Genomic DNA, 57509 nt, shown 5'->3' on the forward strand with positions numbered 1-57509 from the left:
GCGAAAATCGGTTCGCCGCCCAACGGCTGCTTCGACGTGAAGACTGCTAGATCACGGCCTACGCTTCGCCGACATCGGACGTTGCGGCGACGCATGCGTCGCAAGCAGATGCCGATGACGCGCTTCGGTCGCATCGTCGGCGGGGAACATGCATTCGATGCGCAGCTCCTGGGCGGCCACGTTTTGCGGCGCACCCACGGTCGTGACCATCGAGAAATAGCGCAGCACCGCGCCCTCGCTGACAAAGCCTAGTGGAATCATCGGCATCGTCGCGTGCGTCGTGGAAGCGCCATGATGCGTCTTCCAGTCGCGCGGCACGTCGGGATACCCAAGCAGGTCATCGAGCAGGCGCTTCGTGTTGTCGCCGACCACTCCGCCGACCGACTCGCGATACACCCGTTGCAGCAGGCTTCGCGCGACCTCCTCCCAATCGGCGACGAACGGACGCATGCCGCGCGGATCGAAGATCAGATGCAGCATGTTGCGCGGGCCTTCGCGCGCGGCCATGTCGATGAAACAGTTGAAGAAGCGCGGCGCCGCGTCGTTGGTCATCAGCACGTTCCAGTCGCGGTCCATCACGAGCGCCGGAAACGGCTCATGCTGACGGACGACCCGTTCGAGCGCGCGAACCACGCTGTGCATGTCCTGCGCATTCCATGGTGTTTCCGAATAGATCGGCGCGTAACCGGCGGCGAGCAGCAGCGCGTTGCGCTCGCGCAGCGGCACGTCGAGCGTCTGTGCGAGCGTCAGCAGCGTGTCGCGGCCCGGCACGCTGCGCCCGCTTTCGATAAAGCTGATCTGCCGCTGCGAGAAACCGGCCTCGAGCGACAGATCGAGCTGACTCACGCCGCGCACGTCACGCCAATAGCGCAACAGACTGCCGAGATCGCCCGGCTGCACTTGCGGATCTTGACTCGTGACGTTCATCGTGTTGCCCTCCTCTTGATGCCCGAACAGGACCGCTTTAGCGCATCGGTGTGGGCGTGGGCGCACGCCACGCAAATTCCCCGAACTGCGTTTCGAGCGGCGGCTCGGTCACGCTGCCGGTGTAGTTCGTGATCGTCGATGCGGCGACCACCGCAACCACCTCGAGAATCTGCTCCGCGCTGAAGCCTGCCGCGACGAAGCGTTGCCGGTCGTCGTCGGCGAGGCGGCCGCGCTTTTCGATCAGCGTGCGCGCGAGCGTCGACAGCGCCGCGAGCCTCGCGTTCTCGGGCAAGCCGCCGTGGCGGATCGCCTCGAGGTCGGCGCGACGCAGTCCCGCGTTCAAGCCGAGCGCGGTATGGAACGCGACCGCCCATTCGCTCGCGTTCGTCACGGCGTTGGTGAGCAGCACCGTCTGGATCTCCGGCTCCGTCAGACTGCTCGCATGCACGCGCTCGAACAGGCCGATGAAGCCGTTGATCAGCACCGGGGAAGCCGCCATCGTAGCCGCGATGTTCGGAATCAGGCCGAACGCCTGCTGCAGCTTCTGGAGCACGGGTTTCGATTGCGCGGGCGCGGACTCGATCGTGTGAATGGGATAGCTGGACATGGTATCTCCTTGACGTGTGCGCCATCGGATCGACGGCGCGGTAGTCGAAGCGTAGAGGCAGCCGTGCGGCGTGCCAATTACATCGCATGTCATCGCCATACGCTATGCGACGGCGGCTTGTTTGCAGCGAGCCCCCCGGACGCGGACTAACATGATGGAGTTTGTTCCCCTCTTGCCCCGTTCGTCACTGGAAAGGAAGAACATCATGCCCTCGATGAAAGCAGTCGAAGTGAAACAGCCCGGCGGCCCGCTCGAACTGGTCGAGCGCGACGTGCCCGAACCCGGTGCCGGTCACGTGCGCATCAGGATTCATGCTTGCGGCATCTGTCATAGCGATGTGATGACCAAGGAAGGGCTGTGGCCGGGGCTGAGCTATCCGCGCGTACCCGGGCACGAGATCGCGGGGGTGATCGATTCGGTCGGTGCGGGTGTCGAGGGCTGGCAGGTGGGCCAGCGGGTCGGGGTCGGCTGGCATGGCGGCCATTGCGGCAAATGCGAACGCTGCCGCCAGGGCGATTTCGTGCTGTGCCAGTACGCGCTGATTCCCGGCATCAGCTACGACGGCGGTTACGCCGAATACATGGTGGCGCCGGTCGAAGCGCTCGCGCGCATTCCCGAGGACCTGTCCGATGTCGATGCCGCGCCGCTGCTGTGCGCGGGCATCACGACCTTCAATGCGATACGCAATAGCGGCGCACGCGCCGGTGACGTCGTCGCGATTCTCGGCGTCGGCGGCCTCGGTCATCTCGGCGTGCAGTTCGCGCGCAAGATGGGCTTTCGCACCGTGGCGATCGCGCGCGGTCAGGACAAGGCGCCGCTCGCGCAACAACTGGGCGCGCACCACTACATCGACAGCCAAACGGAGAACGTCGCCGAGGCGCTACAGGCCTTGGGCGGCGCGAAGCTGATACTCGCCACGGTGACGAGCGGCAAGGCGATGAGCGCCGCGCTCGGCGGTCTCGGCCTGAACGGCAAGCTGATGGTGGTCGGCGTCTCCGAAGAGCCGGTCGAAGTGCCGATCGCGCAATTCATCATGGGCCGCAACTCGGTGCAAGGCTGGCCCTCGGGCACGTCGGCCGATTCACAGGACACGCTCGCGTTCAGCGCGCTAAGCGGCGTCAAGCCGATGATCGAAGAGTATCCGCTGGCCGAGGCGGCGCAGGCGTTCGACCGGATGATGAGCGGCCATGCGCGTTTCAGGGTAGTGCTGCGGATGGTCTGACTCGATCAGTGACGAGGCGAACAAAAAGCGCGATTGCCGGCATCCCGGCAATCGCGCATCAAGACTTCGTCAAACCGCTTTCAACCCTTTGCGACAGCGGCTGGATCAAGCCAGATCGAAACGATCCAGATCCATCACCTTGGCCCACGCGGCAACAAAATCGCGCACGAACTTCTGCTGGCCGTCGTCGCTCGCGTAGACCTCGCCCAAGGCACGCAGCACCGAGTTCGAGCCGAACACGAGATCGACGCGCGTACCCGTCCACTTGACCTCGCCGGTCTTCGCGTCGCAGCCTTCGAACGTTTCCGCGGCCTCCGACAGCGGCGTCCATTCCGTACCCATGTCGAGCACATTGCGGAAGAAGTCGTTGGTCAGCGTTTCCGGCCGGTTCGTGAAGACACCGTGCGATTCACTGCCAGCGCCTACCTTCAGCACGCGCAGGCCGCCGATCAGCACCGTCATCTCGGGCGCCGTCAACGTCAGCAGTTGCGCCTTGTCGATCAGCAGCTTCTCGGCCTCCACCGGGAATTTGCCCTTCAGATAATTGCGGAAACCGTCGTGAACCGGTTCGAGCACCGCAATCGCTTCGACGTCGGTTTGCTCCTGCGACGCATCCATGCGGCCCGGCGAGAACGGCACCGTCACCTGGTGCCCGGCGTTCTTCGCGGCCTGCTCGACGCCGGCGTTGCCCGCCAGCACGATCAGGTCGGCGAGCGAAATCTTCTTGCCGCCGGACTGCGCACCGTTGAACTCGCTCTGGATGCCTTCGAGCGCCTTCAGCACCTTCGCGAGCTCGGCGGGCTGGTTGACGTCCCAATCCTTCTGCGGCGCGAGCCGGATGCGCGCGCCGTTGGCGCCGCCGCGCTTGTCCGAGCCGCGGAACGTCGAGGCCGACGCCCACGCGGTCGTGACCAGCTGCGACAGCGACAGCCCCGACGCGAGGATCTTCTGCTTCAGCGCCGCGACGTCGTTGTCGTCGACGAGCGGATGATCGACGGCCGGAATCGGGTCCTGCCACAGCAGTTCCTCGGACGGCACTTCCGGGCCCAGATAACGGGAGCGCGGGCCCATGTCGCGGTGCGTCAGCTTGAACCACGCGCGCGCGAACGCGTCGGCGAACTCGTCGGGGTTATCCATGAAGCGCCGCGAGATCTTTTCGTAGATCGGGTCGAGGCGTAGCGCCACGTCGGTGGTCAGCATCGTCGGCAGCAGCTTTTTCGACGGGTCGTGCGCGTGCGGGATCGTGGCCTCCGCGTTCTTCGCGACCCACTGATTGGCGCCCGCCGGGCTCTTCGTCAGCTCCCAGTCATGACCGAAGAGGTTCTGGAAATAGCCCATGTCCCACTGCGTCGGCTTCGCGGTCCACGTGACTTCGAGACCGCTCGTGATCGTGTCAGCGCCCTTGCCCGTGCCGAAGCTGTTGCGCCAGCCGAGCCCCCGGTTTTCGAGGCCGGCACTTTCCGGCTCCGGGCCGACGTTATCAGACGGGGCCGCGCCGTGCGTCTTGCCGAAGGTGTGGCCGCCGGCGATCAGCGCGACGGTTTCCTCGTCGTTCATCGCCATGCGCCCGAACGTTTCGCGGATGTCGACCGCCGCGGCGAGCGGATCGGGATTGCCGTCCGGGCCTTCCGGGTTCACGTAGATCAGGCCCATCTGCACCGCGCCGAGCGGGTTTTCGAGGTTGCGCCCGGGCGGATCGGTGCGGCTCTTCTCCGTGCCGTGCAGATCCGCGTCGGCGACCAGCACGCCCTCGTCGTCTTCCCTGCCCGCCGCGCCCTTGCCGTAGCGCACGTCGCCGCCGAGCCAGGTCTTTTCATTGCCCCAGTAGACGTCCTGATCCGGTTCCCACGTGTCCGGGCGGCCGCCGCCGAAACCGAAAGTCTTGAAGCCCATCGTTTCGAGCGCGACGTTGCCGGTCAGGACCAGCAGGTCGGCCCACGAAATTTTCTGTCCGTATTTCTGCTTGATCGGCCACAGCAGCCGGCGCGCCTTATCCAGGCTCACGTTGTCCGGCCAGCTATTGAGCGGCGCGAAACGCTGCTGGCCGCGCCCTGCCCCGCCGCGGCCGTCGCCGATGCGGTACGTGCCGGCGCTATGCCATGCCATCCGGATGAACAGCGGACCGTAGTGGCCGAAATCCGCGGGCCACCAGGGCTGCGAATCGGTCATCAGCTCGGCGAGGTCTTTCTTGAGCGCGGCGTAGTCGAGGCTCTTGAATGCCTCGGTATAGTCGAAGTCCTTGTCTAAGGGATTGGAGCGGTTCGAATGCTGGTTCAGCAGGTCGAGGCGCAATTGCTTCGGCCACCAGTCTCGATTGGTCGTCCCGCCGCCGGCGGTATGGATGAACGGGCACTTTGCTTCGCTTGACATGCGTTCTCTCCTTTGGAGGATGTCTCCGTTGTCGATCGGAGTCGATGCGCTGGCACTGGCTCCAATCCCATGCAAGGTACTTGTTATGCGTTTGTCATGGTGTCAGGCTTCCGTGGCAATTTGACGATCCGAAAACCTGCCAGCCAGCCGAATGACTCGGCAGTGCACTGATGAAATCCAGGGGTCTCGAACGGACGACTCCGATCGGCGCGCCACTGCTATTCGAATATAGGCGAGGGCAAAGTTCAATAGAATTCGAATACGGCAATGCCGATAATAGAGGGCGGCTATAGCGGGCCGCCATCCGCGCGACGCGCTGCGTTCGTTACCGGGTGCCGATCGATCGTCTATGCGTCGAAGCTTGAGCGCGCTCGCCTATCTTGCGCCAGGCGCAGCCGACGGTGTGATAGGGTTTCGCGTTTCGTCCGCAACAGAGCGGGCACTGCTTTCTTTTCAGGCACGCTTCTAACGGCGCCTGACCGGAGCAGAATGACGCCACCACCGGCGTACGCCCCAGGAGTGTCCCGAACCGTGTCCAAAGCCGTGCCTGAAGCTGTCCCGAACGCTGATCTCGCCACCGTCCAGCCCGTCGAATCGCTCGTCGTGCCGGAACGGCTCGATGGCCGCGACGGCACCAATCGCGGCGCGGCGCAAACATCGCAGCTATCGGCGCGCAACGATCTCGACGCAGTGCGCGCGTGGCTGTCCAATTACGCGGATACCAAAACCACCTTCGACAACTACCGCAAGGAAGCCGAGCGTTTGCTGCTGTGGGCGGTCGTGCAGCTCGGCAAGCCGCTGTCGTCGCTGACGCACGAGGATCTGCTGCTGTTCAAGACGTTCATTGCCGATCCGCAACCAGTCGCGCGCTGGGTGTCGGCCAACGGCGGCAAGTACGCGCGCGGCGACGCGCGCTGGCGGCCGTTCAACGGGCCGCTGTCGCCCGCCAGCCAACGCCAGGCGCTGATCATCCTGAACGCGATGTTCACGTGGCTCGTCAATGCCGGCTATCTGCGCGGCAATCCGATGGCGCTGCTGCGGCAGCGCGCGAAGCGCTCGGCGCCGCGCGTCACGCGCTACCTGTCGACGTCGCTGTGGGACGAAGTGAAGCTGTTCGTCGAGCAGCTGCCGCGAGACACCGATGCGCAGCGCGCGTACTACGCGCGCTGCCGCTGGTTGACCACGCTGTTCTATCTGCAGGGCATGCGCATTTCGGAAGTGGCCGGCGGGCAGATGGGCCAGTTCTTCAGAAGGCTCGGCGCGGACGGTCTGGACCAGTGGTGGCTCGAAACGCTCGGCAAGGGCGACAAGGAGCGGATCGTGCCGGTATCGGCCGAACTGGTTCAGGAGCTGCGCAGCTACCGGACGCTGAACGGGTTGGCCGCGCTACCGACGCGCGCCGAAGAGACGCCGCTCGTGCTGCCGTTCAAAGGCCGCAACCGCTGCCTGTCGCGCTCGGCGATTCACGACGCGATCAAGGGCATCTTCGCGGGCGCGGCAACCTGGCTGCGCGCGCGCGGTCCCGAATTCGGCGATCGCGCCGATGAACTCGAGCGCGCGTCGGCGCACTGGCTGCGGCACACGGCCGGGTCGCACCAGGCGGACGGCGGTGTCGATCTGCGCACGATCCGCGACAATCTCGGCCACGTCTCGCTGAATACGACCAGTCTTTACCTGCACACCGAGGACGACACACGGCATAGCGAAACCGTCAATCGGCATCGGATGAACTGGGACGACGCGAACTCCAAAGAAGGCAAGGCGGGCGGCAATTGAGCGTGGATCGGGCGTATGGGACGCCCAACCGCGCCTAAAGCGCCTGCGTACGCCGCCCCGCTCCCCCAGCTCCCCGCCAATACCACCCCATTGCCCGCTAGAATTGCCGGCTTTGCCCGCGTCGGGCGCGCCGCAAGGCAAAATACGGGTTTTGCGCGCGCCGCCCGCGCGGCCGACCAGCTCGCCAAGCGTCCCATACCGTCTTGCGGCCCAGCGGTAGCACATCGCCTCGGGCAGGCGCCCCCGGCTGCGCGCCCATCGCCACATCACAGCCCCGCCCGGCCGTCAGCTTCACCGCCCGGCGAGCGCGGCGCGGCGAGGACCGCTCGTCCCCAACACAGCAGATCAGGAGCCTTTATGAGCGATTCGAATCCATCTTTCCTCGGCCGGATTTCGCTGGCCGTCGGCACGTTTTTCAGCATTCTCGGCAGCGGCGAGTTCGCCGCCGACGTACTGCGCCTGCGCAACGGCGAAAAGATCGGCGCGGCCGTGCAGGCCGCCCCCGCTGCGCAACCGGAGCCGCAACCGACGCCACAACGCGCGCCGGTGCTGAAGGAGGCCAGCCCCGACGCCGCGCTGCAGCTGCTCGGCCTGCTGCAGCGTGATGCGCGCTTCATCGATTTCGTCGAGGAAGACATCAAGGGCTATAGCGACGCCGACATCGGCGCCGCCGCGCGCCTCGTGCACGAAGGCTGCCGCGCGACGCTGCGCGAGCACTTCACGATCCGCCCGGTGCGCGACGAAGCCGAAGGCAGCCGCGTGACGCTGCCCGAAGGCTTCGACGCGAGTTCGATCCGTCTGACCGGCAACGTTGTCGGCAGCGCGCCGTTTAACGGCAGCATCAGCCATCGCGGTTGGCGCGTCGACGAGGTGCGTCTGCCGAAGCTCGCGCACGGCCATCACGCGACGGTCATCGCACCGGCGGAGGTGGAGCTATGAGCGACGCACGCTACTCGATCGGCATCGATCTCGGCACCACGCACTGCGCGCTGTCCTACGTGGACACGCACGCGAGCGACGGCGAGAAAACCACCCAGCACGTGCTGTCGATCGCGCAGCTCACGGGTCCCGGCGCAATCGACAATCTGCCGCTGCTGCCTTCGTTCCTGTACCTGCCGCATCCCGACGAACTGGCCTCCGGCGACCTGCACCTGCCGTGGACCGGCCAGCGCGAATTCGCGGTCGGCGAATTCGCGCGCAGCCGCGGCGCCGGCACGCCGATCCGGCTCGTGTCGAGCGCGAAAAGCTGGCTGTGTCATCCGGGCGTCGACCGCCGCGCGGGCATTCTGCCGAACGACGCGCCGCCTGAAGTCGCGCGCGTGTCGCCGCTCGAAAGCTCGGTGCGCTATCTGACGCACTTGCGCGAGGCGTGGGACCACGCGCATCCGGACGCGCCGTTCGGCGAGCAGGACGTCACGGTGACGATTCCCGCGTCGTTCGACCCGGCCGCGCGCGAGCTGACCGCGGAAGCGGCCGAGGCTGCCGGCTTCGCCCGCATGACGCTGCTCGAGGAGCCGCAGGCGGCGCTCTACAGCTGGATCCAGAAGAGCGGCGGGCAGTGGCGCAGGCAGGTCAAGATCGGCGACATCATCCTCGTGGTCGACGTCGGCGGCGGCACGACCGACCTGTCGCTGATCGCGGTGATCGAGCGCGACGGCAATCTCGAACTGCATCGCGTCGCGGTCGGCGATCACATTCTGCTCGGCGGCGACAACATGGACCTCGCGCTCGCGCACGTGGTCGCGCGCAAGCTCGCAGCGCTTGGCACCCAGGCCGACGCCTGGCAACTACGCGCGCTCACTTACGCTTGCCGCGCGGCGAAGGAGACGTTGCTCAGCGACCCCGCCACCGAGACCGTGCCGCTGGTCGTGCCGAGCCGCGGCTCGAAGCTGATCGGCGGCTCGATCCGTAGCGAGCTGACACGCGCCGAACTCACGCAGACGATCCTCGACGGCTTCTTCCCGCAGGTCGACAGCGCCGCACGTCCGGTGAGCCGCGCACGGGTCGGTCTGACGCAGCTCGGCCTGCCGTATGCGCAGGACGCGGGCATCACGCGGCATCTGGCCGGATTCCTCGGCCGTCAGGTCGGCGCGCTCGCCGAACTGGAAGGACTGCGCGAGCATGTCGCCCCCGACGCGAGCTTCCTGCACCCCACCGCGGTGCTGTTCAACGGCGGCGTGTTCAAGTCGACGCTGCTGGTCGAGCGCATCATGGCCACGCTGAACGGCTGGCTAGCGGCCGAAGGCGCGGCGCCCGCGCGTCTGCTCGAGGGCGCAGACCTCGATCTGGCGGTCGCGCGCGGCGCGGCCTACTACGGCTACGTGCGACGCGGCCGCGGCGTGCGGATTCGCGGCGGCACCGCGCGCGCGTACTACATCGCGATCGAATCGGCGATGCCGGCCGTGCCCGGCCTCGAGCCGCCGGTACAGGCACTGTGCGTCGCGCCGTTCGGCATGGAGGAAGGCACCGACGCGCAACTGCCCGCCCAGGAGTTTGGGCTGGTCGTCGGCGAGCCCGTGCATTTCCGTTTCTTCGGCTCGTCGGTGCGTCGTCAGGATCAGGTCGGCACGCTGCTCGATTACTGGGGACCCGAGGAGTTGCAGGAGCTCGAGGAAATCCAGGCGACGCTGCCGGCGGCCGGCCGCAGCGCCGGTGAAGTCGTGCCCGTGAAGCTGCATGCGCGCGTGACCGAAGCGGGCACGCTCGAACTCGAGGCGATCCCGCGCGGCTCGGACGAGCGCTGGAAAGTGGAATTCGACGTGCGCGGCAACGCGAGTGCGTGATTGACATGAAGCGGTACAGCGTCGGCATCGATCTCGGCACCAGCAACACGGTGCTCGCGTACGCGCAAGCCGGATCGCAGCAGATCCGCGTGTTCGAGATCGAACAGCTGGTGAGCCCCGGCGAGGTCGCCGCGCGGCCGCTGTTGCCGTCGGTGCGCTATCAGACGGCCGACGGCGAGCTGAGCGCGGCCGACCTGCAATTGCCGTGGTCGGCCGCGAACGCGGCGGCGGGCAACGCCAGCAATGCCAGCAACGCCGTGCCGCCGGTCGTGGTCGGCCGGCTCGCGCGGCTGCTCGGCGCGCAGGTGCCGGGGCGGCTGGTCGCGAGCGCGAAAAGCTGGCTGTCGAACGCATCGGTCGATCGCGTCGCGCCGATCCTGCCGTGGGGCGCGCCCGACGACGTCCGCAAGATTTCGCCGCTCGACGCGAGCGCGAGCTACCTCGCGCACGTGCGCGCCGCATGGAATCAGCAGTTTCCGAAGGCGCCGCTCGAACAGCAGGACGTCGTGCTGACGGTGCCCGCGTCGTTCGACGAAGGCGCGCGCGCGTTGACCGTCGAGGCGGCGCGGCTCGCGGGCCTGCCGTCGCTGCGGCTGCTCGAGGAGCCGCAGGCCGCCTTCTACGACTGGCTGTTCCGGCATCGCGAGACGCTTGCGGACGAGCTTGCGGCGACCCGGCTCGTGCTGATCTGCGACGTCGGCGGCGGCACCACCGATCTGACGCTGATCGAAGTCGGCCTCACCGACGACGGCGAGCCGCGCCTCGCGCGCGTCGGCGTCGGCAATCACCTGATGCTCGGCGGCGACAACATGGACCTCGCGCTCGCGCATCGGGTCGAGGCGCGGCTGTTGGACGGTGCCGCTCGCGCGGGTGGCTCAGGTACCGGCGCGCAGGCGCCGCAGCGGCTGTCGGCGGCGAGCCTGTCGCAGTTGATCGAGCGATGCCGCGTCGCGAAGGAGCAGCTGCTTGGTGCGCAGGCGCCGGAGTCGGCGCCGGTCACGTTGCTCGGCGCGGGCTCGAAGCTGATCGGCGGCGCGCGCACCGCGCAGCTCACGCGCGACGAGGTCGAGAAGATCATCGTCGATGGTTTCTTTCCGCGGGTGGCCGCCCATGAGCGGCCGGGCCGCGCGCGCGGCGCGATCGTCGAATTCGGCCTGCCGTATGCGACCGACGCGGCGGTCACGCGGCACATCGCGGCATTTCTCGCGCGCTTCGCCGGGCCGTCGCGCAAGGCCTTGGGCGCGGCTTCCAGCACGCCCGACGAAGGCGCCGCAGCCGCCCTGCCCGTTCCCGACACGCTGCTGCTCAACGGCGGCGTGTTCCGCGCCGACGCGCTATCGCGGCGTCTCGCCGACACGCTCGGCGGCTGGCGCGGCGCGCCGCTCAAGGTGCTGCACAACGACAACCCCGACGTTGCGGTCGCGCGCGGCGCGGTCGCCTATATGCTCGCGCGCGCGGGTTTCGCACCGAAAATCGGCGGCGGTTCGCCGCGCAGCTATTTTCTGCTGCTCGACGACACGCCTGCCGGCCAGCACGACGCCGAGCCGGAGGCGGCACCGGCGCAACGCGGTATCTGCCTGCTGCCGCGTGGCGCCGACGAGGGACACGAAATTCTGATCGCGGATCGCACGTTCGCGCTGCGGCTCGGGCATCCGGTGCGCTTTCACCTCGTGTCGTCGAGTGCGGACACCGCGTACCAGCCCGGCGAGCTGGTCGATCTCGCGGGCGGCGACTTCGTGCGCCTGCCGCCGATCGCGACGATCGTGCAACCGCGCGACGGCCACCGCGCGCGAGAAACCGCAGTGCGCATCGCGACGTCGCTGACCGAGCTGGGCACGCTCGACGTGCATTGCATCGAGCTCGACGATCCATCGCAACGCTGGCTGCTCGAATTCCAGTTGCGCCGCGACGACGCGCAAGTGCACCTGCCCGTCGATGGCGCGCCGCAACGCCATCCGGCGCTCGATCGCGCGATCGAACTGATCGACCGTTGCTTCGGCGCCCGCGCGCACAACGTCGACTCGAAGGAAATCAAACGGCTGCGCGCGCAGCTCGAACATCTGCTCGGCCCGCGCGATAGCTGGAACAGCGCGTTGCTGCGCGAGCTGTTCGGCGCGCTGTGGGAGCGCGCGCGCCGCCGGCGCCGCTCGGCCGATCACGAGCGCCTGTGGCTGAATCTGGCCGGCTATTGCGTGCGGCCCGGCTTTGGCTATCCGCTCGACGAATGGCGCGTCGAGCAACTGTGGACGCTGTTCGACGACGGCATCCAGTACGTGACCGACAGCCAGGTGTGGTCCGAATGGTGGACGCTGTGGCGGCGTGCGGCCGGTGGTCTCGGCGAAGACGCGCAGCTGCGGGTGCTCGACGCGATGGACTATCTGCAGAAGGCCGCGCAATCGCGTCACAAGCTGCCGTTCGATGTCGCGAAGACCGGCTTCGCCGATAGGGTGCGCCTGTCCGCATCCCTCGAACGGATTCCTGCGGAACGCAAGATCGAACTCGGCGAGTCGGTGCTCACGCGTCTGAAAAAGCCTGCGGAAAACCATCAAAGCTGGTGGGCGGTCGGACGGATCGGCGCGCGTCAGCCGTTCTACGGCAGCGCGCATAGCGTCGTGCCGCCCGGGGTCGCCGCGCAATGGCTCGACGCGATCCTCGCGCTCGACTGGAAGAAGGTCGACCCTGCCGCGTTCGCCGCCGTCCAGATCGCCCGCATGACCGGCGACCGCTCGCGCGATCTGTCCGACGAGCTGCGCGCGAGCGTCGTGCGACGGCTCGAAGCGGCGAGTGCACCGCGCGCCTGGATCATGATGGTCAGCGAAGTCGTCGCCCTCGATAACGCCGACGAAGGTCGCGTGTTCGGCGAATCGCTGCCGGTGGGGTTGAAGCTGATCAGCGGCTAAAGCGGGTTGCGCGGAGCGAAGCTCCGCACCGCTCCTGCGACGATGAGCGTGGCTGCGGCACGTCGCTGCGATGACGGCGCTTTCAGATTCCGGCTTCCGTCACGCTCCGCCCTGCTTGCGCATCTGCCCGATAGCGCGAGCGCGCGCAGCCTCGGACTCCCGGACGAGCCGGTACGCAACGTAATATTTAAAGACATTGCGCACGTATGTCGTTGGTTCGATACCGATTTTCTCGGCGACTACGATTTCGACATTGTTGAACCACTTGTCAGGATCGAGACCGCGCGCTGCCGCTTCTTTGCGCATTTTGGCGATGTTCGAAGGTCCTGCGTTGTAGCTTGCGAATGCGAACAGCGAGCGGTCTCTTTCCGAGAAGTGAGCACCGGGAAAGTAACGGGCCATCAGCACGTCGAGATATTTCGCTCCCGCATGGATGTTGGACTCCGCCACCCTGATGTCGCCAACCGCAAGTTCCTTCCCCGTGGCTGGCATCAGTTGCATGATCCCGATTGCGCCGACATGACTGCGGGCGCTCTGGTTCAGCTGGGATTCCTGAAAGCCCTGAGCTGCAAGCAAAAGCGGATCGAAGCCGTACTGCGCACCGTATTTTTCGAAGAGACCGACCGTCTGTCTGAACCGCTTCAGCTCCGCTGACTCCGTATTGTTGGAGATCTGCTTGATGCGCTTCATTTCCTGCTGCAGACGGACTTCCGCGACACTCTGCTTCTTCAGGTAATTCAGGTAGAAGTCGTTGATCGCGTCCTTCAGTTTGGGGCTCTTGAGGCGCACCGCCCAGCCGATGTAGCCTGCGTCGCGCACCGAAATATCGTTGTGCACGACGATTCCAGCCAGTACCGGCGCCCATACCTTTGCTTTCCAGTCGTCCACGACGAGGATCTGGAGCAGTCCGACATTGAGCATCTCCATCGCGTCCTCGTCCTCGAGCGCGTCGGGCAGCGGCACCAGTTTCACCGGAGCTTTGCCTTCCTTGCGAAAACGCGCGTTCAACGCTTTGAGGCTCTCGTCATAGCTGCTGCTTGGCCGCACATGGACCGTCTTACCGCTGAGATCGTTGAGCTTCGCGAGGGCCGGCGACTTCGGCCCGGTTACGACCACTTCGCGTACTGCTGTCCGGTCGCGCGGCGCCACGAAGTCGACCTGCTTCAGGCGGGCCTCCGTGACCGTCAGATTGCCCGCGGCGATGTCGCCCCGGCCCGCTACCAGCCCGGGCAGCAACTGGTCGCGAGTCGTCGGAATGATGACCAGGGTGAGCGGACGCTTGCCGAGCGTCGCCCGGTACTTCTTGTTCACATAACGCTCGAAGTCCCGCATGAGACCGGCGGTCAGCCCACGTTCGTGACCTTGCTCGTTCAGATAGAGCGTTCGACTGTAGGGAACCAGCACGCGGATTAGACGCCGGTCGAGCATGGCGTCGAAATCGCCCATGAACGGTTGATTGCCGAGATCGATACGGCGCGTTGCGGGAGCCGACGCCGGGGCGGTAGGAGATGCCGGGAGGGCAGACGAGGCGGCCGGCTGCGCGGCGACACTTTGGCCGGCGACGCACGCCGCGGGGCCGACGATCATGCCTGAGCAGAACGCCGCAACGTACAACAACGTATGAATGATGCGCATCGTAAAAAGCCCTGCTGTCGCACCCGGCGACTGCGTCGACGTTCACTACGCGCATCATATTGCCACGATGGCAACGGGTGAAAATGGGACGATGGTCCTATAAACAATGCCGCCTTGACTGAAGGTAGAGACGTACCGGCTTAATCGCCAACGCCCACTACGCCATCGTCACGCGATTTCGTCCTTTATGCTTCGAGCGATACAACGCACGGTCAGCGCTCGCGAAACCGTCGCGATGCGCGGGTCGAGACAGCTCGCTGATACATGTGAGCGACGCGCCAATGCTGACCGTCACCACCCCAAGCGGCGACGCGCGATGCTCGATCGCGAGGTCCGCCACGCGCTGGCGCAGCGTTTCGAGCGTGTCTTCGAGCATCGATGGTTGCGCTTCGAGCACCAGCAGCCCGAACTCCTCGCCGCCCATGCGCCCGACCACGATGCGTTCGCTGTCGGCAGCGGCCTGCATCACGGAGGCGACCAGACACAGACAGTGATCGCCGGCCTGATGACCATAGGTGTCGTTGTACTGCTTGAACCAGTCGACGTCGACGACCACCGAGCCCATCACGTCGCCGTCGCGCGCCTCCTTCCAGCGGCGCGCGATGCTTTCGAGCAGAAACCGCCGGTTGTACAACTGCGTGAGCGGATCGATCGCGGTGGCCGTGCGCATCTTCAGATCGTTTTCGATCATCGCGCGCAGGTGGTAGAACACGCCGCGCTGGCCCGCATCGAGCCGGCCCGGCGCCGGGTCCATCGCACACAGCGCGCCGACGATCTCGCCGTTCGGCGCGCGCAACGCGATCGCCGCGTAAAAGCGCACGAACGGATGACGCTTGACGAGCACGCATTCGCCGAAGCGACTGTCGTTGTGCGCATCCTCGATCACGAACAGATCGGCGTCGCGCACCGCGTAGTCGGCGAGCGAACGCGCGCGCGTGACGAGCGGCATCGCCATGCCGACCTCGGCGCGATAGTGCTGATGCTCCTCGTCGAGCAACACGATCGCGGTAATCGCCGCGCCCGTCACGCTCTTCAGAATCTCCGCCGCGTGTGTGAAGCACTCGCGCATCACCTGGTCGTCGTGCAACAGCCACTCGATGACCGAAGACTCGACCTCGGGTTCGCCGCTGGCGATCGAGTCGACTGGCATTCGGCTGGCGAGGCGATCGTTACTGTAAGCGAGTTGCACGGCAGGGTTCCAGAAGGGGCTTAGCTTATGTCAACGGCATAGGCACGCGAAACTTGAGCACAGAATGTGGGATTGCGCGCGAGCGCCCGAGCGCATCCGGCGGCCCAAAAAAAAATGGGCCGGCTCTCGCGAGCCGGCCCATCGATCGATGCGACGTCCTGTTGGTCAGACGCGCAGCTTTACTCCTTGTCGCCCTTCACCTGCGGCAGCGCCGACGTCTCGTTCGACGACAGCAGACCCACCTGCGAGTAGATCCGCAGCTTGTCGCGCGTGTCGGTGATGTCGAGGTTGCGCATCGTCAGCTGACCGATGCGGTCGCGCGGCGAGAACGTCGATGCGACCTTTTCCATCGACAGACGCTCGGGCTGATACGTGAGGTTCGGCGACTTCGTGCTGAGGATCGAGTAGTCGTTGCCGCGGCGCAGTTCGACGCTTACCTCGCCGGTAATCGCGCGCGCGACCCAACGCTGCGCGGTTTCGCGCAGCATGATCGCCTGCGGATCGAACCAGCGGCCCTGGTACAGCAGACGGCCGAGACGGCGGCCGTTCTCGCGGAACTGCTCGATTGTGTCTTCGTTGTGGATGCCGGTGACGAGACGCTCGTACGCGATATTGAGCAGCGCGAGGCCCGGGGCTTCGTAGATACCGCGGCTCTTCGCCTCGATGATGCGGTTCTCGATCTGGTCGCTCATGCCGAGACCGTGACGGCCGCCGATCCGGTTCGCTTCGAGCAGCAGCTCGACCGCGTTCGCGAACGTCTGGCCATTCAGCGCGACCGGCTGGCCTTCTTCGAAGCGGATCGTCACTTCTTCCTTCGCGATCTGCACGTCGTCGCGCCAGAACGCGACACCCATGATCGGGTTCACGATCTTGATGCCGGACTCGAGGCTTTCGAGATCCTTCGCTTCGTGCGTCGCGCCGAGCAGGTTCGAGTCGGTCGAATAGGCCTTCTCGGCCGACATCTTGTAGTCGAAGCCCGACTGGCGCATGAATTCCGACATTTCCGAACGGCCGCCGAGTTCGTCGATGAACAACTGGTCGAGCCACGGCTTGTAGATCTTCAGGTCCGGATTCACGAGCAGACCGTAGCGGTAGAAGCGCTCGATGTCGTTGCCCTTGTACGTGCTGCCGTCACCCCAGACGTTGACGCCGTCTTCCTTCATTGCGGCGACGAGCATCGTGCCGGTCACGGCGCGGCCGATCGGCGTCGTGTTGAAATAGGTGACGCCCGCCGTCGAGATATGGAACGCGCCGCACTGCAGCGCCGCGATGCCTTCCGCGACCAGCTGCGCGCGGCAGTCGATCAGGCGCGCGCCTTCGGCGCCATATTGCGTGGCGCGACGCGGGATCGAATCGTAATCGTCTTCGTCGGGCTGGCCGAGGTTGGCGGTGTAGGCGTACGGCACCGCGCCCTTCTTGCGCATCCAGTGCAGCGCGGCGCTGGTGTCGAGGCCGCCGGAAAACGCGATACCGACCTTCTGGCCGATCGGAAGACTTTCAAGGATTGTACTCATAAGCAGTAGCGTTAAACTCGACGTACGGGGAGATTTGGGGGGTAACAGCTGAGTATCGGGCAAGCCTGGCGATAAGGCAAGGTTACGCGGGAGTATACCGTGAACCGCCCGACAGCCTTGGATATTGCCGGTCGATCCGGCTTTGCGCCGCAACCCCGCCGGGTCGAATTGCCGCATTAATTCACGCTCTATTTGCCGTAGCGGGGACCGGTTTTATTATCGACTGTCGGTATCATCGCGGGTTGCGCCAACGCCTCGCCGATTGCCCCGTTCGCCCTTTTCGCCCCGCTCACCTGCCACCGATGACGTCGCACGGTCCGCTACAACAAAGCCGTTTCGCACTCAAATGATCAATCTTTTTCAGGCCATGCAGGCCTTCATCAAGGTCGCCGACGTCGGCAGTTTCGCGCAGGCCGCCGCGCAGCTGAACGTGTCGACGTCGGTCGTCACGCGTCATGTGTCGAGCCTCGAACAGCATCTCGGTATTCGCCTGTTTCAGCGCACCACGCGCAAGGTCGTGCTGACCGAGGCGGGGGCGCAATACGCGGACGGTTGCCGCGTGCTGCTCGCCGAGCTCGAGGAAGTGGAGTCGCGCGCGAGCACGGCGTCGCGCGAAGTCGCGGGCGATCTGCGCATCGTCGCGCTCGGCAGTTTTTCGCTGTTTCGTCTCACGCCGCTGTTCGCCGAATATCAGGCGCGCTTTCCTCAAGTGAACCTGCGCGTCACGCTGACGGAAAAACGGGTGGATCTGCTCGAAGGCGGCTTCGATGTCGGCATCGTGACCGAGCATATGATCCGCTCTGAGTCGCTGGTGGTGCGGCGCCTGCTCAACTCGCACGCGGTGCCGGTGGCCGCGGCCGCGTATCTCGCGCAAGCCGGTCATCCGCGCACGCCCGCCGAGCTGGCCGGGCATCGGCTGATTGCCGCGCCGTTCGACACGACCGGTCCGATGTGGGTCTTCCGCAAGCGTGACGCCGATGTCGAAAGCGCGAGCGAGGACGGCGCCCAGAGCATCGCGATCGATGCATCGTTCACGGTCAACAGCATGATCATGCAGAAGCAGGCAGCGCTCGGCGCGATGGGCATCGCGCTGCTGCCGCTCGAAATGGTCCAGGACGAGTTGCGCGCCGGCACGCTCGCGCGCGTGCTCGACGGCTACGCGGTGCTCAATGGCGACGTGGCCGTGTCGCTGGTCTATCCGAGTCGCGAGTTCGTGCCGCGCAAGGTGCGCGAGTTTATCGATCTCGCGGTCGGTTTCTTCAAGTGATGCTTCATGTACGGCGACGGCCGTCCTCGCGGCGTGTCGCCGCTGTCTCGAGTCAAATCGCCTGCGCGAGCGCCTTGCGTTCGTCGAGCGCGGCGGGGGGCGGCGCCGCGTGCGTGACGCCCATCGTGCGCAGCGCTTGCGCGCAGGCATCGACCACGCGACGCATCACTTGCTCGTCGACCTGACCGATGCAGCCGATGCGGAAACTGTCGACCACCGTCAGCTTGCCCGGATAAATGATGAAGCCCTGCTGCGTCATCAGTTCATAGAAGCGCGCGAATTCGAACGATGGATGCGCCGGCGAGAAAAACGTCACGATGATCGGCGAGCGCCAGCGCGCGTTGAGCAACGGCTCGAAGCCCAGCGCCTGCATGCCGGCGACCAGCACGTCGCGGTTGTTCGCGTAGCGCGCCAACCGCGCGGGCTGCCCGCCTTCGAGCTCGTAGAGTCGCAACGCCTCGAGGAACGCGGCCACCGTATGCGTGGGCGGTGTGAAGCGCCACTGGCCCGTGCGATTCATTACGTCCCATTGATCGTAGAGGTCGAGCGCGAGCGAATGGCTGCGGCCCTTTGCTTCGCGCAGCGCGCGCCTGCGCGCGATCACGAAGCCGAAACCCGGCACGCCTTCGATGCATTTGTTCGCGGACGACACGAACGCCTCGCATGCGATGTCACGCACGTCGAGCGGCACCGCGCCGAAGGCGCTCATCGAATCGATCAGCAGCTTGCGACCGTGCTTCGCGACCGCGGCGGCGATTTCGTCGAGCGGATTGAGGATGCCCGAACTCGTTTCGCAATGGATCGCGACCACGTGGGTGATCGACGCATCGGCGGCAAGCATGCGCTCCACTTCGACGCCGCCCGGCGGCAAGTAGTCACCCTTGTCGAGCAGCGTGCAAGCGCGGCCGAGGTAGCCGAGCGTCGTCGCCGCGCGCTTGCCGTATGCGCCGTTCGCGAGCACGAGCACGTGGCCATCGCGCGGGACCAGGCTGCCGAGCATCGCTTCGACGCAGTAGCTGCCGCTGCCCTGCAGCGGCACGCAGTCGTAGTCGCCGGCGGCATCGCCGGCGATGTCGAGCAGACTCGCGCGCAGCCCGGCGGTCATCGCGCGGAACTCGCCGTCCCACGAGCCCCAGTCGCGCAGCATCGCCTGTTTCGTCGACAGCGCCGTGGTCAGCGGACCCGGCGTCAGCAGGTAAGGCTCGCCGCCGGCAGGCGCGGCGCAGGCCGTCGTGCCACGGGTGACCGATGTTGCCGCGGTTGCAACGCTCAGTGCCGCCGCCGAACCGCCGATCGCGCTTTCCATGTCCGCAACTCCGAGATTGCGTGGTTGACCCCCACACGGTACAGAAACGCTGTCCATCGGCAAAATCGATATAATCGATGGCGACATCGTAAAAACTTATCGAATCGCGAGGCACACGTGCAGTACGCGCAATTGCGGGCGTTTCATGCGGTCGCCGAACATGGCGGCTTTTCGAAAGCGGCGCAAGCGTTGTCGCTGACACAGCCGGCGGTGTCGGATCACGTGCGGCGACTCGAACAGGATTACGGCGTCAAGCTGTTCGAGCGCGGGCCGCGCGGCGTCCAGACGACGGAGCTCGGCCTGCGCCTTTTCAGCGTGACGCGGCATATGCTCAGTTGCGAACGCGATGCGCGCCAGCTGCTCGAATCGGCGGGCGGCCTGGAGTCGGGTTCGCTATCGCTCGCCGCCGACGCGCCCGATCTCGCCGTCGCGCTGATCGGCGCGTTTCGCGCGCGGCATCCCGGCATCGTCGTTACGCTATCGATCGCCAATGCGGCCGAGTGCATGCAGCGCGTGCTGTCGAGCGCGGTCGACGCGGCGATCACCGCCGCGCCGCAGGTGCATAGCCGGTTGCGCTCGCGCGTGTTGCGGCGCGATCCGCTGGTCGCGATGGTGCCGGCCAGCTACCCGGCCGCGAAGAAGCGCCGGCTCAGTTACGCGGAGCTCGTCAAACAGCCGATGATCTTCCGCGAGCCGCAATCGGTCACGCAACGGCTGCTCGAAATCGAGCTCGTGCGCGAGTCCTTGCAGGTTGAGCCGGTGATGTACGTCGACGGCCGCGAGGCGCTCGAGGAAGCGGTCGCGCAAGGCATGGGCGTCGGGGTGATCGCGCGCGCCGAGTTCAAGGAGTCGCGGCGTATCCGGATGGTGCCGCTGCTCGATTGCCAGGTGCAGATGATCGAATCGCTGACGCGGCTCGCCGAACGGCCGGGTTCGAATCTGCTCGACGCGTTTTTTGCGGTGGAGTTGGCGGGAGCGGAAACCGAGGTCTCGGGCGGCGACGTTCAGCGCGCGTAGTTCGCGCACGGTCGCCGCCACGCGGCGCGGCCTTGGTGTCACCGGCCGCGCCGTCTGCTATCGCGCTCGAACTTTCGCGCGGGTTGCCACACGCGTTGGCAAGCCCGTCAGACTCAACGCGACCCGCCGCTCGCGATCAGGCTCTCGCCCGTCAACCAGCGCGCGTCGTTCGAGGCGAGGAACGTGACGACATCCGCGATATCGTCGGGCTGGCCGATACGGCCGAGCGGCGTCGTGCTGATCGCCCACGTTTCGAAGTCGGAACCGATCACGCCGGCGCTGTGCGCGCCCTCGGTCTCGACCATGCCGGGATTCACCGAATTCACGCGGATCTTGCGCGGACCGAGTTCCTTCGCGAGCACGCCGGTGATCGCATCGACCGCACCCTTGGTCGCCGTGTAGACCGTGGTGGTCGGCGGCGTGATGCGGGACGCGACCGAGCTCACGTTGATGATGCTGCCGCCTTCGCCCAGGTGCTTGACCGCCGCTTGCGTGACCAGCAGCAGCCCGAGCACGTTGACGTCGAAGTGCTTATGGAAATGCGCTTCGGTGATCTCTTCGATGGTCGCGAACTCGTAGACACCCGAGTTATTGACTAGCACGTCGAGGCGACCATAGGTTTCGATCGCCGAGTCGATGATGCCCTTCGCGTCCGCGGCCTTCGACACGTCGCCGCCGACCGCGACCGCCTTGCCGCCCGCCGCGGTGATATCGGCGACCACCTTGTCGGCGCCCGCGCGGCTCGACGCATAGTTCACCACGACCGACGCGCCTTGCGCCGCCAATGCCTTCGCAATCGCCGCACCGATGCCTTTCGATGCACCCGTTACAACCGCTACCTTGCCTGTGAGCTTGCTCATCATCGTGTCCTTTCAATGGGTTTGCGCCGGCTGCAAATGCAGTGGCGCTGTCACTGGACATCAATGTAGGCAACTGGCCGCACGGGATAAAGCGGCCCGGGACGAATTGAATCGTCGGCTGTCGCGAACAATCGATTGGCCCCGAACGTGGACGGGACCCTTTACGCGCGGCTTGCGACGATTAATTCCGCCTAAGCAGCAGCGCGATCTGCGCGGCGAGGCTAGCGAGCACCGCGAGCGCGCCAAGCGTATCGAGAACAATGGGCCACATGATCTCCCTCCTCCGGTATCCGCTGCCGCAACGAGCGTGCCGCCGAGGCGCCGAGCCTCCCAGGGCGCTGGCGCGCCATCGAACGGCCATTCGATGCCTCTGTTGCTATCATTCGTTGCCCTCGCGCAAGGCCGCGGCGGGAGCACCGCACCGGAAACGGGCACGCAGCGCGCAGCAGTCCAACGCCACACCGATTGCCGACGCATCACACCTCAGGGGCATGCATGGAATTTCGCCAACTTCGCTACTTCATTGCGGTCGCCGAGGAGATGAACATCACGCGGGCGGCCAACCGTCTGCATATGACACAGCCGCCGCTGTCGCGGCAGATCCAGCAGATCGAGGAAAGCGTCGGCCTGCCGCTGTTCGAGCGCGGCTCGCGGCCGTTGCGCCTCACCGAAGCGGGCCGCATTTTCTACACCCAGGCGAAACGTCTGGTCGATGAAGCCGACGAGCTCGCGCCGCTCACGCGCCGGCTCGCGCAACTCGCGGAGCGCATCGTGATCGGCTTCGTGCCGTCGACGCTGTATGGCGCGCTGCCCGCGGTGATCCGCGCGTTTCGCGAGGCGGCGCCCCATATCGAGCTGTCGCTGATCGAGATGTTTACGATCGAGCAGTTGGCCGCACTCAAAGGCGGCCGCATCGACGTCGGCTTCGGCCGCCTGCGCTTCGACGATGCGCAGCTCGCGCGCGAGGTGCTGGTCGAGGAGCGGATGATCGCCGCGTTGCCGCAGGACCATCCGCTCGCACGACAGAAGAAGCCGCTGACGCTCGCGGCGCTCGCCGAGCAAACGCTGATCGTCTATCCGAGCACGCCGCGGCCGAGCTACGCGGACCAGCAGATCTCGGCGATGCACGATCAGGCGCTGGAGCCGAAGGCGATCCATGAAGTGCGCGAGTTGCAGACCGCGCTGGGGCTGGTCGCCGCGCAGGTCGGCGTGTGTCTCGTGCCGCAGAGCGTCGAGGGCTTGCGCGCGCATGGCGTCGCATACCGGCCGATTCCGTCGGCAAGCGCTGCGTCGCCGATCATCATGAGCCGGCGCCTGCAGGACGAATCGCCCGCGACGATGCTGATGTGCTCGCTCGCGCGGCAGTTGTTCAAACGGCTTTGAGCGACGCTTGCGCGAGCACGGCGACATGCCGCGTCGTTCCGTCCTACTTCACATCGAACCCATAATCTCCATGCGTTCGATGTCCGTCTCGCGCCACCGCGACCCAATGCACGGTGTAGTGCCCGGCTGCGAGCGTCGGCAGCGGCACGGTCATCACCGCGGGCTGCTGCGCATCGACCGAGGACTTGCGCGTGCTGACCTGCTTGCCGCTCGCGTCGCTGACGGTGAGCGAGCTGAACGCCGGTTCGAGCGGACCGTCGAAGGTCACCTTGACCTGCGCGGGCGCGGCCACCGATGCGCCCGCGCCCGGCTCCTCCTTTTGCGGAAACACATGCGCGAGGGCCGCACTTGCGAGCGTCACGCCGGCGATCAGTGCCGCCGCGCGCATCGCGTGACGTTTGAAGATGTGGTTCATCGTCTTTCTCCTAGGTCACTGGAACAGCGGTTTGCCGAGCGTGGTCGGCGCAATGTCGTCGAAGAACAGGTGTGCCTGCACCAGAATGCCGACGTGCGAGCCGCTCGCGCGGTTGATCGGAATCTGCGCCTCGACGCCGAACTGTCCGTAGCGATTCATCCAGATGAAGCCCGGATTGAGCGTGCCGGTCGTTTGCCCCTGGCTGCGCGACAGCGGAATCTCGACGAGCGGAATCAGGTTCGCGAACGGCTGCGGCAGGCCCGCGTCGTGCACGTGCTGCTGCAGATACGGCAGGCTGTACTGCACGGTAAAGCCGTAGTTGAACGCGTTGGGCTGACCCGCGCCGGTGCTCAATGCGGGGGCCGCCTCGGCCGTGATCGCGACCGGCCGCAGATACGCGAGCGAATCGGGCAGATCGCCCATGCCCTTGCCGATGTAGACGGTCGGGGAGATCGTCGAGAAGTTGTCGGCGATCGCGCGGCTGCCGGTGCCGCCGAGTTCCGCATTGACGCCGATCGACGTCATCAGTTCGTGCGGCTCGTTCACGTACAACAGGTACTTGAGGCCGACGCCGAAGTTGTCGAAGCCGGCCGCTCGCGGGTTGTTCTGCATCGCGTACGCGCCGTCGATCGACACCGCGAGACGCGGCGTGATCAGCTTGTCGTACTCGAAGCTGAAGGTGTTGATGCTCTGGTCGCCAGTGTCGCCTGGCACGCGCTGATGGCCGTACTCGAAGTTGGCTTCGTCGCCGACGCCGGGGTCGTCGACGGCGAGCGTCGCCGGGAATACGCGGTCGCCCGCAATCGCGTGCGCCTGCGCGATGGACGGCGCGGCGATGAGGCCTGCGACGCCGCACGCGGCGCAGGCGGTGTAGGCGACATAGGTGGCGGCCGCGACGAGCGGCGCCGCGCGCGGCGGACGGCCGCCGCGCGTTGCTGGTGTGTGCATGAATGCGTCCTGTCTGATCGGTCGTGACGAGGCCGGCGCGCCGTTGTACGGACGCGCGCGAGCAGGCGCGAGGCGGCTTGGCGCATCGCGTCGCAAGTGCTTCGAATCAGGAGGCGAAAGGCGGGGCGCGCGGCTGCGCGAAGGTCAGCGGTTCGACACGGCGCACGCTGTCAAAGCGCGTCGCGGCCGTGTGCTGCCGTGCGCGGACGGCGGCGACGAAGAGCATGCCGATGCCCGGCATCACCGGCAGATGCGCGAGCAGGCTGCAATAGCCGCATGCGTCCCCAGACATCTGGGCATGCTTGTCGCCGCCATTGCTGGCCCGCGTGCCGGCGTGGTCGGAGTCGTCGGGCGTGTCGCCGTGCATCTGCATGCCCGGCATCGACGCCATCCCGCAATACTCGTCCGCGATCGCGTCGGCGCGATAATGGGCCGCGAGCGTCTGTGAGATCGTCGGCGCGAGCGTCGTCATCAGGATCGCTAGCAATCCCAGCCAACTGCCGATCTTCCGTTGCCAACGATTCGACATCCGCCCAGTGCCACGCCGCGAGTTGTGTAGTCCACTACTGCCAGACTGCGATTTGCGGCAAATTATGCCACGCCCGCGGTTTTTTTCAGGCGGCCGGCGCTGGCTCGATCGACTCGCCGCGTGCCCGGTCAATCGAGCAAAACCGCCAACGGCAAAGCTGCCCGGCGCAGGCGACAATGCCTGATCTGGGCTTTACGCACGGAGTCTCCATGAAAGCGCAGCGTCCGCGTCCTCCGCACTTTCCCGGCGAAGCGACGCGCGCCGAATGGCGCGAGCACCTGCTGCCCTACTTCGTCACGGCGCTGCTGATCGCGTTCGCGGTCGTGCTGATCGTCTGGGTCGCCAATCCGGCGCCGCCGCGTACGATCACGATCAGCGCCGGCCCGCGCGACAGTTCGTTCGTCGTCACGGCGAACCAGTACCGCAAGATCCTCGCGCGCAACGGTATCCGCCTGAACGTGCTCGAATCCGATGGTTCCGTAGAGAACCTGCAACGGCTGCTGGACCCGAAGCAGCACGTCGATATCGCTTTCGTGCAAGGCGGGGTGGCCGAAGGGCTCGACACGTCGTCGCTGGTGTCGCTCGGCAGCGTGTTCTATGTGCCGATCGTCGTGTTCTATCGCGGCGCGACGCTCACGCGGCTCGCGCAGCTCGAAGGCAAGCGGATCGCGGTCGGCCGCGAAGGCAGCGGCACGCGGCTGCTCGCGCTGCAACTGCTCGCGGCGAACGGCATCGAACCCGGCGGCAGCACGACGCTGGTGCCGAGCGACGGCTTGCAGGCCGCCACGCAGCTGGTCGCCGGCGAGCTCGACGCGGCGATCCTGAGCGGCGACTCCGCGACGCGCGGCCTGATGCTGCGGCTGCTGCGGGTGCCCGGCATCGCGGTGATGAATTTCGACGAAGCGAACGCCTATACGCGCGTCTTTCCGTTTCTCGACCAGATCGACCTGCCGCCCGGCGTGCTCGATCTGAAGCGGCGCATCCCGCCCGAGACCGTGCACCTGATCAGCCCGACGGTCGAGCTGGTCGCGCGCAGCACGCTGCATCCGGCGATTTCGGATCTGTTGATCGAAGCGGCGCAGGAAGTACACGGCACCGCGGGCCTGTTGCAGCACGCCGGACAGTTCCCGAACCCGGTCGCGCACGAGTACCCGATCAGCGAGGACGCGCAGCGTTACTACCGGACCGGCAAGGGCTTTCTGTATCGGACGCTGCCGTTCTGGCTCGCGAGCATCGGCGATCGCACGCTGGTCCTGCTGTTGCCGGTCGCCGTGCTGCTGTTGCCCGCCATGCGGGTGATTCCGGCGCTGTACCGGTGGCGGGTGCGCTCGCGCATCTATCGTTACTACGGTTCGCTGATTGCGATCGAGCGGCACGCGCTCGCCGGCGCAACCGACGAGGAGCGCACGCAGCTACTGGGGCAACTGGACGAGATCGAGGCGGCGCTGAGCCATCTGCGCATGCCGCTCGCTTATGCGGATGCGTTTTATGTGCTGCGCGAGCATGTGGGATTCGTGCGCAGCCGGCTAACGGCTGCGCGGCCCGTCATGGCCTCGTGACCGAGACGGCGACGGGCGATGCCAAGTTTAGGCTTGGGACGGAGCGGAGGCCGGAGCGGTGGCTTGCGGATCGTCTTGCGCACTGGTTTGCGCTTGCGCGTCCGTGCTCGCGGCAGCCGCCGGCGCATCAGGGCTTGCCGTCGCTTCGGCCGCCTTCTGCGCGCCCTTCGCCGCGCGATGCGCGAGCAGGCGCTGTGCGCCGGCCGCTTCCTGCGCCGTCACCTTGCCGGCTTCGACGCCCGCCAGATCGACGCGCGCCGCGCCTTCGACGAGGCTCTTCCAGTAGCGCCCGCCACGGCACCACGTCTTGATCGCGTCGCGCAACTCGGCTTCGCTCAGCGACAGTTCCTTCGCATGCACGACTAGATCTTCGAAAACGCCGATCTTCAGCGGCAGCTTCGGGGCGGGATTCTTTGGGAAAGCGACCGGGAAACGTTTTTGCAGACGACCGATCGAGCGCACCACCGGATCCACCGGCTTGGCGTCCGCGGGGGCGGCATGGCGCGCCGGCTGCGAGCGGCCGGCGCGCGCGCCGGGCTTGCCGTCGGGGCGAGCGCCGGCGTTCGCGGCCGGCTTCGCACCGGGCCGGCCACCCGGCTTCGTGCCGGGATTGGCGCCACGGTCGGGATGTGAGCCAGGATTTGAAGCAGGCTTGCCAGCGGACTTCGAAGCGGGGCGCGCGGCCGATTGGCGATCGGGCTTGCCGGCCGACTCGGCGGCGGCGCGCGCCGCGGCCAGTTGCTTCTTCAGTTCAGCGAGTTGTTCGAAACCCATAGTGCAAAACCAATCTGTCGATCTGTAAAGCTGAGATTGTAGCAGCGTGCGCGCAGGCGCTTGTGACAACCCGAGCGAGAGCGACGATCGTCAATTCGTGGCTGCGGCCGGCGCGGGCGCATCGCGCGCGCGCAGCCCGGTGACCGACACCCGCAAACCGGGCGCGCCGACGTTGTTGCGCAGCGACAGCTCGAGCTGATGCCGCTCGGCGATCCGCGCGACGATCGCGAGGCCGAGTCCACTGCCCTCGCCCTTCGAGCCGTCGCCGCGATAGAAACGGTCGAACACGCGTTCGCGTTCCGCCTCGGGAATCCCCGAACCGCTATCGACGACCTCGAAGCCGACGCACTCGCCCGCGCGCCGCAGCACCACGTCGACACGGCCGCCGGGCGGCGTATGACGGATGGCGTTATTAATCAGGTTGCCTAACAACACGCTGATACTGTGCGGCTCGGCGAGCACCGTATAGGTGTCGTTCGGCGCGCGCGCGTGTTCGCACTCCAGGCCGAGATCGATCTCGCGCAGCTCCGCGAGCACGGAATAATCGCTGACCGCCTGCTCGCCGATGCGGCGCAGGCTGACCGGCACCGTCGAGGTCACGGGCTGCGCGTCTTCGCGCGCGAGCGCCAGCAGTTGCTGCACGAGGTGAATGATCCGATTCACGCGCTGTTCGACGCGCTCGAGCGTCTGCCCCTCGCCCTTCAGTGAACCATCGCGCGAGGCCGCCTGCAGTTGCAGCTTCAGCGCCGCGAGCGGTGAGCGCAATTCGTGCGCGGCATCGGCGATAAACGTGCGCTGCGCTTGCGATGCCGTATGCAAGCGTTGCAGCAGATCATTCAGCGCTTCGACGAGCGGCCGGATTTCGACCGGCACGTTGCCGTCGAGCCGCAGCGGTTCGAGCGAATCGATCGAACGCGTCGCGAGCGCGCGCGACAGCCCGCCGATCGGCGCGAGCCCGCGCGCGACCACCAGCAGCACCAGCGCGATGGTCACCGGCAGCAGCACGCCAAGCGGCCACAGCGTGTGCAGCGCGAGATGCAACGCGAGGTCCTCGCGCACCGAGACCGGCTGCGCGACCTGCACGTAGCGGTCTTTCTGCGCGACGCCGAAGGTGCGCCAGTGGTAGTCGCCGTGCGGCACCGTGTTGAAGCCCGGCGGCAGACGCCCGAACACCGGCGCCTGCGCGGAGTGATAGACGAGCGTACCGCTGCTGTCCCAGATCTCGATGACGATGCGGTCGTCGGCGAGATCGCCGAGGTCGGGGTCATGCCGCTCGCTGCTGCCCGCGCCGCGCAGCCCCGACGGCAGCGACAGCGCGACGGTGCGTAGTTCGTAGTCGAACAGCTCGGTCGCCTCGCGCCGCGCGGTATGGAAGATCGCGAAAGCCGCGACCAACGAGGTCGCCGCCATGCCGAAGATCAGCCAACCGAGCAGCCAGCGGCGAATCGACGTCATCCGCACCTCTTCAGGCGGTAGCCGACCCCGCGCACGGTCACGATCTGGTCCGCGCCGATCTTGCGCCGCAGACTGTGCACATGCACTTCGATCGTATTGCTGCCGACTTCCTCGCCCCAGCCGTACAGCTTTTCTTCGAGCTCCGCCTTCGTGAACACCCGCGCGGGCTCCTCGATCAGCGCCTGCAGCAACGCGAATTCACGCGGCACCAGCGGCAGCGGCACGCCGTGCTTGGTGACTTCATGCGCGGCGGGGTCGAGCGTCAGTTCGCCGTGACTGTAGACCGGCTGCTTCTGGCCGGTGCGCCGGCGCAGTAGCGCGCGAATGCGCGCGGCCAGTTCGTCGAGATCGAACGGCTTGGTCAGGTAGTCGTCGGCGCCGGCGTCGAGACCGCGGATGCGTTCGTCGACCGCGTCGCGCGCGGTCAGAATCATCACCGGCGCCGCGCCGCCGTGGCGGCGATACGCGTTCAGCACGTCGATGCCGTCTTTTTTCGGCAGGCCGAGATCGAGCAGCACGAGGTCGTACACGCCGTTATCGAGCGACAGTTCCGCCGCGCGGCCGTCCTCGGCCCAGTCGATCGCGTAGCCGGCGCGGCGCATCGCGCCCAGCACCGATTCCGCGATCATGTCGTCGTCTTCGACCAGTAGCAGGCGCATGGCCTCTGCTCTCCTTCGTGCGGTTTTAACCGCGGCATTATCGGCCACCGCAGCTTAACGAACCCTTACGGGTACTGATGACGCGTCGATTTCGCACGGCTCGCGTCGCGCGCTTCGACGTTAAGCCTGTCTTAAGCGCGCGCTACGGAAAATCGGCTCTCGTTGCGACGCCTCGTTCGCGAGTCGCTCGCGCCTTTCATGATTCGCAGGAGCCGGATTTTGCCTGTTTTCCATGCCGTCGCGGCGCTGCGCCTGCGCGCGCTCATACCGTTGTGCGTGCTGCTGATGAGCGGCTGCGCGACCTATCACCGCGAGCCGCTCGCGCCGCAGGACAGCTCGACGTCCGCGCGAGCGCTCGAACGGATCCGCATCGATCCCGCGAGCATGCCGCTGCCCGAACTGGCCGCGCATCGCTTCGATCCGGCCGACGGGCTCGACATCGATGAAGTCGCGATGCTCGCGGTCGCCAACAATCCCGATCTCAAGCTCGCCCGCGACGATCTCGGCATCGCCGCTGCGCAAGCTTATTCGGCCGGTCTGTTGCCCGATCCGCAACTGAGCGTGTCGAGCGACTATCCGGGCGCGGCCGGCACGACGCGCGCGTTCAATTATGGTCTCAGCATCGACGTGATGGCGATCGTGCTGCGCAGCGCGAATAAACAGTCCGCCGACGCGACGGTCGCGAAGACCGACCTCGGCCTGCTGTGGCAGGAGTGGCAGGTCGTCGCGCAAGCGCGGCAGCTGTTCGTGAAGACGTGCTTCCAGCGACACACTCTACCGCTGCTGCAACAGCAACGCGACCTCGCGCGCACGCGTTTCGAGCGCATGGCCGCGGCGCGCGCCGACGGCAATCTGACCGACGACACCCTGAGCGCCGCGCTGCTCGCCTATAGCGACGCGCGCAAGCAATACACCGACGCCGAGCGCGCGGCCGCGCAAACGCATCACGATCTGAATGCGTTGCTGGGCCTCGCGCCGGACGTGCGATTGCAGTTGCAAACGGGCAGCGACAATCAACTCGCGCCGCTGCCCGACGCCACGCTCGACACCGCGCTCGCCGGGCTCGCTCGCCGCCGGCCCGACCTGATCGCGCTGCAGGCCGGCTACGAGGCGCAGGAGCAGAAATATCGCGCGGCGATTCTGAGCCAGTTCCCGAGTCTGTCGGTCGGCTTCGTGCGGGCGCGCGACACGTCGAACATCTACACGAGCGGGTTTCAGATCAACCTGAGTCTGCCGATCTTCAACCGCAACCAGGGCAATGTCGCGATCGAAAAAGCAACCCGTCAGCGGCTTCGCGACGAGTACCAGACCCGCCTGAACCAGGCATATGCGGACGTCGCCCGCCTGCGCGAAGACAGCGCGATTCTCGCGCGCCAATTGCAGCAGACCGAAGCCGCGCTGCCCGGCGTCGAGCGCGCCGCGCGCGACGCCGCGGCAGCCTACGCCGAACACAACCTCGTGCTCGGGGCGTACACCGACGCGCAAAGCGCCGCATTGGCCAAACGCATCGACGTCGCGACGCTGCGCGAAACGCTCGACGAACAGCGCGTCGGCTTGCAGGCGCTGCTCGGCAGCGCGATTCCCGATGCTTTCTCTCCCGCTCAGACTTTCATCGACACTCATGCGAACTAGCCTCTTTTCAGCGCGCCGTGCGTGGCCGCGTGTGGCGGCCGTCGCCGCGCCGGTGGTTGGCGCGCTCCTGCTGTATGCATCGGTCCATCCGGTTCATGCGGACGACAACGCCGCCAGCGAAGCTCAACCATCGGTCGCAGTGCAGACCGTGCGCGTGCAGCGCGCCGCCATCGCACAGCCGGTGCGAGGCTTCGGGATCGTCGCGGCCACCGCGTCGAACCTGACGACGTTCAACCTGCCCTACGTCTCGCGTATCGTGCAGATGCGCGTGCAGGCGGGCGAGACCGTCAAACGCGGCACGCCGCTTTTCGTCGTGCAGGCCGATCCTGCCGCGGTGCTCGCCGCAACCCAGGCGCGCAGCGCGCTGACGCTCGCGCAAGGCGAACTCGCCCGCACCCGGTCGCTGTACGACAAGGGGCTCGCGACCCAATCGCAGCTCGCCAGCGCGAGCAAGGCCGTCGACGACGCGCGCGAAGCGCTCGCCGCGCAGAATCAGACCGGCATCGCAAGTGGCAACAAGGTCGTGAGCGCGCCGTTCGACGGCGTAGTGCTGCAGTTGTCGGCAGCGCAAGGCGACCAGTTGCAGGCCGGCGCCGCGATCCTGCAACTCGCGAGCGGCACGAGCGGCACGAGCCGCGACGCACGCGCAAACGTGACGCTCGGTGTCGAGCCGAGCGATGCCGCCTCGATCCATCCCGGTGACGCGGTCACGCTGCACGGCCTGTCCGCGACACTCGCGCAGACGTCGATCGAAGGCCGCGTGGTGCTCGTCGGCGCGGCGATCGATCCGCAATCCCAACTGGTCAACATCGGCGCGACGGTACCGCTCGCGCAGACGCCGTTCATCCCCGGCACACGCGTGGCCGGCGACATCGCGACGCGCAACGGCAGGCACTGGATCGTGCCGCGCGCGGCCGTGCTGCGCGATGGCGAGCACGCCTACCTGTTCCAGATCACCCCGCAACACACGGCGCACCGCGTCGCGGTGACCATCGCGATCGAAAACGGCGGGCGCTACGGCGTCGATGGTTCGCTCGACCCCATGCTCGACGTCGTGACCAGCGGCAACTACGAGCTGAAAGACGGCATGGCGGTGCGCGCCGGAGGGGACGGCGCGCGATGAACTTCGGCCAATGGATGCAGACGCATCGCCGCTCGCTGCTGTTCGTCATCGCATTGCTCGCGATTGCCGGTGCGCTGAGCGCGTTCCGTCTGCCGATCTCGCTGTTTCCGAACGTCGCGTTTCCGCGCGCGGTCGTGTCGCTCGACGCGGGGGACCGCCCCGCCGAGCAGATGACGACGCTCGTCACGATGCCGGTCGAGGAAGCGCTGCGGCGCCTGCCGAACGTGCGCGACGTCGCATCGACGACGAGCCGCGGCGCCGCGGAAATCTCGCTGAACTTCGACTGGGGCACCGACATGGCGCAGGCGACGTTGCAGGCGCAATCGGCGATCAGCGAAATTCTCGCGACGCTGCCGCCCGGCACGACGATGCACGTGCGGCGCATGGACCCGACCGTGTTTCCGGTGCTCGCGTACAGCCTCACGTCGACGCGGCAGTCGCTGTCCGCACTGCACGATCTCGCGCAGTTCCAGATGCGGCCGCTGCTGTCGTCGGTGGAAGGCGTCGCGCGCGTCGAGGTGACCGGCGGCGCGCAGGACGAATTCGAAGTCGCGGTCGATCCCGCCCGCCTCGCCGCGTACAAGCTCTCGCTCGCCGATGTATCGAAGGCGATCGGCGCGAGCAATGTGCTGATGGCAAATGGCCGCATCGAGGATAATGACAAGCTGTACCTCGTCGTCACCAACTCGACGATCACGCAACTCGACGAACTGCGCAACGTCGTCGTGTCCGCCAATGGCAATGCAAACGGAACGCAGATCCGTCTCGGCGACGTCGCGACGGTGAGCCAGGGCGTCGTGCCGCAATGGATGCGCGTCACCGCCGACGGCCAGGATGCGGTACTGCTGAACGTCTACCAGCAGCCCGGCGCGAACAGCGTGGCGATGGCGCGCGCGATCCGCGCGAAGATCGCCGGGTTCGAGCCGCAGATGCCCGCGGGCGTGCATCTGTCGAACTGGTACGACCAGAGCGAGCTGGTGATCGCATCGGCCACCAGCGTGCGCGACGCGATCATGATCGGCGTGGTGCTCGCGGCACTGACGTTGTTCGTTTTCCTGCGCAACTGGAAGATCACCGCGATCGCGGTCGCGCTGGTGCCGGTCGTGATGGCCGCGACGATCCTGCTGCTCGACGTGTTCGGCATGGGCTTCAACATCATGACGCTGGGCGGCATGGCAGCCGCGGTCGGCCTCGTCATCGACGACGCGATCGTGATGATCGAGCACATCGTGCGGCGCATGCGCGAAGCCGGCGCACACGCGTTCCACGGCCGCGTGATGGCCGCGGCGCTCGAATTCACGCGGCCGCTCGCGGGTTCGTCGGCGGCGACGCTGATCATCTTCGTGCCGCTCGCATTTCTGTCGGGCGTGACGGGGGCGTTTTTCAAGGCGCTGTCGCTGACGATGGCGAGCGCGCTGTTCATTTCGTTCCTCGTGACGTGGCTCGCGGTGCCGATCCTGTGCGACCGCTGGCTGAAGCCGAAAGACGCCGAAGAGCACGCGGAAACCCGTTTCGCCGAGTGGCTGAACCGGCGCTATGCGGCGAGCGTCGAGCGGGTGATCGCTCGGCCCCCGCTCGTGCTGCTGGGCCTCGTGCCGTTGATCGTCGTCGCCGCGTTCGCGTTCACGCGCGTGGGCAGCGGCTTCATGCCGAGCATGGACGAAGGCGGCTTCGTGCTCGACTATCACACCCAGCCGGGCACGTCGATCACCGAAACGGACCGGCTGATGAAGCAGATCGAGCGCATCGTGCGCGCGAATCCGAACGTCGCGACCTATTCGCGCCGCACCGGCGCAGGCCTCGGCGGCGATCTGAACGAGCCGAACAAGGGCGACTTTTTCGTGCGGCTGAAGTCCGGCAAGCGCGAGCCGATCGATACCGTGATGGAAGAGATCCGCTCGCAGATCGACACCCAGGTGCCGGGCGTCAGCATCGAACTCGCTCAACTGATGGAAGACCTGATCGGCGATCTGACCGCGGTGCCGCAGCCGGTGCAGATCAAGATCTTCTCCGACGACTCCCGCACGCTCGACACGACGGCGCGCAAGGTCGCCGCGCGCATCGGCCGGATCCGGGGCATCGTCGACGTGAACGACGGCATCAATCCCGCCGGCGACGCCATCGAGCTGCACATTCTGCCCGCCGCTGCCGCGGCCGAAGGCATGGACCCGCAGGCGATCGCGCAGGCCGTCACCGACATGCTCGAAGGCAGTGTCGCGACGCAGTTCCAGAGCGGCCCGAAAACGGTCGGCGTGCGCGTGCGCGTAGACGGCGCGCGTCAGCTGACCGATACGCAACTGGGTCTGTTACAGATACGCGCGCCGGACGGACATCTGTTCGCACTGAAGCGCGTCGCCGATCGCGTGAGCGTCACCGGTCAACCCGAGATCAGCCGCTCGAATCTCAAGCGCATGGTCGCGGTCACCGCGCGCATCGACGGGCGCGATCTCGGCTCCACGATCGCCGACGTGCAAAAGGCGCTCGGCGACGCAAATCTGCTCCCCTCGGGCGTCTATTACGAACTCGGCGGTCTGTACCAGCAACAGCAGATCGCCTTCAAAGGTCTGCTGACCGTGTTCGGCGCCGCGATCGCGCTGGTGTTCGGCCTGCTGCTGTTTCTGTACGAACGCCTGCGCGTCGCGCTCGCCGTGCTGGCCATGCCGTTGCTCGCGGCCGGCGCGGTGTTCATCGGGCTGTGGATCACCGGCATCGAGTTGAACATCTCCGCGATGATGGGCATGACGATGATCATCGGCATCGTGACCGAGGTCGCGATCTTCTACGTGTCGGAGTTGCAGGCGCTGGTGCGCGACGACGAGATGCCATTCGACGACGCCTTGCAGGCCGCCGGCCGCAACCGTCTGCGACCGATCGCGATGACGACGATCGCCGCGATCCTCGCGCTGTTGCCGCTCGCGTTCGCACTGGGGCGAGGTTCGGCGATGCAGCAACCGCTCGCGATCGCGATCATTTCGGGGCTGATCGTGCAGTTGCCGCTCGTGCTGTTGCTGCTGCCGGTGTTGCTCAAGCTATTGATGAAAAAGCGGACGGTGTGAGCGCGAGCCAGGGTCTTGCGCGTTTCGCGAAACCGATCGCTATGCAAGCACATCCGCGAAGCCGCCCACCCGCGCGCCGAGCGCGCGGATCGCGGCGGCCACGCCTGGCGACAGCAGCGCCTGCAACTCGTCGGCGTGCCGATAGTCGCGCATGCCTTCGCTGAGCGCGTCGCCGGCCAGCGCCGGATGACAGTAAATTTCGCCGACGCCGTGCGGCAGACTCGCGAGCGCGGCGAGCCAGGCCGCCTCATCCATGCGCCCGCTCGCCGCGATGCCGACCACGTAGTCGTTGTGCGCGATGTTCGCGCGCTCGAGCCGCGTCTTCACGTGCGCGATCCACGGGCGCAGCCACAGCGGCGCGTTCGCTTCGAACGGCAGACGCATCGCCTTCATGCCGTAGTCGCGGCCGATGTCGAGGATCAGGCCGAGCACGGTCGGATGCAGATGAAAATGCTTGTGCGTGTTCACGTGGTCGAGCGTAAGACCCGTCGCGGCGAAGGCTTCGAACTGCGCACGAATTTCCTGCGCGAGCTGCCGGCGCACATGCGGCAGAAAGAAAAAGCGCACGCCGTCGCGCACCATGTTGCTGCCGAAGCGGCCATTCTCGTCGAGCAGCGCGGCAACCTGCTCGCGCGGCGCCAGCGCGGCACCGTCGGCCAGCACGAGGTGCAGACCCACGCGCAGTTCCGGCAGCGCACGCGCGCGCGCGACCGCGTCGGCGGCGGCCGGCGCGCCGACCATCAGACTCGCGGCGCGCAGCACACCGTTGCGGTGCGCGCGCTCGACCGCGTAATTGACGCGCTGATGCAGGCCGAAATCGTCGGCGGTGATGATCAGTCCGCGCGGCTGCGCCGGCTTCGCGCTGCCGATCACGTGAGACTGTCCAGCCGGCCGTTGCGCTCGGCCGACGGTGTGCCGAGCTGCATGCGCTCGCCGCGCCAGACGACGTGCGAACCGAACGCGCTGACCAGCCACTGGAGCGCGAGCAGCGTATCGCGCAACGGCACGAGCGGCAGATCGCGCCAGAACGTACGCGCGCGGCGCGCCGCGCGCAGATGCAGCAGCAGGCGCGCGCCAACGCACAGCGCGGTGGCCGACGCGCTCGCGATCACCGCCGCGAACGGCGCATGAGCACAGTTGCGGATCGCGAGCGACGCGGTCAGCCACGCGCCCGTCAACAGCCACGGTGTGGGGAACGTGATCAGCAGCGACACGAAACCCGGCGGATTGACCGAGCGGATCGTGCGCAGCCAGCGCGTTTCGCGCTGCCATAGCGCGGCGAAGGTCGGCTCGATCACGTCGGTGGCGACCATCACGCGCGAGAGCACCGTTTGCAGACCGAGCGCGCGCACGTGCTCGGCGAGCCAGTAGTCGTCGGCGAGGCAGTTTTTCAACGCTTCGAAGCCGCCGATGCGCTCGAGCGTCGCGCGCCGCAATGCGAGCGTCGCGCCGAAACCGAAGCGCCGTGAACCCATCGCATGGGCGACGCGCACCGAGGGCGCGAACCACTCATTGATGAACAGCGCACCGACGCGCGGCCAGAATCCGCCGACACCGCGCGCGACGTACAGGCACGTCACGACGCCGACGTTCGGATCCGCGAGCGGCGCGGCGACGCTGTCGAGATAATCCGAGTCGACGGCGATGTCGCTGTCGGCGATCACGATGATGTCGTGGCGCGCGCGCACGGCCATGTTGATCAGGTTGCTGACTTTCAGATTGCTGCCATGCACGCGCGTGTCGATGGCGAGCTCGATGTCGCATGTCGGATAGGCAGCCTGCAAACGGCGCACCACTGCGATGGCAGGATCGTGCGGCGACGAGACGCCGAGCACCAGCTGAAAATGCTCATGGCGCTGTTCGCAGAAGGTTCGCAGATTTTCGTAGAGACGCGGCTCGGCGCCGCACAGCGGCTTCAGCACGCTGACGCCGACCTGCGCGAACGAATCGGCCGAGCGATTGGCCGAATGCATCGGCGAACGGCTGTGCGCCCGACTGACGGCCCGAGCGCCGTGATGATTCGATTTATGCCGTGCCGAAAAAAACGGCATGGCGAGCGCGGCGGCAACCGTGTAGATCGAAGCGCTAACGCAGCCGGCTAACAGGAGCCATTGACATGCAATCAACGCGTGGGCCGCCATTGTGTGTCGTCCGTGTCCGTCAGTGCCCGGCGAGCACGAAGGGTTGTCCCGTCAGGCGCAGATGCAGCACGACGAGCCAGCGGCGCGGACAGTTCGACGCGATCGCGGCCGGCCATTCACGCACGGCGCAAGTTACATAGTCGCGCCGCACCGCGACCTCGAAGGCGACCGCGGCAAATTCGCGGGCGATGATCACGCCGCCGACGATCAGCGCGAGCGCGAACAGCCTGAACGACGCCGAAGCGATAAACGAGCCGGGGACCGGCAGAACCAGCAGCGTGATGCCCAGCAACGCTTCGGCGGCCGCGGCCGTCACGGAGGCGACTAGTAGATGGGCTCGCAGCATGTCGATGGTGACTGGCTTCATAACGTGCCTCGTGCGCGGCTTGGCGGCCTGACCGGATGCCTGGCAATGTGGCGGGACTCGTCTACACCGTCCATTGACGCCATCGACCAGCATAAAGAATGCCTCGCGCGTCACTCCGTCGAAGTCCTTACGATCAGGTTGCGATGATCTGACGGCGCCATGGTCTCGCACCTGCATCACGATCTGCGACGACCATTTTATAGCGCGTCGATGGTATCGATTCAAGCTGAAGGAAACCTTAAGCACGTGCATGGCATAAAGCGGCTAACGAACGGCGTCGCTACACTTCGGAGCGCGCCGGATCGCGCATACATGCGCACCAATGGCGCTTGCATAAAAGCGCCGGACGTTATGCAATAAGACCCCACCACGGAATACTTGCCTCATGCGCTTACTCCTCGTAGAAGACGACGAGCTCATCGGCTGCGGCGTCGAAGCGGGCCTTCGTCAGGCCGGCTTCACAGTCGACTGGGCACGCGACGGCCACAAGGCCGGCCTCGCGCTCGACACCACTCAATACGCATTGGTGATACTCGATCTCGGCCTGCCGCGCGTGAGCGGCACCGAACTGCTCAAACGCGTGCGCGATGCCGGCAATGACGTGCCGGTGCTGGTGTTGACCGCCAAAGGAACGGTCGTTGATCGGGTCGGCGGTCTCGAAGCGGGCGCCGACGACTATCTCGGCAAGCCGTTCGATCTCACCGAACTGGTCGCGCGGTGCCGCGCGCTGTTGCGCCGCGCACAAGGTCGCAGTATCGATCTGATTCGTTACCAGAATCTGACAGTGAATCCGGCCGCGCAAACGGTGCAGCTCGACGCGGCGCGCGTGCCGCTCACCTCGCGCGAATGGGCGATCCTGCTGCAGCTGCTGACCCATCTCGGCATTCCGCAGTCACGCTCGCGGCTCGAAGAAAGCCTATACGGCTGGCAGGAAGAAATCGAAAGCAATGCGATCGAGGTCCACGTGTCGAACTTGCGCAAGAAGCTCGGCGCAAACCTGATCAAGACCGTGCGCAATATCGGCTATGTGATGGAGAAAGAATGATCGGCCCGTCGATTCGTCGGCGTCTCGTGCTGCTCGTGCTCGCGAGCATCGCGATCGTCTGGGGCGGCGCGCTGGTGTCGAGCTACCGGCAGGCGACGCGCGAAGTCGCCGAATGGGAACAAGCGCGCCTCGCCGAACTCGCGCAGATTCTCGCGTTGCTCGACGCGGCCAGTCTGGCCACGCTGGCCAACGCGCGCATCGACGTGCGCGAAGAGGAGAAAGGCGGCGAGCCAGGCGCGAGCGACCTCGACGACGACGACACGCTGCCGCGCGACGCCCTTTTCCAGGTGCGGTCGGCCGACGGCGCGATCCTGGCGGGCAGCCCGCAACTGCGCGCGCTCGCCGCGTGGGATTTGCCGTTGCCGCCCGCAAGCGGCGCGCAGGACGTCACGCTCGGCGATCAGCTCTATCACTCGTTCACGCTGCGCGAAACCACGCCCGGCCACAGCGTGCGCGTGTTCGAGCCGGCCAACACCCGCAGCGACCTGGTGAGCGGTGTCGCGAGCCGCATCGCGCGGCCCACGCTGATCGCGCTGCCGGTGCTCGCGCTGCTCGTGTGGTTCAGCATCGGCTGGAGTCTCGCGCCGCTCAAGGTGCTGTCGGCCGCGATCCGTTCGCGCGACATCAACCGCATGGAGCCGGTCGGCATCGGCCGCACGCCGCTCGAAGTGCGACCGCTCGTCGATGCGATCAACCAGATGCTCGCGCGCCTACACCGTGCGCTTGAACTGGAGCGCGCCTTTACCGCCGACGCCGCACACGAACTGAAGACGCCGCTCGCCGCGATCAAGGTGCAGGCGCAGGTCGCGCTCGCCGAGACGGACATCGCGTTGCAGCGGGTCGCGATGGAGCGTGTCGTGCAAGGCGTCGATCGCAGCGCGCGGCTCGCCGAGCAGCTACTGTTGCTCGCGCGGCTCGACGTGCAGGAGAAGCTGCCGACCGAGCCGCTGAAGCCGGCGGCGATTGCCAAAGATGCGCTGCTCGCGAACCGGCGCATTGCGCAACAGAAGCACATCAACGTGATGCTGGTCGGCGACATGCGCGCCGAGATCGATGCCGAGCCGGTGCTGCTAGGCATCCTGCTCGACAATCTGCTCGATAACGCGATCAAGTACGGACGCACGGGCGGCAATGTCGAAGTCGCGGTGCAGCGCGTCGACGAGCACGTGCAGGTGAGCGTGCGCGACGACGGGCCCGGTGTCGCGCCGGCCGATCTCGCGCGGCTCACGAACCGCTTTTTCCGCGCGACCGGCAATCAGGCGACCGGTAGCGGGCTGGGTTTGTCGATCGTTGCGCGAATCGCCGAGCATTTCGGCGCGAGTCTGCAGCTAGGCGCCGGAATCGGCGAGCAAGGGTTGGCGGTGCGGGTGTCGTTTCCGGCCTATGGCGCGGCACGCTGAAGGGGTGCCGCGAACGCTCAGCGCGGCTCGCCGCGCCGGTTCGCGTCTGCGACGCCCGAGCGCTGCTTGGCCAGTTCGGGGCGCACGCCGTGCGGCGCACTATGCCGCCGCGCGTTGCCGGACGCCTCGAACAGCTGCCACGCGATCAGACCCGGCACGAAGATCAGCAGATCGCGAATGCGCCGCGCGGCCGCGAGCGCGAGACTGGTGGCGGGGTCGAGCCCCAGTGCGCCGCCGATCAGCACGAATGCGCCCTCCTGCACGCCGAGACCACCCGGTACGAAAAACGCGGCGCTGCTGATCGCCTGAATCAGCGACTCGATCACGACCGCTTCGACGAGTGTCACGCGCGCGCCGAGAAAATACAGCGCGAGCCAGATTTCCAGCGACGTCGCCACGCATTGCAGCGGCTGCCAGAAGAACAGATAGCGCAGCACGACCGCGCGGCGGCGCCAGATCAGCTTGATCGACTGATCGATCTGCGCGGACTGGCCGACCAGCGTGGTGAGCTTGCCGCTCGTGAGACGATTGAGCACGCGCGTGATGCGCTCAAACGGATTCGCGTGCTGCACGAGCCCGAATAGCAATAGCACGGGCGTCAACGCCACCACGCCCCACGCGAGCTGCCCGGCGAGCCGCAGCGCGCCCGATTGCGCATTGGCAAATAGAAAACCGATGCCGACCATCGTGAACATCAACTGGCTGATGACGGTCAGCTGCATGTCGACGATGGTGCTGGCCACCGCTGTCGACGGTCTGACGCCCCAGCGCCTGAACATGCGGAACGACACGAGTTCGCCGCCGATCCGCGCGACCGGCAGCATGCAATTGACCGATTCGCGCACCCACACCAGATGCAGCATCTTGCCGAAGCTGGGGCGGTTCGCGCCGCGAATCAGCGAGCGCCAATCGCAGGCGTTGGCGATCATCGGCAACACGTGCGCGAGCGCGGCCAGCACGAGGCCTCCCCCGGCCATGCGCAACGCGGCGAACACGGCGCGCGGATCCTCGCGCCAGACGAGCCACAGCGAAACGAGCAAACCCGCGAGCGCAGCCGCGCGGCCCAGATGCTTCATCATGCGGGCACCTCGCAGACGACCTCAATCAACGTCATGCGCCGCATGCTGCGTGCCACGGTCTGCTTCACCGCAGGCGCCGCTGTCCGTACCGCCGGGGCGCTCGCGGTCGCCTCCAGGGCGCTCCCATTTCGCCCGGTCAAAACCTCTTCGATCATTGCCTGCCCAATCTGCCGTTCGTTCGTCATTCGTCCTGTGCCGCCGACAACAACCCGTCGCCGTCGACCTTGAAGCTAAAGCCCCGCCAGGTCACCCGCGACGAGCGGAAGCTCGCGACGAAAATCGCAAACGATACGATATCCCATAACGGCAGTAGCCACAGATCGCGGCAGCGCTGGCGCAACGCCCGATCCGCGCGCCACTTCAGCGCGAGACGCGCGAGCAGCGCGGCCGCCGCGAGCAGCCACGCCCACGGCGCGCCGCCCGAGCACGCGAGCGCGAGCAGCGCGAACGGCAACGGATGCACGAGCGCGGTGCCGAAGTGCCCGAGCGGATCGATGCGGCGAATCGTGCGGCTCCAGCGCAGTTCATGCGCCACCAGTTGCGCCGCGCTCGCTTCGACACACGCGTGCGCGATCGCGAACGGCGGAATCGCGACCTGCTCGCCCGCCGCGCGCACCGCCGCGCCGATCTCGTAATCTTCCGCCAGATGCCGCACGAACGGCTGGAAGCCGCCGATCCGCTCGTAGGTGTCGCGCCGCATCGCGATGGTCTGGCCGAAGCACGGCCGCGCAAGCCCGAGCGCGAGTCCGGTGACGACGCCCGGCAGAAACTGGTAGTTGGTGGCGAGCACCGACAGCCGCGGCCAGAAACCGGGATCGGGCTGGCCGCGATACGCGCAGGTGACGAGCCCGACGCCCGGCCTCTGTAATTCGCCCATCACATTGCGCAGATAGTCGGGGCCGACGCACACGTCGCTGTCGGCGAACACGAGCACGTCGTGGCGCGCTTGCGGCAGCATGTTGAGGATGTTGCTGATCTTGCGGTTCGGGCCATACAGACGCGCATCGGCGACCACGGTGATGTCCGCCTGCGGATAGCGGCGCCGCAACTCGTCGACGGTTTGCAGCGCGGGGTCGGCGCGGTCGTGCACGCCGAACAGGAATTGCATGGGCCCCGGATAATCCTGTGCGCAGAAGCTCGACAGATTGTCGAGCAACGCCCACTCGGTGCCATGCAATGGTTTGATCACCGTAATGGGTGGAAAGCTGGCGGGTTCGGCTACCGGCTTCGCGAAGAAGCGCCCGATCAGCGCGCTCGCGAGCACGGTGTAGCCGATGCCGACAACGGTCGCCGCCGCGCTCGCGTACGCGAGCGTGACGGCGGCGAGATGCACGGCGCTCACGCCTCGTGCGCGCGCAGGAAACGGAAAAATTCGACGCCTTCGCGCAGGCGCCGTTTCATCATGTCCCAGCTCGTCAGCATTTCGCGCAGGATCTCCCAGATCTTCGACGGCCGGAAATAAAAGCGCTTATAGAAGTTCTCGAGCTGGTGATACATCTCGTCGCGCGACAGATGCGGGTAGCCGATCGCCGCCAGCTGCACGCCTTCCTTGCTGACGAGATTGATCACCTTGTTCTCCGCGAGCCAACCGTTCTCGACCGCCTGGTCATAAAGCCTCGTGCCCGGATACGGCGCGGCGAGCGATACCTGGATCGTCAGCGGATTGATTTCCTTCGCGTACTCGATGGTCTTCTGGATCGTTTCCGGCGTCTCGCCCGGCAAGCCGAGAATGAAGGTGCCGTGGACCTTGATGCCGAGCGTGCGGCAGTCCTGCGCGAAGCGCCGCGCGATGTCCGTACGCAGGCCCTTCTTGACGTTCAGCAGGATCTGGTCGTCGCCGGACTCGTAGCCGACCAGCAGCAGGCGCAGGCCGTTTTCCCTCATGATCTTCAGCGTCGAGTAAGGCACGTTCGCCTTGGCGTTGCATGACCACGTGACGCCCAGCTTGCCCATGCCTCGCGCGATCTCTTCCGCACGCGGCTTGAAGTCGGTGAACGTGTCGTCGTCGAACATGATCTCCTTGACTTCGGGCATGTTGTCGCGAATCCACTTGACTTCCTCTAGCACGTTCTCGACCGAACGCACGCGATAGCGATGGCCGCCGACCGTTTGCGGCCACAGGCAGAACGTACATTTCGAGCGGCAGCCGCGGCCGGTGTACAGCGACACGTACGGATGCTTCAGGTAGCCGTTGAAGTAGTTCTTGATGGTCAGGTCGCGCTTGTAGATCGGCGCGACGAACGGCAGCTCGTCCATGTTCTCGAGGATCGGGCGCGCTTCGTTGTGCTCGATCGAGCCGTCGGGGGCGCGATAGCTCAAGCCGAGGATCTGCGCGAACGGCTTGCCTTCGGCGATTTCCTTGCAGGTGAAATCGAATTCCTCGCGACACACGAAGTCGATGGCTTCGGTCGCGATCAGTGAATTATGCGGGTCGACCGCGACCTTCGCGCCGACCAGGCCGACCAGCAGCGACGGCTTGCGCTTCTTCAGGTCTTCGGCGAACAGGGCATCAGTCGGGAAGGACGGCGTGCTGGTGTGAATCACCACCAGATCGTATTGGGTGGCGACGTCGAGCGCGGCTTCAACGGACAGGCCGTCTGCCGTGGCGTCGAGCACGCGGCTGTCGGGAACCAGTGCGGCCGGTTGTGCGAGCCACGTCGGATACCAGAACGAGCGGACTTCACGCTTGGCCTGATAGCGCGAACCCGCGCCACCATCGAAGCCGTCGTACGACGGCGCCTGCAAGAACAGGGTTTTCATGGATGCTCCAGCAAGTCTTATCGGCGCTTTCAATTTTCAGTCGGGAATCTATTTGTTCCATTGCCCGAACGCAGGCCGCGAAAGCCTGCGCACGACATGCAAGTAGCGGCGGCCGCGGTCCGAAAAGGCCAAGGGCAGTGGCGCAAATAGTACGGAGCAAAGCTGAAGGAAACCTGAAGAATAATACTGCGTTCAGCGCGCGCGCGGCAGGCCAACATAAGTGGATGTGTTGCGATGCGATCCGCTCCGGTAGCCGTGTCGCATCGATGTCGTATCGATGTGGTAAATGGATGGCTGCTCGCATGGCGTGCCGGCGAACTCCGTGCGCGTGCCCATCATGCCACGTTCACGCACGAACGCGCAGTCTTACGCGCACTTATCGCCCGACATGCCTCGCCCACTCGAGCCAGCCGAGATTCAGGGCCGCGTTTACCACTACGCCGAGCGCCGACGCGAGCGCGGCGATCATGGTCCAGAAGGCCGAGCGGCGCGCCGCGCGTGCCGACGTGTGGGCCGCGGTTGCGGCGTCGCGCGACGCGCTCGCCGCGGCCTGCGCGATATGCGACGACGCCTCCATGCGCGCGAGCGACCTCAGCGCGAAGCCGCGCTCGTCGTCGTGCGTGGCCGCGGCCGCGTCGTGCGCCGCGTCGTCGCGCTGCGACTGTTCGAACAGATAGCGGTGACAGAACGGCGTCAGCGGTTCGTCCGGATAGCGCGCGGCGAAATGCTTCGCATAGGCGCCGCCGCCATTGCGCTCGATCTCCGCGTAGGCGGCGTCCTTATCCATCGTTACCTCGCATGCGGGTGAGCCGCCCTGCCGGTGTCACACGGGCTTGATGTCGGCCGCTTGTTTACCTTTCGGCCCCTGCTTGATTTCGAAGCTGACCTTCTGGTTTTCCTGCAACGACTTGAAACCTTCGGAGCGGATCTCCGAAAAATGGGCGAACAGATCTTCGCCGCCGTCATCGGGGGTGATGAAGCCGAAGCCCTTCGCGTCGTTGAACCATTTCACTGTTCCGGTTGGCATGGCGATGTCCTCGTGATGCGCTGTAGTAGCGGTTGAATGGATGAAGCGCTGTGTCGTGCAGGCTGTTCGTGCAGCGCTGACGCGGCGCCCCGCACCGACCCGCAGTGTCGGTCCGGTGCCATGCCCTCAGCAAACGGCATGCCACCGGCGCGCGCCTGCCGGGCGCGCCGGTGCGATCGTCCGCGATCAGATAAGATAAACGGTATCGGCAATTCATTCATGGCCGCGCAGGTGTGTCGCCTCGTGCCGCACGACCGCGCGGCCAGTTGTTTTCCCACTCACAGGAACCCAGCATGGCCATCTCGAGCTATACCGATACCCGTCTTCTGATCAACGGCGAATGGTGTGACGCCGCCAGCGGCAAGACCCTCGACGTGATCAACCCCGCGACCGGCCAGGCCATCGGCAAGGTCGCGCATGCCGGCATCGCCGATCTGGACCGCGCGCTCGACGCCGCGCAGCGCGGCTTCGAAGCCTGGCGCAAGGTGCCGGCCCACGAGCGCGCGACGATCATGCGCCGTGCGGCCGCCCTCGTGCGCGAGCGCGCCGCCGACATCGGCCGGCTGATGACGCAGGAACAGGGCAAGCCGTTCGCCGAAGCGCGCGTCGAAGTGCTGGCGGCCGCGGACATCATCGAATGGTTCGCGGACGAAGGCCGCCGCGTGTACGGCCGCATCGTGCCGTCGCGCAACCTCGCCGCGCAGTCGCAAGTGCTGAAAGAGCCGATCGGCCCGGTCGCGGCATTCACGCCGTGGAACTTCCCGGTCAACCAGGTCGTGCGCAAGCTGTCGGCGTCGCTCGCCTGCGGCTGCTCGTTCCTCGTGAAGGCGCCGGAAGAAACCCCGGCCTCGCCGGCGGCCCTGCTGCAGGCGTTCGTCGAAGCAGGCGTGCCGGCCGGCACGGTCGGCCTCGTATTCGGCGATCCGGCTGAAATCTCGAGCTATCTGATTCCGCATCCGGTGATCCGCAAGGTCACGTTCACCGGCTCGACGCCGGTCGGCAAGCAGCTCGCGGCGCTGGCCGGCTCGCACATGAAGCGCGCGACGATGGAACTCGGCGGCCACGCCCCGGTGATCGTCGCGGAAGACGCCGACGTCGCGCTCGCGGTCAAGGCAGCCGGCGCCGCGAAGTTCCGCAACGCGGGCCAGGTCTGCATCTCGCCGACGCGTTTTCTCGTGCACAACAGCATCCGCGAAGAGTTCGCCGCGGCGCTCGTCAAGCACGCCGAAAGCCTGAAGCTCGGCGACGGTCTCGCCGAAGGCACGACGCTCGGGCCGCTCGCCAACGCGCGCCGTCTGAGCGCGATGGCCAAGGTCGTCGACGACGCCCGCAAGACCGGCGCGAAGGTCGCGACGGGCGGCGAGCGCGTCGGTACCGAAGGCAACTTCTTCGCAGCGACCGTGCTGACGGACGTGCCGCTCGACGCCGACGTGTTCAACAACGAGCCGTTCGGCCCGGTCGCCGCGATCCGCGGCTTCGACAAGCTGGAAGAAGCGATCACCGAAGCGAACCGTCTGCCGTTCGGCCTCGCCGGCTACGCGTATACGAAGTCGTTCGCCAACGTGCATCTGCTGTCGCAGCGCATGGAAGTCGGCATGCTGTGGATCAACCAGCCTGCCACGCCGACGCCGGAAATGCCCTTCGGCGGCGTCAAGGATTCCGGCTACGGCTCGGAAGGCGGCCCGGAGGCGATGGAAGCCTACCTCGTGACCAAGGCGGTCACGGTGATGTCGGTCTAAGCACGCTAATCGCGCCAATCACGCGCTTCCGGAACGGCGCCGCGGGTTTGCCGCTCGCATCGTTCCCAAGCGCGGCTCGACCGAACTGCCAGGTCCGCGAGTGTTGCGCTCGCGGGCCTTTTTTATTGCCATGAACGAGATTTCCGCCGAATCGATGCAGCCCACGCTGAGCGGCACGTTCGTCGAGTTGCGGCCGCTGCGCGAGGAGCACGCGCAGGCCCTCGTCGACGCCGCCGCCGATGGGCAACTGTGGGACATGAAGCTGACCGTCGTGCCGGGCCCGGCGACGATCGGCACTTATATCGCCACCGCGCTTGCCGGCCGCGCGGCTGGCAAGGTGATGCCGTTCGTGATCGTGCGGCGCGACAAAGACGAAAGCAACGGGCTCGCTGGCCGGATCGTCGGCAGCACGCGGTTCTGGAAGATCGATCGCGCGAACCGCAAGCTCGAAATCGGCCACACGTGGCTCGGCGCGTCGGCGCGGCGCTCGGCCGTCAACACCGAGGCGAAGTACCTGCTGCTGTGCCACGCATTCGACGTAATGCGCTGCGTGCGGGTGCAGTTCACCACCGACGAGCTCAACGACACATCGCGCGCGGCGATCCTGCGTATCGGCGCAAAACTGGAAGGCATCGTGCGGCACGAGCGGATCATGCCCGATGGTCGCAAGCGCAACTCGGTGCGCTTTAGCGTCATCGACGACGAATGGCCGGCCGTGAAGGCGATGCTCGAAGCGAAATTGGCGCGCTGAGCGGCGCGCCAATCTCCGGCTACCGACTCATTCAGACGGGCGCATCGCGCTGCTCATTGAGCGGCGCCGCCTGGCTCGCCGCTGCCAACTCCTCGCGCAGCGCGTCGCGCGCGGGATGCCGGCGCACCCACAGCGCCGTGAGGATCGGCACCAGAATCGCGGTCACGAGGCATGCGGTGGCGACCATCGCGGTCGCGGCCGGCACCAGCGGTTTGAAGCTGGGAATCATGTCGGCAATGATCGCCGGATTCGCGACCGCGGCGCCCGCCGTCGACGACGCGGCGAGCCCCGCCGCGCCGTTGCCGCCCGCGATCCAGCGATCGGCGAGAATCAGCGGCACACCGGTCACGACGATCACGCCCAGCCCCAGCACGAGGCCCGGCAGGCCGCTCGTGACGATCACGTTCAGATCGATCCCGTTGCCGAGCGCAAAGCCGAAAAACGGAATCAGCGGATGCACGCAGCGGCCGAACAGCTCGCGCAGCTCGCTATCGAAGTTGCCGAGCGCAAAGCCGATCAGGAACGGCAGCACGGCACCGGCGAACAGGCGCGGCTCGAAGAACGCGACACCCGTCGCGCCCAGAATGATCATGCTGATCAGCGGCCCCGATTCGACCGACATCAGCACGAACGCGCCCGCCTCTTCCTTCGTGCCGTACTGTTGCATCACGGCCGCGTAAAGACCGCCGTTGGTCATGTCCATCGACGTGGTAATCGCGAGCAGCGACAGCCCCGCGAACAGCCCGGTCTTGATGCCTTCGATCGGGATGAAGCGCGCCGCGATCAGCGTGACGATCCACGCGACCAGCATCTTGGTGGCGAGCAGCGTGCCCGACTTGCGCAGCACGGTGCCGGTCGCGCGCAGGTCGATCGTCGCGCCCATGCAGAAGAACCACACCGCGAGGATCGGCACCGTACCGGTAATGAGGCCGTTGGTGAACGAGCCGAAGTATTTGCCCGCGCCCGGCGCGAACGTATGCACGCAGGCGCCGAGCAGTAGCGGCACCAGCATCAGACCGCCAGGAATGCGGTCGATGGCCTTCTTGATCTTCATGCCTCCTCCATGGACGGTGACGTCCCGTTGACGGTCGAATAACCCGCGTTGGTGTCCCGTTCTGCGCCGGGCTCTCCCTGTCCGGCGCAATATAGCATCACGAAAGGAACGACGTTCCGTTTTGTTCGGCCGAAGCCGGCTATCGTTTACCCGCTGGTTCACGCAAGGCGTTGCCAGCGCTCGTCGCGCGTCGCATTGTTTTCGGACCACTGTTCCGAAGCTGGGATTCTGCGTTACAGTTTCGCGCACAACGCGGCGCGGCGCCCGCATACCGACAGGAGAACGATCAATGGACGTGAGACAGGCCATCCACAGCGAATACGCGAAAACGCTCGACACCACCGGGCTGCGCGAAGCGTTTCTGGTCGAGCGGATCTTCGAGCGCGATGCGTTGAAGCTCACGTATAGCCATATCGACCGGATCATCGTCGGTGGCGTGTGGCCGGTCGAGCGCGCGGTCGAAGTGCCGGACTCGCTCGGCCGTGCGATCGGCGTGAACTACCTGCTCGAGCGGCGCGAGCTTGGCGCGATCAACATCGGCGGCGACGGCTGGGTCGACGTCGACGGCACGCGTTACACGGTGCGCCGCGAAGAAGCCATCTATATCGGCAAGGGCGCGCAAGCAGTCGTATTCGGCAGCGCCGACACCGACCAGCGAGCGAAGTTCTATCTGAACTGCGCGCCCGCGCACACCACATATCCGACCCGCACCATCTCCTCGACCAGGCCTCGCCCGAAACCCTCGGCGATCCGGCCACGAGCAACCGCCGCACCATCCACAAGTTCATCGTGCCCGACGTGCTGCCGACCTGCCAGCTCTCCATGGGCATGACGAAGCTCGAACCGGGCAGCCTGTGGAACACGATGCCCTGCCACACGCACGAGCGTCGCATGGAAGTGTATTTCTACTTCAATCTCACCGACGATGCCGCCGTCTTCCACATGATGGGCGAGCCGCACGAAACGCGGCATATCGTCGTGCGCAACGAACAGGCGGTGATCTCGCCGAGCTGGTCGATCCATTCGGGCGTCGGCACGCGCGCCTACACGTTCATCTGGGGCATGGTCGGCGAAAACCAGGTGTTCGGCGATATGGACCATCTCGCGGTTCGCGCGTTGCGCTGAGCGAACATGAGCCCCACCACAGTGAACACTTTCGATCTGAGCGGCAAGGTCGCCATCGTGACCGGCAGCAACACCGGCCTCGGCGCCGCCATGGCGGTCGCGCTCGCCGCGGCCGGCTGCGACATCGTCGGCGTGAGTCGCGCGCACGCGGGCGCCACCGCCGCGCGCGTCGAGGCGCTCGGGCGCCGTTTCGCGGACGTGCGTGCCGACCTCGCTTCGATCGCATCGGTCGACGACATCGTGCGCGCCGCGCTCGAAGCGTTCGGCCGCATCGACGTGCTCGTCAACAACGCGGGCATCATTCGCCGCGAAGACGCGCTCGAGTTCGGCGAAGACGATTGGGACGCGGTCATGGACGTGAACCTGAAGAGCCTGTTCTTCCTGTCGCAGGCCGCGGCGCGCCAGTTCGTGCGGCAGCGAAGCGGCGGCAAGATCATCAACGTCGCGTCGATGCTGTCGTTCCAGGGCGGCGTTCGCGTCGCGTCGTACACCGCGTCGAAAAGCGGCGTACTCGGCCTGACACGGCTGCTCGCGAACGAATGGGCCGCGCGGCGCATCAACGTGAACGCGATCGCGCCAGGCTATATGGCCACCGCGAACACCGCCGCGTTGCGCGAGGACGCGCAGCGCAACGAAGAGATCCTGGGCCGCATTCCGGCCGGCCGCTGGGGCGTTCCCGATGATCTCGCGGGGCCGGTGGTTTTTCTCGCATCGTCGGCGTCGGACTATGTGCATGGGCATACACTGGCAGTGGATGGCGGCTGGCTCGCGCGCTAGGTACGGCGCAGCTCGCCACGAGCGCGCGCAACGCGCTATGCTCCCGGACCGCGGCCATCGGCTGAACGCAGCAGCGGCGCGGGTTGGCACAGACAGGGAATGACGGACATGGCGGCAAGGGCACCACATACGAACACTGCGAGGAACACTGCGCGCGACAAAGCACTCGATGCGGAAAGCGGCGAGCGAGGCGAATCGGCATCGTCGATCGGGCGGGTGTTCGCGATTCTCGGCGCGATCGGCGACACGGGACAAATCGGCATCAGCGAGCTGTCGCAACGGCTCGGCATGTCGAAGACGACCGTGCATCGTGTCATTCAGACCTTGAAGGCGCTCGGCTACGTGACCCAGGAAGTCGAAACCGAGCGCTATCGGCTGACGATCCGTCTATTCGAACTCGGCGCGAAAGCGCTCGAAAGCGTCGATCTCGTGCGCGAGGCCGACATCGAGATGCGCCGCATCGGCCAGATAACGCGCGAAGCGGTGCACCTGGGCGCGTTCGACGACGACGCGATCATCTACATCCATAAGATCGACGCCGATTACGGGCTGCGCATGCAGTCGCGGATCGGCCGGCGCAATCCGCTGCATAGCACCGCGATCGGCAAGGTGCTGCTCGCGTGGATGGACCCGCTCGACGCGCGTGAGGTGCTCTCGCACCTTGAATTCCGCAAGTCGACGCAAAAAACCTTGACTTGTGCGCAAGCGGTATTGAGTATCCTGCCGCGCGTACGCGAGCAGGGCTACGGCGAGGACAACGAGGAGCAGGAAGAAGGCCTGCAATGTATCGCGGTGCCGGTATTCGACCGCTTTGGCCGCGTGATCGCCGGTCTGTCGATTTCGTTTCCGACGATGCGCTGCGGCGCCGACACGAAGCAGCATTACGTCGCGCTGCTGAAAGAGGCCGGTCTCGCGATTTCAACGCGGCTCGGCTATCGCGATGCGACTGCCCCCGAGCCCGCGGCCGCGCAGTAAGCTAACCAGTCTGCAACCGAATGTATCTGAGCGGCATACACAAAGCCAAATTCGGTTCGCTTCTTTTTTCAGCAATCGATGCGCTGAAGCTGCGCTTCGCATCGGCGCATCGCATACGCTCGAATGCGTTTTTTTCCATAGCGCGTTCAAGGGTTTGCCCGCGCGCTTGACACTCGCCCGGCATCTTGAGGCGTAGCTGCCAAGGCGTCCCCTCTTCATTCGACGCACTCGCATCGTGCCATCGACGCGAGTTCCAATCGACACGTCCTGTTACACACAAACACACCGGTAATCGCGCCGCTCAGTAGAGTTCGGTTCAAACGAAAGCGGATTACATCAAACGCTTCGCACGACAGGCACTCGCATCATAGATTTCAGGGAGCAACATCATGAAAAGAATCCTCGCATTGGTCGTTCTTGCCGCCACGCTCGGCGGCGCGTTGAGCGGTTGCATCGTGGTCCCCGACGATCATCCGCATCACGACCACTACCGCGAACGTTATTGAACGGGCCATCACGCGCAATCGGTGCGCGTCCGGCTCGCCATTCATCACGGACATCCACACAGAGAACAATCATGAGTCATTCACGCAACCGCTGGCTATCCTTGACGCTCGTCGCCGGTCTCGCGATCGGCGCATCGACGGCCGCTTTCGCGCACGTCGATGTCGGCGTGAACATCGGCGTGCCGGGCTTCGCGGTCGAAGCGCCGCCGCCCGTCTATGTGCAGCCCGCGCCCATGTATGCGCCGCCTCCGCCGCCCGCGGTCGTGCTCGCGCCGGGCTGGTACGACGATCGTTATTACGATGGTCACCGCTATTGGGAGCGTCGCGAGTGGGAACGTCGTCACGGCGACTGGCGCGAGGCGCACGAGAGGCACGACGAGCGCGACTGGCGCGGCCCGCACGGCGACGGGCACGACAATGGGTGGCACGGACATGGGCATGACCATTGACAGACGGCAGGTGACGTCCAGCACGCCATCGTGCGGTGCCGGCATTCGCGCCACCCCTTCGACAGGAGCGACGACGTGCTACGCAATGATCCGAGACGAGTAACGGCGCAGGTCGACGGTGCCCACATCTGCGCCGAATACAGCGAACTGACCGGCCAATTGTGCCTGCGCCAGGACGGCACGCTGGTGCGCGAATGGTTTCCACCGCATTCGTGGATGGCGATCGCGTCGGTGGCAGGCGCGCGCCATTGGGGCACGCGGCCAACTGACGACGAATTGCTCGCGCTGCTGCACAACGAAATGGCCTTGCTGCGTGCGTCCTGAGTCGACGCGCGCGGTTCGAGCGTAGCGGCACGCCGAGCCGCGCTGCTTATTCGATCGCTTATTCGACCGCTTATTCCACCGCTACGGCGCCAACGTTTTCATCGGCCGATACGTGATTGAACGGCACGCGCCGCATCATCAGTACGACCCCGCCGGCCGCGATCAAGGCTGGCGCCGCGAGCAGGCTGAACACCGCGCCGAATTGCCAGCCGAGCCCCATCAACGCCGCACCGACGAGCGCACCCGCCACGCCGCCGACGCGGCCAATTCCGAGCATCCACGCAACGCCCGTCGCCCGGGCCCGGGTCGGGTAGTAACTTGCCGCGAGCGCCGACATCGACGTGACCGCGCTCGTCGCGACCGTGCCGGTCAGGAAGATCAGCGCACCGAGCCAGACCTGATGGCCGACGCCCCGCCCCACCATCAACACGAGCGCGCCGACCAGAACATAGGTGAACGCGATCACGCGATGCCCGGCGAAGCGATCCATCACCCAGCCGACGCACAGATTGCCGACGATGCCGCCGAGCGGAAACAGCGAGGTCATCAACGCAGCCTTTTCAGCGGAAAATCCCATGTCCTTGAACAGGGTTGGCAGCCAGTTGGTCAGCAGATAGTAAATCAGCAGCCCCATGAAATAGGCGAGCCACAGCATCAGCGTGCCGAAGCGGTAGCGCGCCGACAGGATGATCGCGAGCGCCCATTGCGAGCGTGCGTCGCCCCTATCGCGGCGCACGTCGAGCGCGAAAAAAAGGCATCCGTCAAAGCGGTCGCGGGGCGCGATGCGTTGCAGGATTCGCGCGATCCGTTGATCGGCCCGCTTGCGCACCGCGAGAAATTGCGCCGATTCGGGCAGCAACAGGATCAGCAGTACGCTGAGCACGAGCGGACCGGCGCCACCCGCGACCAGCACGCTCGGCCAGCCGAAATGCGGAATCAGCCAAGCGGACGCGAGTCCGCCGATCGCCAGACCGCCTGAAAAGCCGCAGAACATCGCATTGACCGCCACCGCGCGAATCCTGGCGGGAGCGTATTCGGACATCAGCGTGACCGCGTTGGGCATCGCCGCGCCGAGACCCAAGCCAGTGAAAAAGCGCAGCAGGGTCAGCGATTCGATCGACGTCGCGCGAGCCGCCGCGAGACTCCACAACCCGAAGAAGAACACCGACAGCACCAGCACCGTTTTGCGTCCGATCCGGTCCGCGCAGGGGCCGGCCGCCAGCGCGCCGATGCCGAGTCCGACCAGCGCCGCGCTCATCACCGGGCCGAGCGCGCTGCGCGCGATGCCCCACTGCTGCACGAGCGCCGGCGCAATGAAGCCGATAGCGGCGGTGTCGAAGCCATCGGCCGCGACGACCAGAAAACACAGCACGAGAATCGTCCATTGAAACGGCGAGAAGCGCTGTGCGTCGATGAAGGCCTGCACATCGATATTTAGTTCGGAGCGGGTCATGTGCGCGCTCCTTTCAGCTTGTTCATTGCGATGTCTCCTTGAAATGACGAGGTGTTTTCTTATGGTTCGAATTGCTGTCTAGAACGCGGTCGCCGGGATCGCCGGTGCCTGTCTGCTCGCCGAGAACGCACGGCTAGCGCAGCATCGTCAGCGTGCTGAAGTCGACGCGCCTGATGATGCGGCTCTCCTGCGCGACGATCAGATGCGCCGACGCCTGCAGGTACGCGGGCCACTGCGGATCGGCATCGCGCTCGGTGCGGCGCTGGTCGTAGTCGCCGAGGCTCTCATAGCCCCATAGATGCACGACCTGGTTCAACGCGCCGATATCACTCATATAGAAGCCGACCGGCGCGCCCAGATACTTGAGCTGAATCGGCATCGCGAGCCGGTCGAAGACGTCGATGAATTCCGCCATGCCGCGCGGACGGATCGTGTAGATGCGATGGTCGACGAAAGGTTTGCCCTGGCTCATGTGCCGGTCCTCAATACGGTTTCGGATGCGCGGGTGTGTGCGTCATTCGGGTGGTTAGCGGTGTTTGCGCTGTTTGCGCTGTTTGCGCTCACGCCCGCGAGATGACGACCGGTGATATAGCCGAACGTCATGATCGGCCCGAGCGTGATACCGGCGCCCGGATAGTTGCCGCCCATCACGCTCGCGCGATCGTTACCGACCGCGTATAGCCCGGCGATCGGCGCGCCTTTCCCGTCTAGCACCTGGCCGCTGACGTTCGTCGTGATGCCGTCGAAGGTGCCGAGGTCACCCATCACGACCTTCAGCGCATAGTACGGACCGTCGCCGATGGGCGCGACGCACGGGTTCGGCTCGCGCTCCGGGTCGGCAAGATAGCGATTGAACGAGGTCGTGCCGCGGCCGAACTCGCGATCTTCGCCACGCACCGCGTCGGCGTTGTAGCGCTTCATGGTCGCCTCGAGCGCCGCGCCGTCGAGGCCGGCTCGGCGCGCGAGTTCCGCGAGCGTGCGGCCCTTGCTCAGATAGCCGTTGCGTAGCAGCGGGCCGAGCGGCACCGGCGACGGCTTGGCGTAACCGAGCCCGTATTTGCGAATCGTCGCGTGATCGCAAATCAGCCACATCGCGGTTTCCCGTTCATTCGCGCAGGGCTCGATCATCGCGGCGCCCACGTCGTGATACGAATTCGCTTCGTTGCAAAAGCGCTTGCCCGCGCGCGTCACGCCGATCACGCCAGGCTTGTAGCGATCCACCAGATGCGGGAATACGCCGACGCTGCCGTCGCGCATCGGCACGCGCGATACCGGCATCCATGCGGCGGGCTGCGGATAACGGATCGCCACTTGCGCGCCGGCACGTTCGGCCATGCCGACGCCGTCGCCGGTATTGCCGCGCGGCACCGGTGACAGGTGTTCGCCGCCGCGCCGCAGATGCGCATACGCGCGTGCGATCCGCGCAACGTCATGCGAAAAGCCGCCGCACGCGAGCACGACGCCGCGTCGCGCGACGATGCTCACCTCGCCTTCCGGTCCCGCGACGAGCGCGCCGCTCACGCTGCCGTTCGTCACGCTAAGCTCGCGAGCGGCCGTGTTGGTATGGATCGGAATGCCGAGGTCGAGCGCGGACTTCGCGAGCCGCGCGGCGAGCGCGTTGCCGCTCGTGATCTGCACGCCGCGCCGGTACAGCGCAAGATCCTTCAGATGGCTCGCGAGCCGCTTCGCGACATACAGCGCGGACGGCAGCGAACGCGTCGCGTTGAAGAAGTGCTTCAGGTCCGCGTTCGATGAATTAAACATCATGCCGATGAACGTGATCGTCTTCAGCGGCGCACGCAATCGCGTGAGGTCCTTGCCAAGCGCGCGCGCATCGAACGGCGCGGCCACGACCGAGCGGCCGATGTCGACGCCGCCGCCAACGTCCGGGTGATAGTCGGGATACAGCGTCGGCACGAATTTGACGGCGGTCTCGCGCTCGAAGAAGTCGAGCATTTCCGGGCCGGTGTCGAGAAACGCGTCGACGGCGGCCGCGTCGAAATACGCGCCGGTTTCGTTGCGCATATAGGTCAGCGCGGCTTCGCGCGTATCGCTGACGCCTCTCTGCTTTGCGTGATGGTTGCCCGGAATCCACAGCACGCCGCCCGAGAACGCGGTCGTACCGCCGAAGAACGGCTCCTTCTCGATCACAACGACATCGAGACCGTGTTTGCGCGCGGTGATCGCGCTCGACAGCCCTCCCGCGCCCGAACCGATGACGAGCACGTCGCATGTGAGTGTCGTGCCGGGTGTTGCGTTAGTCATGATGGTCTCCCGATGCGCGGACCTGGCGGCCGGCTTGCGCGGCCTGATTGGCTTCGAAGCCGGGACGCGGCACGAGGTCCATCAGCATGCTTTCGAAGCCGCCGTCGACGACGACTTCGGTGCCGTTCACATACGCGGCACGTTCGCTCGCGAGAAACGCGACGACATCGGCGATATCGTCTGGTTCACCGATCCGGCGACTCGCCGTCATCGCGCTGCGCCGGCGTTCTATGTCGCCGTGCTCGTAAAACGCCGCGGACAGCGGCGTGCGGATCATGCCTGGGCACACGGTATTGCTGCGAATGCCGCGCGGCCCCCACTCCGCCGCGATCTGCTTCGACAGCATCGTGACGCCAGCCTTGCTTGCACTGTAGGCGCCGCTATAGGTCTGCGGATGATGCGCGGCCACCGACGCGACGTGCACGATCGCGCCAGCGCCGCGCTTCAACATGGGTTGACCGAATTGCTGCGAGCACAGCATGTAGCCGGTCAGGTTCACGCGCAGCATCGCATTCCATGCATCGAGTCCAATCTCTTCGATGCCGCCCGGCCGTAGCAGACCCGCGTTGTTCACGAGCACATCGGCGACGCCGAAGCGCGCTTCGACTTCCGACACCGCGCCGCGCACACTATCGATATCGCCGATATCGCAGGCCAGCGCCAGCGCTTCGACACCGCTTGCATTCAGCGCTTGCGCGACGTCGCCGCACTTTTTCTCATCACGATCCAGCAGCGCCACGCGTGCGCCAGCATCGCCCAACGCCTGAACAATGGCACTGCCGATGCCGCCCGCCGCGCCGCTCACGACGCAGACGCTGCCTTCGAGCCCGAGCCAGTGTCTCGAGTCGCCCTCTGCGTCGCATCGATCTTTGCGTTGATTCATTTGCTAAGTCCTCCGAATCTATGTGTTGACGAGCGCGGCGAAGGTGCGTTGGCTGGCTTCGCCAACTTGTGTCATTCGACCGCGTCTTCGATGGAAAAAGTATAGCCACGCGGTTCGACGGGAAATTGGACAAAGGCCGCACATCGCAGGACAATTCGAACATAGGAGACAAAGGCACATGAGGAATATCCCTAACTACGACCTGTACGGAGAGTCCGCGCGGCCGCCGTGGTACGACGCGTTCAATTTCGAATGGATCGTCGAGCGCAGCCGTCCGAACGGCTGGCATATAGCCGCGCACCGGCACGATGCGTTGCTGCAGATTCTGTATATCCGCCGTGGGTCGGGTCACGTGCTGATCGAAAGCGAAAAGCTCACGATCGAAGCGCCATGCCTGATCCTGCTGCCGGCGCAAACCGTGCATGGTTTCGTGTTTTCGCCGGAGATCGACGGGCTCGTGATTACCGCCGCGCAGCGTGCGTT

General features: G+C 66.1%; 49 protein-coding genes and 1 pseudogene (1 of these 50 running past the window's edge). 22 read left to right on the forward strand and 28 right to left on the reverse strand.

The window, feature by feature from the left end:
- Positions 1 to 51: 51 nt before the first annotated feature.
- Both BJG93_RS08360 and BJG93_RS08365 read right to left on the reverse strand, forming a co-directional pair.
- On the reverse strand, positions 52 to 927 hold the full coding sequence (locus BJG93_RS08360) for a helix-turn-helix domain-containing protein (protein ID WP_027197835.1): 876 nt from the start codon (positions 925 to 927) through the stop codon (positions 52 to 54).
- Between the two features lie 37 nt (positions 928 to 964).
- A complete protein-coding gene (locus BJG93_RS08365) occupies positions 965 to 1534 on the reverse strand; it encodes a carboxymuconolactone decarboxylase family protein (RefSeq protein ID WP_027197836.1) in 570 nt (189 codons plus the stop codon).
- A 205-nt stretch (positions 1535 to 1739) separates the two neighbouring features.
- Between BJG93_RS08365 and BJG93_RS08370 the strand changes: the two genes are divergently transcribed.
- Positions 1740 to 2756 (forward strand): alcohol dehydrogenase, encoded by a 1017-nt coding sequence (locus BJG93_RS08370; protein WP_027197837.1) that lies wholly within the window; start codon positions 1740 to 1742, stop codon positions 2754 to 2756.
- 105 nt (positions 2757 to 2861) lie between these two features.
- Here BJG93_RS08370 and katG read toward each other — a convergent pair whose 3' ends face one another.
- Entirely contained in the window at positions 2862 to 5126 is a 2265-nt protein-coding gene (gene katG, locus BJG93_RS08375) for a catalase/peroxidase HPI (protein WP_027197838.1), read from the reverse strand.
- 531 nt (positions 5127 to 5657) lie between these two features.
- On the opposite strand from katG, the gene BJG93_RS08380 reads away from it, so the two are divergent.
- From BJG93_RS08380 to BJG93_RS08395, 4 genes are all read left to right on the forward strand, one after another.
- A complete protein-coding gene (locus BJG93_RS08380; RefSeq protein ID WP_027197839.1) occupies positions 5658 to 6902 on the forward strand; it encodes a tyrosine-type recombinase/integrase in 1245 nt (414 codons plus the stop codon).
- 357 nt (positions 6903 to 7259) lie between these two features.
- Positions 7260 to 7841 (forward strand): DUF2760 domain-containing protein, encoded by a 582-nt coding sequence (locus BJG93_RS08385; RefSeq protein WP_027197840.1) that lies wholly within the window; start codon positions 7260 to 7262, stop codon positions 7839 to 7841.
- A complete protein-coding gene (locus tag BJG93_RS08390; RefSeq protein ID WP_027197841.1) occupies positions 7838 to 9685 on the forward strand; it encodes an Hsp70 family protein in 1848 nt (615 codons plus the stop codon). The genes BJG93_RS08385 and BJG93_RS08390 overlap by 4 nt, the downstream gene beginning before the upstream one ends.
- 5 nt (positions 9686 to 9690) lie before the next feature.
- Positions 9691 to 12585 carry an Hsp70 family protein gene (locus BJG93_RS08395; protein ID WP_034480039.1) on the forward strand — a complete coding sequence of 965 codons (2895 nt, stop codon included), beginning with the start codon at positions 9691 to 9693 and terminating at the stop codon, positions 12583 to 12585.
- A gap of 99 nt (positions 12586 to 12684) precedes the next feature.
- Here the strand turns inward: BJG93_RS08395 and BJG93_RS08400 are convergent, their stop codons facing one another.
- The 3 genes from BJG93_RS08400 to argG all read right to left on the reverse strand — a co-directional run bounded on the left by BJG93_RS08400 (position 12685) and on the right by argG (position 16923).
- Positions 12685 to 14220, reverse strand: coding sequence for an MltF family protein (locus BJG93_RS08400; RefSeq protein WP_027197843.1), 1536 nt, complete (start codon positions 14218 to 14220; stop codon positions 12685 to 12687).
- A 157-nt stretch (positions 14221 to 14377) separates the two neighbouring features.
- Entirely contained in the window at positions 14378 to 15370 is a 993-nt protein-coding gene (locus tag BJG93_RS08405; protein ID WP_034479429.1) for a sensor domain-containing diguanylate cyclase, read from the reverse strand.
- A 218-nt stretch (positions 15371 to 15588) separates the two neighbouring features.
- Complete coding sequence (gene argG / locus BJG93_RS08410) at positions 15589 to 16923, reverse strand: argininosuccinate synthase (RefSeq protein WP_027197845.1); 1335 nt, start codon at positions 16921 to 16923, stop codon at positions 15589 to 15591.
- Between the two features lie 346 nt (positions 16924 to 17269).
- On the opposite strand from argG, the gene BJG93_RS08415 reads away from it, so the two are divergent.
- Positions 17270 to 18190, forward strand: coding sequence for a LysR family transcriptional regulator (locus tag BJG93_RS08415; RefSeq protein ID WP_027197846.1), 921 nt, complete (start codon positions 17270 to 17272; stop codon positions 18188 to 18190).
- Between the two features lie 52 nt (positions 18191 to 18242).
- Here the strand turns inward: BJG93_RS08415 and BJG93_RS08420 are convergent, their stop codons facing one another.
- The gene (locus BJG93_RS08420; protein WP_027197847.1) at positions 18243 to 19496 is read right to left on the reverse strand and encodes a 2-aminoethylphosphonate--pyruvate transaminase; all 1254 of its coding nucleotides are present in this window, start codon (positions 19494 to 19496) and stop codon (positions 18243 to 18245) included.
- A 117-nt stretch (positions 19497 to 19613) separates the two neighbouring features.
- On the opposite strand from BJG93_RS08420, the gene BJG93_RS08425 reads away from it, so the two are divergent.
- The gene (locus BJG93_RS08425; protein ID WP_027197848.1) at positions 19614 to 20513 is read left to right on the forward strand and encodes a LysR substrate-binding domain-containing protein; all 900 of its coding nucleotides are present in this window, start codon (positions 19614 to 19616) and stop codon (positions 20511 to 20513) included.
- Positions 20514 to 20626: 113 nt separating this feature from the next.
- Here BJG93_RS08425 and BJG93_RS08430 read toward each other — a convergent pair whose 3' ends face one another.
- Positions 20627 to 21373, reverse strand: coding sequence for a glucose 1-dehydrogenase (locus BJG93_RS08430; RefSeq protein ID WP_027197849.1), 747 nt, complete (start codon positions 21371 to 21373; stop codon positions 20627 to 20629).
- A gap of 495 nt (positions 21374 to 21868) precedes the next feature.
- Between BJG93_RS08430 and BJG93_RS08435 the strand changes: the two genes are divergently transcribed.
- On the forward strand, positions 21869 to 22756 hold the full coding sequence (locus tag BJG93_RS08435; RefSeq protein WP_027197850.1) for a LysR family transcriptional regulator: 888 nt from the start codon (positions 21869 to 21871) through the stop codon (positions 22754 to 22756).
- Positions 22757 to 22799: 43 nt separating this feature from the next.
- On the opposite strand, the gene BJG93_RS08440 is transcribed toward BJG93_RS08435, so the two are convergent.
- From BJG93_RS08440 to BJG93_RS08450, 3 genes are all read right to left on the reverse strand, one after another.
- On the reverse strand, positions 22800 to 23171 hold the full coding sequence (locus BJG93_RS08440; RefSeq protein WP_027197851.1) for a copper resistance CopC family protein: 372 nt from the start codon (positions 23169 to 23171) through the stop codon (positions 22800 to 22802).
- Positions 23172 to 23186: 15 nt separating this feature from the next.
- A complete protein-coding gene (locus BJG93_RS08445) occupies positions 23187 to 24119 on the reverse strand; it encodes a hypothetical protein (RefSeq protein ID WP_027197852.1) in 933 nt (310 codons plus the stop codon).
- 106 nt (positions 24120 to 24225) lie between these two features.
- Complete coding sequence (locus BJG93_RS08450; protein WP_027197853.1) at positions 24226 to 24648, reverse strand: DUF2946 domain-containing protein; 423 nt, start codon at positions 24646 to 24648, stop codon at positions 24226 to 24228.
- A 209-nt stretch (positions 24649 to 24857) separates the two neighbouring features.
- On the opposite strand from BJG93_RS08450, the gene BJG93_RS08455 reads away from it, so the two are divergent.
- The gene (locus BJG93_RS08455) at positions 24858 to 26207 is read left to right on the forward strand and encodes a TAXI family TRAP transporter solute-binding subunit (protein WP_027197854.1); all 1350 of its coding nucleotides are present in this window, start codon (positions 24858 to 24860) and stop codon (positions 26205 to 26207) included.
- Between the two features lie 27 nt (positions 26208 to 26234).
- On the opposite strand, the gene BJG93_RS08460 is transcribed toward BJG93_RS08455, so the two are convergent.
- From BJG93_RS08460 to BJG93_RS08470, 3 genes are all read right to left on the reverse strand, one after another.
- Positions 26235 to 26981 (reverse strand): ProQ/FinO family protein, encoded by a 747-nt coding sequence (locus tag BJG93_RS08460; protein WP_071336518.1) that lies wholly within the window; start codon positions 26979 to 26981, stop codon positions 26235 to 26237.
- Between the two features lie 90 nt (positions 26982 to 27071).
- Positions 27072 to 28436 carry an ATP-binding protein gene (locus BJG93_RS08465; RefSeq protein WP_027197856.1) on the reverse strand — a complete coding sequence of 455 codons (1365 nt, stop codon included), beginning with the start codon at positions 28434 to 28436 and terminating at the stop codon, positions 27072 to 27074.
- Positions 28433 to 29095, reverse strand: coding sequence for a response regulator (locus tag BJG93_RS08470; protein WP_027197857.1), 663 nt, complete (start codon positions 29093 to 29095; stop codon positions 28433 to 28435). Before BJG93_RS08470 ends, BJG93_RS08465 begins: the two co-directional genes overlap by 4 nt.
- Positions 29096 to 29314: 219 nt before the next feature.
- Here BJG93_RS08470 and BJG93_RS08475 point away from each other — a divergent pair, with 219 nt between their 5' ends.
- The 3 genes from BJG93_RS08475 to BJG93_RS08485 are packed head-to-tail and all read left to right on the forward strand — an operon-like array spanning position 29315 to position 34906.
- A complete protein-coding gene (locus tag BJG93_RS08475) occupies positions 29315 to 30727 on the forward strand; it encodes a TolC family protein (RefSeq protein ID WP_034480042.1) in 1413 nt (470 codons plus the stop codon).
- Positions 30717 to 31850, forward strand: a complete 1134-nt coding sequence (locus BJG93_RS08480) for an efflux RND transporter periplasmic adaptor subunit (RefSeq protein WP_027197859.1) — start codon at positions 30717 to 30719, stop codon at positions 31848 to 31850. Before BJG93_RS08475 ends, BJG93_RS08480 begins: the two co-directional genes overlap by 11 nt.
- Complete coding sequence (locus BJG93_RS08485; RefSeq protein ID WP_027197860.1) at positions 31847 to 34906, forward strand: efflux RND transporter permease subunit; 3060 nt, start codon at positions 31847 to 31849, stop codon at positions 34904 to 34906. The genes BJG93_RS08480 and BJG93_RS08485 overlap by 4 nt, the downstream gene beginning before the upstream one ends.
- A gap of 39 nt (positions 34907 to 34945) precedes the next feature.
- Here the strand turns inward: BJG93_RS08485 and hpnK are convergent, their stop codons facing one another.
- From hpnK to BJG93_RS08500, 3 genes are read right to left on the reverse strand one after another with little or no spacing between them, the layout of a single operon-like run.
- Entirely contained in the window at positions 34946 to 35779 is an 834-nt protein-coding gene (hpnK, locus tag BJG93_RS08490) for a hopanoid biosynthesis-associated protein HpnK (protein WP_027197861.1), read from the reverse strand.
- Entirely contained in the window at positions 35776 to 37047 is a 1272-nt protein-coding gene (hpnI, locus tag BJG93_RS08495) for a bacteriohopanetetrol glucosamine biosynthesis glycosyltransferase HpnI (RefSeq protein ID WP_071336517.1), read from the reverse strand. Before hpnI (BJG93_RS08495) ends, hpnK begins: the two co-directional genes overlap by 4 nt.
- Before the next feature lie 19 nt (positions 37048 to 37066).
- Entirely contained in the window at positions 37067 to 37414 is a 348-nt protein-coding gene (locus BJG93_RS08500; RefSeq protein ID WP_027197862.1) for a hypothetical protein, read from the reverse strand.
- Between the two features lie 385 nt (positions 37415 to 37799).
- On the opposite strand from BJG93_RS08500, the gene BJG93_RS08505 reads away from it, so the two are divergent.
- Together BJG93_RS08505 and BJG93_RS08510 are read left to right on the forward strand one after the other, a co-directional pair.
- On the forward strand, positions 37800 to 38459 hold the full coding sequence (locus tag BJG93_RS08505; protein WP_027197863.1) for a response regulator: 660 nt from the start codon (positions 37800 to 37802) through the stop codon (positions 38457 to 38459).
- Positions 38456 to 39859, forward strand: coding sequence for an ATP-binding protein (locus BJG93_RS08510; RefSeq protein ID WP_027197864.1), 1404 nt, complete (start codon positions 38456 to 38458; stop codon positions 39857 to 39859). Before BJG93_RS08505 ends, BJG93_RS08510 begins: the two co-directional genes overlap by 4 nt.
- A gap of 17 nt (positions 39860 to 39876) precedes the next feature.
- Here the strand turns inward: BJG93_RS08510 and BJG93_RS08515 are convergent, their stop codons facing one another.
- The 6 genes from BJG93_RS08515 to BJG93_RS08540 all read right to left on the reverse strand — a co-directional run bounded on the left by BJG93_RS08515 (position 39877) and on the right by BJG93_RS08540 (position 44725).
- Positions 39877 to 40938, reverse strand: coding sequence for a lysylphosphatidylglycerol synthase domain-containing protein (locus BJG93_RS08515; protein ID WP_027197865.1), 1062 nt, complete (start codon positions 40936 to 40938; stop codon positions 39877 to 39879).
- Entirely contained in the window at positions 40935 to 41123 is a 189-nt protein-coding gene (locus BJG93_RS08520) for a hypothetical protein (protein WP_027197866.1), read from the reverse strand. The genes BJG93_RS08515 and BJG93_RS08520 overlap by 4 nt, the downstream gene beginning before the upstream one ends.
- Complete coding sequence (gene hpnI / locus BJG93_RS08525; RefSeq protein ID WP_027197867.1) at positions 41120 to 42280, reverse strand: bacteriohopanetetrol glucosamine biosynthesis glycosyltransferase HpnI; 1161 nt, start codon at positions 42278 to 42280, stop codon at positions 41120 to 41122. The genes BJG93_RS08520 and hpnI (BJG93_RS08525) overlap by 4 nt, the downstream gene beginning before the upstream one ends.
- A complete protein-coding gene (gene hpnJ / locus BJG93_RS08530; RefSeq protein ID WP_027197868.1) occupies positions 42277 to 43698 on the reverse strand; it encodes a hopanoid biosynthesis associated radical SAM protein HpnJ in 1422 nt (473 codons plus the stop codon). The genes hpnI (BJG93_RS08525) and hpnJ overlap by 4 nt, the downstream gene beginning before the upstream one ends.
- Positions 43699 to 44074: 376 nt before the next feature.
- Positions 44075 to 44485 carry a hypothetical protein gene (locus tag BJG93_RS08535; protein ID WP_027197869.1) on the reverse strand — a complete coding sequence of 137 codons (411 nt, stop codon included), beginning with the start codon at positions 44483 to 44485 and terminating at the stop codon, positions 44075 to 44077.
- Between the two features lie 36 nt (positions 44486 to 44521).
- Positions 44522 to 44725: a cold-shock protein gene (locus tag BJG93_RS08540; RefSeq protein ID WP_007181784.1), complete on the reverse strand. Its 204-nt coding sequence runs from the start codon at positions 44723 to 44725 to the stop codon at positions 44522 to 44524.
- A 293-nt stretch (positions 44726 to 45018) separates the two neighbouring features.
- On the opposite strand from BJG93_RS08540, the gene BJG93_RS08545 reads away from it, so the two are divergent.
- Both BJG93_RS08545 and BJG93_RS08550 read left to right on the forward strand, forming a co-directional pair.
- Positions 45019 to 46464, forward strand: coding sequence for an NAD-dependent succinate-semialdehyde dehydrogenase (locus BJG93_RS08545; RefSeq protein WP_027197870.1), 1446 nt, complete (start codon positions 45019 to 45021; stop codon positions 46462 to 46464).
- A gap of 130 nt (positions 46465 to 46594) precedes the next feature.
- Complete coding sequence (locus BJG93_RS08550; protein ID WP_027197871.1) at positions 46595 to 47215, forward strand: GNAT family N-acetyltransferase; 621 nt, start codon at positions 46595 to 46597, stop codon at positions 47213 to 47215.
- A gap of 31 nt (positions 47216 to 47246) precedes the next feature.
- On the opposite strand, the gene kdgT is transcribed toward BJG93_RS08550, so the two are convergent.
- On the reverse strand, positions 47247 to 48269 hold the full coding sequence (kdgT, locus tag BJG93_RS08555; protein WP_027197872.1) for a 2-keto-3-deoxygluconate transporter: 1023 nt from the start codon (positions 48267 to 48269) through the stop codon (positions 47247 to 47249).
- Positions 48270 to 48558: 289 nt separating this feature from the next.
- Here kdgT and kduI point away from each other — a divergent pair.
- From kduI to BJG93_RS08580, 5 genes and pseudogenes are all read left to right on the forward strand, one after another.
- Positions 48559 to 49394 (forward strand): annotated as a pseudogene (kduI, locus tag BJG93_RS08560) (5-dehydro-4-deoxy-D-glucuronate isomerase).
- A gap of 6 nt (positions 49395 to 49400) precedes the next feature.
- Entirely contained in the window at positions 49401 to 50171 is a 771-nt protein-coding gene (kduD, locus tag BJG93_RS08565) for a 2-dehydro-3-deoxy-D-gluconate 5-dehydrogenase KduD (protein WP_027197873.1), read from the forward strand.
- Positions 50172 to 50270: 99 nt separating this feature from the next.
- On the forward strand, positions 50271 to 51146 hold the full coding sequence (gene kdgR / locus BJG93_RS08570; RefSeq protein WP_034479438.1) for a DNA-binding transcriptional regulator KdgR: 876 nt from the start codon (positions 50271 to 50273) through the stop codon (positions 51144 to 51146).
- A 577-nt stretch (positions 51147 to 51723) separates the two neighbouring features.
- Positions 51724 to 52101: a hypothetical protein gene (locus BJG93_RS08575; RefSeq protein ID WP_027197876.1), complete on the forward strand. Its 378-nt coding sequence runs from the start codon at positions 51724 to 51726 to the stop codon at positions 52099 to 52101.
- Positions 52102 to 52176: 75 nt separating this feature from the next.
- Positions 52177 to 52425 (forward strand): hypothetical protein, encoded by a 249-nt coding sequence (locus BJG93_RS08580; protein ID WP_026225344.1) that lies wholly within the window; start codon positions 52177 to 52179, stop codon positions 52423 to 52425.
- Positions 52426 to 52495: 70 nt separating this feature from the next.
- Here the strand turns inward: BJG93_RS08580 and BJG93_RS08585 are convergent, their stop codons facing one another.
- The 4 genes from BJG93_RS08585 to BJG93_RS08600 form a co-directional block, all read right to left on the reverse strand.
- Complete coding sequence (locus tag BJG93_RS08585) at positions 52496 to 53878, reverse strand: MFS transporter (RefSeq protein ID WP_027197877.1); 1383 nt, start codon at positions 53876 to 53878, stop codon at positions 52496 to 52498.
- A gap of 133 nt (positions 53879 to 54011) precedes the next feature.
- On the reverse strand, positions 54012 to 54350 hold the full coding sequence (locus tag BJG93_RS08590) for an NIPSNAP family protein (protein WP_027197878.1): 339 nt from the start codon (positions 54348 to 54350) through the stop codon (positions 54012 to 54014).
- Positions 54347 to 56143: an FAD-dependent oxidoreductase gene (locus BJG93_RS08595; protein WP_027197879.1), complete on the reverse strand. Its 1797-nt coding sequence runs from the start codon at positions 56141 to 56143 to the stop codon at positions 54347 to 54349. Before BJG93_RS08595 ends, BJG93_RS08590 begins: the two co-directional genes overlap by 4 nt.
- Positions 56136 to 57026: an SDR family NAD(P)-dependent oxidoreductase gene (locus BJG93_RS08600; protein ID WP_027197880.1), complete on the reverse strand. Its 891-nt coding sequence runs from the start codon at positions 57024 to 57026 to the stop codon at positions 56136 to 56138. Before BJG93_RS08600 ends, BJG93_RS08595 begins: the two co-directional genes overlap by 8 nt.
- 178 nt (positions 57027 to 57204) lie before the next feature.
- Between BJG93_RS08600 and BJG93_RS08605 the strand changes: the two genes are divergently transcribed.
- Positions 57205 to 57509 carry the start of a helix-turn-helix domain-containing protein gene (locus BJG93_RS08605; protein WP_027197881.1) on the forward strand. It continues 586 nt past the right edge of the window, so only the first 305 of its 891 coding nucleotides appear in the window; its start codon is at positions 57205 to 57207; its stop codon lies beyond the right edge, outside the window.

The organism is Paraburkholderia sprentiae WSM5005 (assembly GCF_001865575.2).
Classification (GTDB): domain Bacteria; phylum Pseudomonadota; class Gammaproteobacteria; order Burkholderiales; family Burkholderiaceae; genus Paraburkholderia; species Paraburkholderia sprentiae.

Coding starts and splice junctions, on each gene's coding strand:
- BJG93_RS08360 (WP_027197835.1), bottom strand. CDS start 927: ATGAACGTCACGAGTCAAGATCCGCAAGTGCAGCCGGGCGATCTCGGC.
- BJG93_RS08365 (WP_027197836.1), bottom strand. CDS start 1,534: ATGTCCAGCTATCCCATTCACACGATCGAGTCCGCGCCCGCGCAATCG.
- BJG93_RS08370 (WP_027197837.1), top strand. CDS start 1,740: ATGCCCTCGATGAAAGCAGTCGAAGTGAAACAGCCCGGCGGCCCGCTC.
- katG (WP_027197838.1), bottom strand. CDS start 5,126: ATGTCAAGCGAAGCAAAGTGCCCGTTCATCCATACCGCCGGCGGCGGG.
- BJG93_RS08385 (WP_027197840.1), top strand. CDS start 7,260: ATGAGCGATTCGAATCCATCTTTCCTCGGCCGGATTTCGCTGGCCGTC.
- BJG93_RS08390 (WP_027197841.1), top strand. CDS start 7,838: ATGAGCGACGCACGCTACTCGATCGGCATCGATCTCGGCACCACGCAC.
- BJG93_RS08395 (WP_034480039.1), top strand. CDS start 9,691: ATGAAGCGGTACAGCGTCGGCATCGATCTCGGCACCAGCAACACGGTG.
- BJG93_RS08400 (WP_027197843.1), bottom strand. CDS start 14,220: ATGCGCATCATTCATACGTTGTTGTACGTTGCGGCGTTCTGCTCAGGC.
- BJG93_RS08405 (WP_034479429.1), bottom strand. CDS start 15,370: ATGCCAGTCGACTCGATCGCCAGCGGCGAACCCGAGGTCGAGTCTTCG.
- argG (WP_027197845.1), bottom strand. CDS start 16,923: ATGAGTACAATCCTTGAAAGTCTTCCGATCGGCCAGAAGGTCGGTATC.
- BJG93_RS08415 (WP_027197846.1), top strand. CDS start 17,270: ATGATCAATCTTTTTCAGGCCATGCAGGCCTTCATCAAGGTCGCCGAC.
- BJG93_RS08420 (WP_027197847.1), bottom strand. CDS start 19,496: ATGGAAAGCGCGATCGGCGGTTCGGCGGCGGCACTGAGCGTTGCAACC.
- BJG93_RS08430 (WP_027197849.1), bottom strand. CDS start 21,373: ATGAGCAAGCTCACAGGCAAGGTAGCGGTTGTAACGGGTGCATCGAAA.
- BJG93_RS08435 (WP_027197850.1), top strand. CDS start 21,869: ATGGAATTTCGCCAACTTCGCTACTTCATTGCGGTCGCCGAGGAGATG.
- BJG93_RS08440 (WP_027197851.1), bottom strand. CDS start 23,171: ATGAACCACATCTTCAAACGTCACGCGATGCGCGCGGCGGCACTGATC.
- BJG93_RS08445 (WP_027197852.1), bottom strand. CDS start 24,119: ATGCACACACCAGCAACGCGCGGCGGCCGTCCGCCGCGCGCGGCGCCG.
- BJG93_RS08450 (WP_027197853.1), bottom strand. CDS start 24,648: ATGTCGAATCGTTGGCAACGGAAGATCGGCAGTTGGCTGGGATTGCTA.
- BJG93_RS08455 (WP_027197854.1), top strand. CDS start 24,858: ATGAAAGCGCAGCGTCCGCGTCCTCCGCACTTTCCCGGCGAAGCGACG.
- BJG93_RS08460 (WP_071336518.1), bottom strand. CDS start 26,981: ATGGGTTTCGAACAACTCGCTGAACTGAAGAAGCAACTGGCCGCGGCG.
- BJG93_RS08465 (WP_027197856.1), bottom strand. CDS start 28,436: ATGACGTCGATTCGCCGCTGGCTGCTCGGTTGGCTGATCTTCGGCATG.
- BJG93_RS08470 (WP_027197857.1), bottom strand. CDS start 29,095: ATGCGCCTGCTACTGGTCGAAGACGACGACATGATCGCGGAATCGGTG.
- BJG93_RS08480 (WP_027197859.1), top strand. CDS start 30,717: ATGCGAACTAGCCTCTTTTCAGCGCGCCGTGCGTGGCCGCGTGTGGCG.
- BJG93_RS08485 (WP_027197860.1), top strand. CDS start 31,847: ATGAACTTCGGCCAATGGATGCAGACGCATCGCCGCTCGCTGCTGTTC.
- hpnI (WP_071336517.1), bottom strand. CDS start 37,047: ATGGCGGCCCACGCGTTGATTGCATGTCAATGGCTCCTGTTAGCCGGC.
- BJG93_RS08500 (WP_027197862.1), bottom strand. CDS start 37,414: ATGAAGCCAGTCACCATCGACATGCTGCGAGCCCATCTACTAGTCGCC.
- BJG93_RS08505 (WP_027197863.1), top strand. CDS start 37,800: ATGCGCTTACTCCTCGTAGAAGACGACGAGCTCATCGGCTGCGGCGTC.
- BJG93_RS08510 (WP_027197864.1), top strand. CDS start 38,456: ATGATCGGCCCGTCGATTCGTCGGCGTCTCGTGCTGCTCGTGCTCGCG.
- BJG93_RS08515 (WP_027197865.1), bottom strand. CDS start 40,938: ATGATGAAGCATCTGGGCCGCGCGGCTGCGCTCGCGGGTTTGCTCGTT.
- BJG93_RS08520 (WP_027197866.1), bottom strand. CDS start 41,123: ATGACGAACGAACGGCAGATTGGGCAGGCAATGATCGAAGAGGTTTTG.
- hpnJ (WP_027197868.1), bottom strand. CDS start 43,698: ATGAAAACCCTGTTCTTGCAGGCGCCGTCGTACGACGGCTTCGATGGT.
- BJG93_RS08535 (WP_027197869.1), bottom strand. CDS start 44,485: ATGGATAAGGACGCCGCCTACGCGGAGATCGAGCGCAATGGCGGCGGC.
- BJG93_RS08540 (WP_007181784.1), bottom strand. CDS start 44,725: ATGCCAACCGGAACAGTGAAATGGTTCAACGACGCGAAGGGCTTCGGC.
- BJG93_RS08545 (WP_027197870.1), top strand. CDS start 45,019: ATGGCCATCTCGAGCTATACCGATACCCGTCTTCTGATCAACGGCGAA.
- BJG93_RS08550 (WP_027197871.1), top strand. CDS start 46,595: ATGAACGAGATTTCCGCCGAATCGATGCAGCCCACGCTGAGCGGCACG.
- kdgT (WP_027197872.1), bottom strand. CDS start 48,269: ATGAAGATCAAGAAGGCCATCGACCGCATTCCTGGCGGTCTGATGCTG.
- kduD (WP_027197873.1), top strand. CDS start 49,401: ATGAGCCCCACCACAGTGAACACTTTCGATCTGAGCGGCAAGGTCGCC.
- kdgR (WP_034479438.1), top strand. CDS start 50,271: ATGACGGACATGGCGGCAAGGGCACCACATACGAACACTGCGAGGAAC.
- BJG93_RS08575 (WP_027197876.1), top strand. CDS start 51,724: ATGAGTCATTCACGCAACCGCTGGCTATCCTTGACGCTCGTCGCCGGT.
- BJG93_RS08585 (WP_027197877.1), bottom strand. CDS start 53,878: ATGACCCGCTCCGAACTAAATATCGATGTGCAGGCCTTCATCGACGCA.
- BJG93_RS08590 (WP_027197878.1), bottom strand. CDS start 54,350: ATGAGCCAGGGCAAACCTTTCGTCGACCATCGCATCTACACGATCCGT.
- BJG93_RS08595 (WP_027197879.1), bottom strand. CDS start 56,143: ATGACTAACGCAACACCCGGCACGACACTCACATGCGACGTGCTCGTC.
- BJG93_RS08600 (WP_027197880.1), bottom strand. CDS start 57,026: ATGAATCAACGCAAAGATCGATGCGACGCAGAGGGCGACTCGAGACAC.